A 57,671-nucleotide genomic window follows, 5' to 3' on the forward strand; every position below is an offset into this window, starting at 1 on the left:
CATACCATCACGTAAAGTCATATCATTAATAATAATCTTAGACATTTTGGTATTCCTTAAGCTTCAGCAGTGTTTAATACGCGTTCTGCAAACATTTCTGCAGTACGTGCAGCTGCCGCAGTCATAATGTCGAGGTTACCTGCATATTTAGGAAGATAATCACCTAAACCTTCAACTTCTAAGAAGATTGAAACACGGTTACCGTCAAATACAGGACCATTTACAAGTTTGTAACCTGGTACATATTTTTGAACTTCAAGAATCATCGCATGTACAGATTCAGTGATTGCTGCTTGATCTGGTTCACCTTCAACAAGACAGTGAACAGTATCACGCATCATCAGTGGTGGCTCAGCAGGGTTAATGATGATGATCGCTTTACCTTGTTTCGCACCGCCCACTTTTTCAATAGCGCCAGCAGTCGTACGAGTAAATTCATCAATGTTTTTACGTGTACCTGGACCCACAGATTTTGTTGAAACTGTTGCAATGATTTCGCCGTATTCAACAGGCTGAACTCGTGAAATCGCAGCAACCATAGGAATCGTTGCCTGACCACCACATGTCACCATGTTGACGTTCGGAACTTCACCTGCGTCCAATAACGCTTCTAAGTTTACTGGTGGTACGCAGAATGGACCGATTGCAGCAGGTGTTAAGTCAATCATTAACACGCCAAGTTCATTTAATTTTCGGCTGTTTTCAGCATGAACATAGGCAGAAGTTGCATCAAATGCGATTTTAATGTCGTCTTCAATTACGTGTGGAAGTAAACCATCTACGCCTTCAGCAGTGGTTTTTAAACCCATTTTAGCAGCGCGAGCCAAACCTTCAGACGTCGGGTCAATACCAACCATCCATACTGGTTCTAAAAATTCGCTGCGTTGAAGTTTGTAAAGCAAGTCAGTACCAATGTTCCCTGGACCGATCAATGCACATTTAATCTTTTTCATGAATGTGTACTCTTAAAAATTCCGTAAAACCCAAGCTTATTTCGCTGCAAATGCTGCAGTCACAGAACCAAATCCTTCAATTTCAACTTTGAATTCATCACCAGGATTTGCCACAACCATTGGGCCTAAGGCACCGGTCAATACGATGTCACCTGCAAGCAATGGACGACCACGACGAACCATTTCGTCAGCCAACCATACAGCTGCATTTAATGGGTTAGAAAGACACGCTTTACCCACACCTTGTGAAACCACTTCTTCACCACGAGTCATGACCATTTTGCAATTTACAAGGTCAAGATCTGCAAGTTTTACAGGCTTAGAACCCAGCACAAAACCTGCTGAAGATGCGTTATCTGCCACAGTATCAATCAACGAGATTTTCCAGTTTTCAATACGGCTATCGACCACTTCAATTGCAGGCAGTGCATATTCTGTTGCACTCATAATGTCTGCATAGGTGTGTTTTTCTTTGGTCAAGTCTTGGTTAATCACCAAAGCAATTTCTGCTTCAACTTTTGGCTGAATCAATAAACCAGCAGGGATTTCTTCACCATCGCCATACGCCATGTCAGCAAACAACATACCGAAGTCAGGTTGATCAACGCCTAACTGCGCTTGTACAACTTTTGAAGTTAAGCCAATTTTACGACCTACAAGGCGACGACCTTCTGCCACCGCACGTTTGGTATTCACTTCTTGAACGGCATAAGCAATATCTACATCAGCACTTTCACCACCAAGTTGTGGACGGATCGGTGCAATCGCAGCCTGATTTACTTCCGCATCGCGTAATGCTTGCGCAACTGATTCAACAACAGCAGAATTCGACATCAATGTTTCCTTAAACTGCAAAAATTGGATGCACAACGTGTTTCATCCCGATCACCATCAAAATCAAAGTGATGAAAGTCATGTCAGGATTCGCCTAAAGCATTTCACTTGACATACTACACGTTATGTTTAGATGCATTTAGCATCGAGATTTTAGAAAGTGAATACCAATACTTATTTTATTTATGACTATAGCTATTAGCTATAAATTAATCATTATTTATTATTAATATTCAAAAACTTAAGTCAAAATAATTAAATAAAATTCACTATTTTTTTCGCCCTTAAATCTGAATCTCTACTAAAAAACTTGGCTTATACGACTAAAAGATAAGATTAAAAGATTATTTTAGCGTCAGGCCAACTTTTACGCATAGGTGTTCAATTTCATCTGATTTAGTTTAATAAATTGAAAATTTAAAAATAAATCAATAAATAACAATAAGATAAAACCAAAAATTCCAACAAAAAATCTATTCCAGCTTGTGGTAAAAGGCCAAATAGTTGCGCTCAACTTTTTAAGGTAAATTTGCTAGAAGACTGCTTGTTATTGTAGAAAAATCTAGTGTTATTACTTTTTTAAATAATTGAATTTACTCATTTCATCAAGTAGAGCTTGCGTTACTATTCATTTGGTAACAAAAAAGGTGAAAACAAATTTCACCCTTTTTACTCGTTTGTATCTAAAACTATACAGCTAGACGTAATTTCACGTGTTCTAGTAGAAATTCAGTCAAATCACCTACGCTATGTGCAATATGTAAGGGTTGAAAACACTGGAGTGTTTCTACAGTATGCACTCCATAGCTCACGCCTACACGTGGCATCTGAATATTGAGGGCCATTTCTAAATCATACGACGTATCACCAACCATAATGGCTTGATCGGCACGTAGTCCTGTTTCCGCCAAAATTTCTGCCAACATCAACGGATCTGGCTTAGATTTGGTTTCACTGGCTGCTCGGGTCGCACAAAATAGCTCATGACTTTGCGTTTGAGCCAAAACACGGTCTAGACCTTTACGACTTTTTCCTGTTGCAACAGCCAATTGTAGACCGACATCGCGTAATTCCTGCAACATATCTGCGACACCATCAAACCACATATCCCCTTTGGAATGGGCCACATAGTGATCGGCATAACTTTGCAAAATGTCGCTGTGCAATTCAGGAACCGTCGGAAATAACCGCTGTGCGACTTCCGGCAGACCTAAACCAATAATACTTTTCGCATCAGCATCGGTCAGCGGCTGTGAATATTGATCTGCTGCAAATTTTAAACTCGCTACAATTTGACCCACAGAATCAAATAAAGTGCCATCCCAATCGAAAATGACTAGTTTTACAGCTGAGTTCATACGTTTTCCTAGATTTGATTCAGTGTTTGGTAATTCAGATTCTGGAGTGCATCAATTTATTTACCTCACCCCGACCCTCTCCTTAAAGGAGAGGGCGAAAGAAAACTTACGAAGCAGTCCTGCTCAGGGGGAGAAGTCTAATATTTAAAACTTACTCGTCATCTTCCGAAGACTTCACCACTTTGTCAGCTTTTTGCGCGCGTAGCTGCGCCACAAGGCTTTGCATATCTTCTGGCAATGGCGCTTCAATGGTTTGGTAACCCGGAATTTCTAAACGCATAGCATGCAGACATAAACGACGTGGCTTTGGACCACGGTATTCAGTTTCATGACCATATTTTTCATCGCCCACCAATGGATGACCAATACTTAAACCATGTACACGGATCTGATGGGTACGGCCCGAAAGTGGAGACGCATACACCAATGTGGCATGCATAAAACGTTCTTTCACGTTCCACAGCGTCTTCGACTCTTTACCTTCTTTAGGCGACACACGTACACGACGCTCGCCATTCGCCAGTTCGTAACGATGCAAAGGCTGATCAATCAGCTGCTTATCCAAACTCACCACGCCTTTCACCACAGCAGCATAAGTTTTTTGGATTTTGTGCTCACGTAACATGTCTTGCAGGCTTTTTAACACACTACGTTTTTTCGAAATCATCACCAAACCAGAAGTGTCGCGGTCAATTCGGTGAATCAGCTCTAGGTATTTCTTCCCTGTTGCGGCACGTAAGCCTTCGATCAAGCCATACGCCACACCACTACCGCCGTGAACAGCAATACCAGAAGGTTTGTTTACCACCATTAAGCCTTCATCTTCGTACACCACACGGCTCAGTAAACTTTGTGCCACTTTGTCCGATACGGGAACCGCAGACTCATCTTTTTGCTCATAACGAATTGGAGCAACTCGAACTTGGTCACCAATATTGAGTTTGGTTTCCGCTTTGACGCGTTTTTTATTGACGCGGACTTGGCTTTCACGAATCAGACGATAAATGCGACTTTTAGGCACACCTTTCAGACGACTAAACAGGAAATTATCAATACGTTGACCCGCCTGATGCTCGTCCACTTCAAACCAGGTGACGCTTTGCCATTCTTGCGTAGAATTCATACAGTTACTGTGACCTAAAAAAATACTAAAATTGATTAAAAAATGATCATTTAAGCTATACTTTTCGCAAGAAACATAAGCTTAGCCCATAGGCAGATGATGCAAGGTTTGATATAGTCAGCGCACGGAAACCACCGTAACTGAGTAAAAGTTGATTCATTTCAGTATTTACTGTCATTGAACTTTCAAGCAATTACTCATTTAGCTCGGAAAGGTCCCAAAAGAATTATGCCGACGCCGAAGGCTTATTATATCGGCAAAACTGCAAACTGTTGCGTTTAATTGTGCCGTAGGTACATAAAACAGTTTGCCCCAAAAAAATATGTGCCAACTAAGGTTGGTTTTTAAACGTAAACTGATACACATCAGACCAGTCGCTCCCTGGAAATCGTGTTCAGGCCACAACGTTTGATGTATTGGATCTGCACAGTTTGTAAAGGTACGATGATAATTCCGTATCAAGACGCTCTATCAGATATGAATGGATGCTCTTCGAGCAATGTGACAGTGAAAGTTACTCACATCCAATGCACCGTTTGTCCGCCAGTGAAACGCGTTCAGGTGACTTTAATCGTTTAAAAGATTGAAGCCGTATTGCCATCATCAATACGTGAATCAAAAACCGTTGCCCACCCAAAGAAGGTCGGTACACATGCACAGATGATGTTTTTCGATCTGTGCAACTTGATCCATGCTATCTGATGCTCGCTACGAGTCAGGCGATGTTCTTCTGTGTATCACTATTAGGTGTTACACCCATGAAACGTATGTTGATTAATGCAACACATGCCGAAGAAATTCGCGTTGCACTTGTCACTGGTCAGCGTCTTTACGATTTTGACTTAGAGAATCGTACCCGTGAACAAAAAAAATCGAATATCTATAAAGGTCATGTGACTCGCGTAGAGCCGTCTTTAGAAGCTGTATTTGTTGAATACGGTGCAGGTCGTCAAGGCTTCTTGTCGATGCGCGAAATTGCTAACTCTTATTACAAAGCAGATCCTCGCCAAACTTCAAACATCCGCGAATTGATCACTGAAGGCACTGAGCTTTTAGTTCAAGTGGAAAAAGAAGAACGTGGTAATAAAGGTGCTGCCCTTTCTACATTTATCTCACTTGCTGGCCGTTATTTGGTCTTAATGCCAAACAACCCGAAAGGTGGCGGTATTAGCCGTCAAATTTCAGGTTCAGTTCGTGAAGAATTGAAAGAAATGTTGGCGTCTTTAAATGTCCCTCGTGGCATGAGCGTGATTGTACGTACTGCAGGGATCGGCCGCTCTCAAGAAGAACTCCAACTTGACCTGCAACACTTGCTTGACCTTTGGGCACAAATCCAAAGCACATCAAGTTCAGGTCCATCACCAATGTTGGTTCACCAAGAAGCCGGTGTGGTTACACGTGCAATTCGTGACTATTTACGTGATGATGTTGCTGAAATTCTGATTGACTCTGAGCAAGCGTATAATGAAGCGTATAACTTTGTTAAAGCGGTGATGCCACGTCAAATCGACAAATTAAAAACCTATACTTTAAATGAACCGTTATTCGCTCATTTTGGTATTGAAAGTCAAATCCAAACTGCCTATGAACGTGAAGTAAAACTTCCTTCTGGTGGTTCAATTGTGATTGACCAAACTGAAGCATTGGTTTCAATTGATATTAACTCTGCAAAATCAACACGTGGTAGCGATGTAGAAGATACGGCGCTCAATACCAACCTTGAAGCTGCTGAAGAAATCGCTCGCCAATTACGTTTACGTGATATCGGTGGTTTGGTTGTGATCGACTTCATCGACATGACCAAAGACCGTAACCAACGTATGGTTGAAGCTAAACTTCGTGAAGCAACACAAAGTGACCGTGCACGTATCCAATTCGGTCAACTGTCACGCTTTGGTTTGATGGAAATGAGCCGTCAACGCTTACGTCCATCGCTTGAAGAAGCCACTGGTTATGTGTGCCCACGCTGTCATGGCACAGGTATGGTACGTGACCTACGTTCTTTATCACTTTCAATTATGCGTAAAGTGGAAGAAATTGCGCTACGCGAACGTCATGGTGAAGTTCAAGTTGAAGTGCCTGTTGAAATTGCTGCATTCTTATTGAATGAAAAGCGTCACAGCCTTGTATATCTTGAACAAACTTCAAATGTTCGTGTGACTGTACTTCCACACCCTCACCTAGAAACACCACATTACGAAATTTCGTATAACCCTGAAGGTTTTGCACCTACAAGCTATGAACGCACTGAAGCGACACGTTCTAGCGAAAAAGAATTAGGTTACGAAGCATCTGAGTGGCATTTAGGTGAAGAACAGGCCGCTGCTGCTCAGCAACAAGCACCTGTACAACAACAAGAAAAAGGCCACAAAAAGAATAAGCAACAACCCGTTGCTGCTCAACAAGCACCTGCACAAGTTGCCGCTCCTGCAGCATCATCTAGTCCATGTGCATGGTTAGAAAACTTATTTGTTCAAAAACAAGCTGCAACCGTTGACCAGTCGCGTACTGCAAACAATGCCGCTGCTGCAATTGAACAAATGGTAAATAGCGGTGCTGCAAGCCGTGGCCAGTTTGGTCAAATTACCCCTGCATCGGCAGCGCCTGTTGTTGTCGTAGACAATAATGCTTACCTTGCGCCTTCTTCTGTTGTGCACAAACAAGAACGTGACAGCCATTCAGAAAAAGCTGACCGTGAAGAAAAACGTCACAACAAAAAGCGTACTAAGCATAAAGAACCACGTGAACAAGAAGCTCAATCGCATCAAGTTCATGAAGAAGTGTTACAACCTTCACGTCAAGACCGTCAAGAACAGCGTAATAACGAAGCACGTCAAAACGAACGCCAAGAGCAACGTTCTGAACGTCAAGAACCGCGCCAAGACAACCGTCAAGACCAACGTGAAAACCGCCGTAACTCACGCCGTCAACACAACAACGAACAAGTACAGCAAGATGTTCAAAATAATGAGCAACCGCAGTCTGTTCCACGTCGTGACCGCAACAACCAACAACGTCCAAATCGCCCAAATCGCCACCGCGATCAAAGCGTATTGAACGAGCAAGCGATTGCTCAGGAAGTTGCAACTGAGCAACAACCTGAAAACCGCAATCAACGACAACCTAAAGTTGAAGTTGTTAATGCACCACGTCAAGACGTGATGCCAACAGCACTTGTAGTAAATGTTGATCAAGCTCAAAGCGAAATCGTAGCGCTAAATACTGCCCCAGCAGTTGAAAAACCTGTAGAAACCCCAGTAGTCCAAAAAGCCGCTGTCGTTGAAGCAGAAAAAGTGGAAAAACCTGCGACTGAAACAAAAGAAGTAGGATATAAACCACAGCATGCGCAGCAAAAACCGTCTCGTGCAAGCAATGACCCACGTCAACGCCGCCGCGAACAACGTGCAGCTCGCGCTCAACAAGCACAGGCTCCGAAAATTTCGCCATCTCAAGTGCCGACACTAGGTCAATACACTGTAAGCAGCTTGATTAAGCATGTATACGGTGAAGACTGCTCAGTACTGATTGAGCAATTTGGCTTAATTCCAACATTCAACCGTGCATTGCAAAAATTCACGGAAGAATATGCCGCGACTTTGACTGCACCTGCAGCTGAAGCAGCTGTAGAGAAAAAGCCTGTCACTCGTGATGTTCAAGTTACAAAAGCTGCACCTGAAGCTGAACCAGCGCCAATGTTGGATTTGACACCACCAAAGCCTGTGTCAGATAAACGTGTTGCTAATGACCCACGTGAGCGTCGTCGCCTTGCTAAACTTGCCGCTGAACAAGCGAAACAAGACCAAGCAAAAGCACATGCTGAGGTGGAAGCTACGCCTGTCGCAGACACTGCTATTGAGGCGCCTGTAGTTGCAGAAGCTAAAGCTGCTACAGTTGAAGCCAATGTATCCGACGTTGCAGGTCAAACTGAAACACCTGAACCCGTTCAAGCTGAAGTACTGACACCCGTTCAAGCTGAACTGGATGTGAGTGCGCAACCTGAAAAGACGGAAGAAGTGTCTGAAGCTCCTACTAAACCAGTAGAAGAAAAAGCTCAAGCCGTTGAAGCGGAAAAGAAAGTTGAGGTTCCTGTAGACGAAAACTCGGCCGCTGAAGGTGAAAAACCTGCACGCCCTCGTCGTCCTCGCGGTCGTCCACCGAAAAAAGCAAACACCGCAACTGAGCAGTAATTTGCTATTTTGCAGGTGAATAAAAAAATCCAGTCATTTCGGTGACTGGTTTTTTTTTGATACTTTTGTCAAATTAGGTTGATTGCACTAGATCGAAACGATTAAAAGACAATTGTAGAATTTGCTGCAAATTTCATTGCAAAGAAATAGACCGTATCGGATTACGAAAAATAAATAGGATTCACATGAGCCAAACTACACAACACGACCTTATTGGGATTGCTGATGTTGCAGCAAAAATTCCCGCGTTCATTAGCAAAGTACCCAACCTGTTGAGTGGTCTAAAGCAAGCCTATTTACGTACCCCAAATACTTCCGCAGGCTTGGGAATTGCATTTGAAAAAGCCGTAAAGCGTAATCCTAAAGGTTATGCGCTTTATTTTGAAGAGCAAAAATATACCTATAACGAACTCAATGAATGGGCCAATCAAATTGGTCACTATTACCTTGCACTGGGCGCAAAAAAAGGTGATGTGATTGCGGTGATGATCGAAAACCGATCTGAACTCGTGGCAACCATCGTTGCTTTAGCCAAAATTGGCGTCACCAGTGCTTTGGTCAACACATCACAAGTCGGCAAAGTCCTGACACACAGCATCAACTTAGTGAACCCAATTGCGGTAATTGTGGGCGAAGAATGCCGTCAAGCTGTAGAAGAAATTCGTGGTGATCTCAGTGTAGCTGCAGATCGTTTACATTGGTTCGCAGATCAAGCCACTCGTGTAGATGCTGGTCAAGCACCTAAAGGCTTCTTAAATCTTGCAGAAGCGATTGATGAATTTCCAAAGTTCAACACGCCCACCACTGCAAGTGTAAAAGGCAAAGACGGCCTATTTTATATCTACACCTCTGGGACAACAGGCTTACCTAAAGCGGTGATTTTCACCAACAGCCGTTGGACTTTGGCTTATGGAACTTATGGGCACGTTCTCAATCTGAATAAAGATGATGTGATGTATGTGACCTTGCCGCTCTATCACGCTACAGGCACTGTAGTTTGTTGGTGTGGGGTGATTGCTGGTAGCGCCACCCTTGCCCTGCGTCGCAAGTTTTCAACTTCATCGTTTTGGAAAGATGTACAAAAATTTGATGCATCAGCCATTGGCTATGTGGGCGAGCTTTGCCGTTATTTGATGGATGCTCCACATTCAGACCTTGAAAAAGGCCATCGTGTGAAAAAAATGATTGGTAACGGCATGCGACCAAACATTTGGGATAAGTTTAAAGAACGCTTTGGGGTCGAAGAAGTCCTTGAACTCTATGCTTCAAGTGAAGGCAACGTCGGCTTTAGTAATGTATTTAACTTTGACAACACTGTTGGTTTTTCACCAACGCCTTATGCGATTATTCAGTTTGATAAAGAAAAAAATGAAGCTGTACATGATGCTAAAGGTCGCTGCATTAAAGTTAAAAAAGGCGAAGTTGGCTTACTCATCGGTAAAATTACCCGTCGCTCACCTTTTGATGGCTATACCGACACGGAAAAAAACAAATCCGTCATTATGAAAGATGTATTCAAGCATGGTGATTCATACTTCAACACTGGTGACTTGGTTCGTGACATTGGCTTCCGTCATGCACAATTTGTCGACCGTCTAGGCGATACTTTCCGCTGGAAAGGTGAAAACGTTTCAACCACTGAAGTTGAAAACATGGTGAGTGAGTACGATAAAATTGCTGAAGCTGTGGTTTATGGCGTAGAAATTCCAGATACCAATGGCCGTGCAGGTATGGCTGCCATCACGCTCACCGATGGTGCCGAACTCAACGAACAAGATTGTAGTGAAATGGTTCTACAATTTAAAAAATGCTTACCAGCGTATGCTGTACCGGTATTTTTACGTGTACAGAAAAAAGTCGAAACCACAGGCACATTTAAATACCAAAAAAACAAGCTGAAAGAACAAGCTTTTGATCCTAAGCAAACTGATGAACGTTTATTGGTATTGCTGCCAAATGCAACTGCTTACTGTGATTTAACTCCTGAAATTTATGCCAATATTCAGGCATATAAATACCGTTTTTAAGCAAATAGCGCTCATTTTAGCGACAGATATCCGCTAAAATGAGCTACTTTGTTGTATTTATAATCAAACACAAGCAAGTTTATGATTTTTTACTTGCGCTTGAAGCAGATCTTGCTACAATACGCACCATCAAGCGAAATGGGTCGTTAGCTCAGTTGGTAGAGCAGTAGACTTTTAATCTATTGGTCCCGCGTTCGAGTCGCGGACGACCCACCATTTCCTTCGATACCACAAGATGGGTCGTTAGCTCAGTTGGTAGAGCAGTAGACTTTTAATCTATTGGTCCCGCGTTCGAGTCGCGGACGACCCACCATCTTTCTAAAATGCCAGTTTTAGATTACAATCTTGTGCATACCCCCTAAGGGTCGTTAGCTCAGTTGGTAGAGCAGTAGACTTTTAATCTATTGGTCCCGCGTTCGAGTCGCGGACGACCCACCATTCTTTCTTAGGGCTTCTTTCTTCCGGCAGTTGAAGAAAAAGAAACCTGCAGGTTCCGACCAAGACAAACCATCACCATTACTGGTTTTGATTCGCCATTCTCGAAATTTTGCTATAGCGATGTTGCGAAGTATCATTCTTGTCTTGCTAGATGAAGTATTTGACCTGAAAAATTTTAGATAACAAATATTCCCTAGTATTCAAAACTACGTGCTTCGTTTATCTTGCTAAAATTTTAAAATGCTCTTTTAAAATTTTCTCAGGGTTGTTAGCTCAGTTGGTAGAGCAGTAGACTCTTAATCTATTGGTCGTGGGTTCGAACCCCACACAACCCACCAATTCTATGTCGTATTAATAATTCAATTTTTTATAAGCTAGTTGCATTCGATTAGCCAAGATTTGCGAATTTCACGCCGACGCTCAAACGCAATTTATAATTTTATTTACTTCATTCGCAGTATTTAATTTGGGTCTTTCACCAAGGTATAGGCATGTTGCGGCTGAGGATAACCCTTGGAAAATAATTCCTGATTTCGATCAACTTCACCTTGACGTATTTTGTCTAAATCCATGGTGATTTTATTTTCATTAATCACGTGATAATAAAAATTCACGCCTTCTTTTCGATGAACCACCAGCTCGGTATGTGCTTCATTGACACTCCACGTATCCTTACGATATTTCACATTAATGCCTGACGTATTGGTTTTTTCAGCAAACACTTTTCCAATTTGAATAATACTGCGGTGTACCGTGCCATCTGGCAATAAGTTAAGAATGAACTCTGCATCGCCTTCTGGGCATGGAATAAAACTGTCATCGCATTTTACTTTGGCATGAAAACGTCCAATAAAAATTTTGGCATGCTCAGGAACAGGAGCTGACTTTATGTCCTCGTCATTCGGCAATGTCGCCTGCCCTGCCACTTGGGTTAATTTTTTTCCATGATCTTGCTTCGCTTGAACTTCCGATGCGACAGTTGATGCTGAACTTTCACCCTTTTCCGCTGCGGGTTGATGCGTTGGACTACAACCAATAAAAGAGAGGCTGAACACTCCTGCAAACACTGAAAGATATGCAAATTTCATCAAAAAAGGTGAAGCCGATGTTTTCATATAATGTGCCAAGACCAATCATTCATTGGTTTTTTCAGTTCTTGCTGACTTAATATTGTAATCAAATAATCAACGCTGTATACATATATTTGCGATATATGTTAATCATATCTCATTGTTATCGTTGATATTTAATTAACACTCAAGCTATTTTAAAGGCAAACTAATCAAACCAATTCTTCAAATTACATAACTTTACTTAATTTTTTTTCTGCACCCTTTAAATCGCAAAGCTTGTCACCATTTCTATAATATGAATTTGGAAATATTCAAATTTATTCTTTTTTGAAGGAGACCTGAATGGCCAATGTTGGTTTATATCGCTCAAACCGCTCTAACATGATTGCTGGTGTGATGGGGGGTATTGCTGAACGTTTTGGTTGGAACGCAAATTTACTGCGTATTATTTTTATCTTTGTATCATGCTTAAGCGCAGCCTTTCCCGGTATTTTGGTGTACTTGGTTTTATGGTTAGTCATGCCTAAAGCACAAGATAACTTTTTCCGTACCAATGGCTATTCAGACCCGATTCGTACTGTGAATGATGACAGACGTTAAAATCCTTTGACCCAGTTTGGTCGCTACGGTTTCTCCCCCAAGATTCCGTAGCTTTTTTTTTGCCTATATATTGGCAAAGCCATATTTAAGTCTGATGAATTTAAATCAAAGTTTAAGGCTTAAGATTTTGTTTGCTGATTTAGCTGTTGATATAAGGCGGCAATCATATCGGCACGGCTAATCATTCCCACCAACCGTTTTTGCTCAACGACTGGAATATAATTAAAAGATCTTTCCACAAAATAAGGCACTAAATCTTGAATGGGTTGATCCGGCTGCACGGTCACCACTTTGGGATTCATAATTTGATAAACGTGATTTTCCCAACTGGCTTTGGGGTCTGCGGCACGTTTAAACCATTCCACCACATCATATAAAGCCAAATTTCCCACCAAGCGATCCAAATCACTCACCACAGGCAAACTCATCAAATTGACTTGTTTAAACTTTTCCAATGCTGACTGAATATCATCTTCTGCACGCAGGGTAATCACTTGCTGACTCATGATGTCACGACAATGAAACTGGCTTAGGCCACGACGACTGGCTAATTGCTGTGCTTCTAAAATAATTTTTTGTAAGTCATATTCACTAATATCAAGCAACTGACTTTGCTGTTCTAAGACTTGCTGAATATCCGCTGGCTGAATCGACACTTTTTGTGTCGGTGTTGGATCTGTCGTCCGAGTATTGACTTGTGCTTTTTGTGGATACTGCTTGCCTAGTAATCGGTTATAAATGATAGCAACCACCATCAAGAGGACCGAATTTAAAAGGACTGGATAAAAAAGAAAGGCATAGCCTAAATCATGGACTGCCTCTCCGCCCAATACCGCTGTAATCGCCACGGCTCCACTTGGTGGATGCAATGAGTCTGTGGTCATCATTAAGATAATCGCTAATGCAACCGCGATACTAAATGCTTCGGTTAAATTAGGAATAAACATCGCACACGTCACGCCAATCAAGGCCGCAAGACTATTACCGACTACCATATTCCACGGCTGTGCCAATGGGCTGGCAGGTACAGCAAAGAGCAGTACGGACGATGCGCCCATCGGGGCGATATACCACGCATTTAAGTCATCTAGCGCCAGCCAACTGATCAGCGAAGAAATACTCAGGCCCAGCAAAGCACCTACCCCACACAGGATGCGGTCTTTTAAAGGCAGAACTTTAAAGTTGGGTTTAAGCGTATTGAGCCAAGCTGATTTTGCGTGAAACACGAGATACCTTGTTTGTTGTTTTGCGAGATGTGGCAATTATAAAGCCATGCAAGCAATAAGATGTATTCAACTTACATCTTTATCTTATAAATTTTACTTTTGATTCTTTTGAATGATGTATACGCCGCTTACTTGCGTAGTTTTATCCCAAGAAATGAGCCTAAAATTCTCATTATATGTTACTGATAATTAAAATAAAAAATCTATCAGCGCTCACATCTGCACTCACTAAAACAAAGGAACATTTAGGCGGTCAGCTTATTCATCTTGATCAATTAAATCTTCACTGCCATAAATAATTTTCTGAGCTGTTTCATCATACACAATAGGAAACCATTCATAATAAGCCGAAGGGATTCGTTCAACTCGAATACGTCCAATCACATAATTATGCCCACCCAATAAATCAACAGTGAATCGAGCTGGACGAGCGATAACTAGCTGTGAATTATGATCAATGACGAGCTCAGTTTTTCCCTGTTCTACAGCGGTGGTAAACCGTCCGTGAATAGGTGAGTCAAAAGCCATTCCTCGTGTGACTTTTCGCGTCCCCTGCTGACCATTGACCTCAAGCAAAAGACCTTCGCTCATTTGATACTTTGAGCTGACCACTAACTGCTGTTTAATCAAATTCTTACATTCCGCGTTGCAAGAATTTGTAATAGTCGCAATTTTTGAAGCGTGAAGTGATGAATCTGAATACAAAGCTACAGGCGTCGTACTACAGGCAGATAGCACCATACTTATCACAATAAAAGACTTCTTAAACATTGTTATCGCTCATCATTCAATTTATTCATCCACTTTATGCCACAAGTAACTTCGTTTTTATTCTGTACAATAGGAAAATATAAAATTCTGCGCATCATTAAAACATCAAAGCTTGATTCAAGAATGATTAACCCTTTGCCACACACCCCCAAAATCCTTATAATTGAGCACAATTTTTATCTAATTTTAAGTGGATGACCATGAGTCGCGCCATATCGCATATTGATACCTTCCAAGGCTTAATTCTTGCCTTACAAAACTACTGGGCTGAACAAGGTTGTGTAGTGTTACAACCTTACGATATGGAAATGGGTGCAGGTACTTTCCACACTGCAACTTTCCTACGTGCTTTAGGCCCTGAAACTTGGAACGCTGCTTATGTTCAGCCTTCTCGTCGTCCTAAAGATGGCCGTTATGGCGAAAACCCAAACCGTCTACAACACTACTACCAGTTCCAAGTCGTGTTGAAGCCAAACCCAGACAACATCCAACAGTTGTACTTAGATTCATTAAAAGCCATTGGTATTGATACCCTTGTTCACGACATTCGTTTCGTGGAAGACAACTGGGAATCTCCAACACTGGGTGCTTGGGGCTTAGGTTGGGAAGTTTGGTTAAATGGTATGGAAGTGACTCAGTTCACTTACTTCCAACAAGTCGGTGGTGTTGAATGCTACCCTGTAACTGGCGAAATCACTTACGGTCTAGAACGTCTAGCGATGTACCTCCAAGGTGTAGACTCAGTTTACGATTTAGTTTGGACCAAAGGTCAATTCGGTACAGTGACCTATGGCGATGTGTTCCACCAAAACGAAGTTGAACAATCCACTTACAACTTTGAATATGCCAATGTTGAAAAAATGTTTGACCTATTTGACTTCTATGAAGCTGAAGCAACTCGCTTGATGGAAGCTGAACTTCCACTTCCTGCATACGAACAAGTGATTAAAGCATCGCATAGCTTTAACTTGCTTGATGCACGTGGCGCAATTTCAGTAACTGAACGTCAACGTTATATTTTACGTGTACGTACATTGGCTCGTGCGATTGCGCAAAGTTATGTTGCTGCGCGTGCGAAGCTGGGCTTCCCAATGGCAGAACCTGCTTTACGTGATGAAGTATTAGCTCAGTTAAAAGCACAAGTTGAAGCTGAAGCAAAAGTAGAATCTAAGGAGAGCAAATAATGTCTAAACATACAGTATTGTTCGAATTAGGCTGCGAAGAACTTCCACCAAAAAGCTTAAAAAAATTACGTGATGCGCTTCATACAGAAACGGTAAAAGGCTTAAAAGACGCAGGTCTAGCATTCGATTCAATCGAAGCATATGCAGCACCACGCCGCCTTGCACTTAAAATTGTGAATGTCGATGCTGCGCAAGCCGACACTCAAAAACGTTTCGACGGCCCTGCGAAGCAAGCAGCGTTTGATGCCGAAGGCAAACCGACTAAAGCACTTGAAGGCTTTATGCGCGGTCAAGGCATTACGGTTGATCAAGTTTCAACTTTCCAAGCAGGTAAAGTTGAAAAAGTGTGCTACTTAAAAGATGTAAAAGGTCAAAGCCTTGATGTTTTACTTCCTCAAATTTTACAACACGCTTTAGATAACCTACCTATCGCAAAACGCATGCGTTCTGCGGCAAGCCGTACTGAGTTTGTACGTCCTGTAAAATGGGTTGTGTTGTTGAAAGACAGTGATGTAATTGAAGCAACCATTCAGGATCACCAAGCAGGTAACGTGACTTATGGTCACCGTTTCCATGCTCCTGAAGCAATTACACTTGTAAATGCCGATGCTTATCTTGATGCCCTGCGTACTGCAAAAGTGATTGCAAACTTTGAAGAGCGCCAAGCCATCATCGACCAACAAGTCAAAACTTTGGCTGATGAAGTAAATGCCATTGCGATTGTCCCTGCGGACTTACGTGACGAAGTAACAGCATTGGTTGAATGGCCAGTTGCGCTTCGTGCAAGCTTTGAAGAACGTTTCCTTGCTGTGCCGCAAGAAGCACTCATCACGACGATGCAGGACAACCAAAAATATTTCTGCTTAGTGAATAGCGACAATAAACTTCAACCTTACTTCATTACAGTGTCAAACATTGAGTCTAAAGACCCGACTCAAATTATTGAAGGTAACGAGAAAGTTGTACGTCCTCGTTTGTCAGATGCTGAATTCTTCTTCTTACAAGATCAAAAGCAACCGCTTGCATCTCGTAAAGAGAAACTTGCAAACATGGTCTTCCAAGCAGAACTTGGCACACTATGGAACAAGTCTGAACGTATCGCGACTTTGGCTGTTGCACTTTCTGCAATCACTGGTGCAAACCCAGCAGATGCTGAAAAAGCTGCACTCCTTGCAAAATGCGACTTAACCTCTGAGTTGGTGGGTGAATTCCCTGAGCTTCAAGGTATTGCCGGTACTTACTACGCACGTATTGAAGGCGAAAATGATGAAGTCGCTGAATCTTTAGGTGAACAATACTTACCTAAATTTGCAGGTGACCTTTTACCTAAAACCAAAACAGGTACTACGCTTGCGCTTGCTGACCGTTTAGATACATTGACAGGTATTTTTGGTATTGGTCAGGCGCCGACAGGTTCTAAAGACCCGTTTGCACTACGCCGTTCAGCCATTGGTATCTTGCGTCTTGTGACTGAAAATGATTTAGATGTTTCGATTGAAGATCTAATCAAACTTGCACTTGCTGCTTATGGCGATGTATTAAAAGATCACGATAAGACTTTGGCGGATGCTGTTGCATTCCTTGAAGGTCGTTACCGTGCGAAATACGAAGACCAAGGCGTGGCTGTAGATGTGATTCAAGCTGTTCAAGCACTTTCTCCAAAATCACCACTCGATTTTGACAAACGTGTAAATGCGGTAAATCATTTCCGTGACCTCCCTGAAGCTGCTGCACTTGCTGCTGCAAACAAACGTGTTGCCAATATTCTTGCGAAAGAAGCTGCGCCTGAAGGTGCTGTGGTTGAAGCAAACTTGGTTGAAGATGCTGAAAAAGCATTGTTCGCTGAACTTGCAAAAATCACACCTGTAGTTGAGCCGTTATTTGCTGCGAAGGACTACACTGCTGCCCTTTCTGCACTTGCTGCACTTCGTGCGCCAGTCGATGCATTCTTTGACGGTGTAATGGTGATGGCAGATGATGCTGACCTAAAAGCGAACCGTTTACGTATGCTTGCACAGCTTCGTGACTTGTTCACGAAAGTGGCTGATATTTCGGTACTTCAACACTAAGTTTAAGTATTCATTAAAAACCCGCTTTAAAGCGGGTTTTTTTATGCCGTTTGAAATCTAGGTAAAATCCTGTTAGAAATAGCGGGATTTTTTGATAAGAACAATATATGAAAAATATTACAGCTAATCATCCTTACCGCCCAGATCTCTATCTTTTTATCTTACATGCAGTACTGATGGCATGCAGCTTTTACCTTTGGAAGGTTTATCCATACATTCCAAACAAGCCAGATATGGGTGCTTTATTCTTTTTGATTATTTCTGTTTTGGGTGGATTTATTGGAATCATCATCGTTGCGGTGACTTTGCCCAGATTAGACCGCACTGTGCGTTACTTAACGCTTTCAAAATTTGTTTTAAGTTTGGTGTATTGGTTGTCGAGCACAACCATTTTCGTTTTATTTGGCAGTACTAAATTTATATTCAATAACCCCCTTGTGTTATTTGTCTTTGTTTTTCTATTTTTTAGCAGTCTGTATTTTTCAATAATTCGTGTTGCTGATATGCGTAAGAAAGATTGGCTCATTATCGGTGGAGTATTGGGTGGCCTTGTGTTGTTGTTCTTTTTGCCAAAACTTTAATCGCTAAATAAACCAGCTAAGGCTTCATGGGTTATTTAGGATAACGTCCTAATAATTCAATGAGACGGTTTGAAACATTAGATAAATCACCAAGCGAAATCACTTCTTAATACATCAATGTGAAAAAGATCTGGCATTGCACTCAATATCTCGTTTTAAATAAAGATGAATAAAACTTGAGCAAATAAATCTCGGCATGCTAAAAATAACTCAACCTGAATAAAATGAAATACCGATGATGAATAAAAAATTACTTAGCTTTGGACTATTGATTCTATCTTTTTCTTCTGCAAATGCTGGAACGGAAATGACTCATTCCCAAATCAGCATTTCTTCACCCGATACCGTTGCAAGTTATGATTGCGCAGGACGCTCAGTGAATATTCCTGCTCCAGATAGCCGTATTACTCTAAAAGGCAGTTGCCCGATGATTACGGTTGCAGGTCCAAATACGACGGTCTATGTAGAATCAGTCAATAAAATCAATATTTATGGACCAAATTCGAAAGTCTATTATCAAAAAAGCACCCATCCATCACGCCAAGTCAGCATCAATGCCGTTGGTCCAGGAAGTGCGGCCTATAAACGTTAAATATTAAGTAAATGAAGTTGAATTGAGGCTTAAGACTTAAATCTATAGCCAATAATTCACCAATTCCCTATACTCAATCCAACAACACTCAACAAGAATGAAACTTATGAAATTGAAAGCATTCCTTTTGACTGGTCTTGCGGGTCTAACACTTTCTGCATGTACATCTGCACCAACGATTCCACAACTTGAAACAGGTGTATTACAAGAAGTTCAAAACATTGATGTCTACCCAGATACCACAGATAACAAAGCAAAACTGACTAAATTTGTAGATAAATGCGTGATTGAATTTACAGGCAATTTAGAAGAAGCAAAATCGGTTGAACAATGGTCATTTAAAGGCTTAACCCTAATTTCAGGTGGTACAGCAACCTTTGCTAAAGATGGTACAAGTTCAGCGCACAATTTTGATTTAAATGCAGCGGATGTACAGAAAAACTTCCTTGCATTACGCGGTCATTTTGCAAAAGATGCGCTTACACAATGTGAATAAATAATAAAAACCATATCTCCAAAATGGAGGTATGGTTTCATTTTTCCTTGAATCTTGCACAATAATTCGTTCAAACCCATAATTTTTAATCATGAAAATCGTAACTGGCACCACACCACAGCAACGCGCAAAACACATATAAGCCACTGTATTTTCATAAAATTACAATAATGCATTAACTTAACCAAGTTTCCACACTTCAAACTTCCGCGTATCTGAGCTGTTATTGCATTGTGTGACTTATCGCACAAAACCACTTTTTGCTTTTTTTTACTCTTAAGATGTCCTCTGCTCCAAAAGCGCAAATGCTGAGTGCAACAGCAGCGTTCAATAAAAGAGGACAAATGCAAAGATGAAACCTTTATTTAAAACAACACTGATCACCGCAGCATTATTCGCAACCACCCCACTATTTGCGAACACCGCAGTAGAAGCCAATGCGAAAGTTGAAACACAGCAACCGTCTGTACTGCAAAATCTAAAACAAGACATTAATCAGTCTGCGCATACAGCCGGTGACAAAATTGAAAAAGGCGTCGATAAGACCAAAACATTCACCCAAGAAAAATGGCAAGACACCAAAGAATTCAGTGCTGACAAAAAGCAAGATGCTAAAAATAAATGGGCTGACCTAAAACAGTCTAAAGATGAAAAGTCAGACGCAGCGAAAGCCAAGATCGATGCCAAGGCTGAGCAAAATAAAGCTAAGCTTGATGAGCGCAAAGCACAGCTCGACGAAAAAGCTGCAAAAGACAAAGCAAAACTCGATGAACGTAAAAGCAATGTCGACAACAAAGTTGATCAAACCAAGAGCTATTTAGGTGAAAGAGCTCAGGAAGGTCGCCAATTTGCCAGTGAAAAATGGCAACAAACCAAAGCGAATTTCCAAAAAGGTCAAGAAGCCAATGTGAGTGGCAGTAGCAATGTACAGTTGCAAACGCCTGTCGCACAAGCTGAAGTCCATAGCTCACATGAAGCCAGCTTAGGTGCTCACAAATAAATAAACTGGCTTTCATACCCTCTCCTCCAGAGAGTAGGCTCACCCTTCGGTGGGCCTTTTTTTACCTTATGCAAAATACAAACGCGTACAAAGCTGTCATTTGCTGTATTGATTTTGCTACGGCAAGTTTTTTTCGCTGCAATTTTTCCTATAATGCGTTAAAACCATTCATCAGATAGAAAATCTATAAAATTCAGAGGTGAAGCTGTGAAGATTTCATTAAAAGCAACGCTATGCATAAGCTTAATATTCACGACACCCATGCTTTGGGCACAAGAAAACGCAGCAGCGCAAAGTACTGAGCAACAAACGAAAAAACCTGTGAGCCCTTATGGCGATAATCCAAATTTATTGCATGTGTGGGCCTATAAAGCCCAAGAAGGCGTGGTCGGTGCTGCTAAAAATATTGGTGAAATGACTGAACGTGGAATTTCTAAAATTAAACCTTCGGTTGACCAAGCTTGGGACAATACGAAAACTGCTACTCAAAATACAGTGCAACAGGTTGATCAGGGCGCACAGCAAGCCACTCAAAACGTCAATGAAAAATTGAAGCAAACCCGTGAAAATATCACAGGCAAAACCAGCCAACCTGCGCCCATTAGCCAACAGTCGTTGAGTGAACCGTCTTCAGGAAATACGATCAATACGGCTCCGAGCAACAATGCGGGGCAAAATAACAATCAATATCCTCAAAGTAGCTATCCTTCGAGTTCGACGTCTACAACCTATCCTGTGACTGATTTATAATTTAACACTACATTTAAAAGCTCAACTTTGGTTGGGCTTTTTTAAAACCAAAATTGAATGCTTTTGGTCTTTGGCCTATGCCTATAAAAACAATGAATTAATGAGAAAAAATGCGAATTTTATTTGGTATCTTGCTTGGCATTCTGCTCTGTGTTGGCTCTGTGATTGGCTTACAACGTTTTCCACAATTGTTGAAAAGTTATCCACAGTTGCAAACTATTTTTCCCCAATTGTACGATTCATACCAATATAACCATGATGCCGAAGGTAAATTATTACAAACCTTAGAGATGCTAGATGACGAAGAATACAAATCGACTGAAGGCAATGAAGCGACACTGTATCAACTCGATGGTCAATGCAAAATTAATCTTTATCTTTTTGGTGAATCCAATCAATCCCTAACAAGTTTCTATTTTCACAATGATCAGATTTTACGTGCCTATGAGACAAATTTGATCTACCCAAATGGTGGCTTTAATCCTGTACCCAATACCAAAGAGCCTTTTAAACTCGAAAAAAGTTATTTACGAATCATGATGCCAAACAGTATCAAGACTGAACTTGAATTTGAGCGGATCAAAAATCATTTCAATGCTAAATTTTTGAAAAATTGCTAGAAGCTTCCTTTACATATTCTCTAAGATCTACCTAGCGAATAGGTGAATTTCATCAACTCAAATTTAGCTATTAAATTAAGCATTAAGGAGCAGGTTTGAGATATCGCCTACGTACAAACGATGCTGTACAGATTTGAATAAGCATCAACAGGCAAAATGGATAGTCAACCCAGACTGATAAACGATCAATATGCGCAACCTCTCCAAAGACGGAAAAATAGACCTGTCCCACAATAATAGGCACTACAACAAGCCATAGCCCCCAGTACCAATAGCGATTTAAAAAATCAATAAGCGCCAAGACGAAATGCGCAATAAAAAATACCGAAACCAGCACAACTTGTAAGGTCGGCATGAATTTATGAACTTCAAAATCAGGATTCTGGAATAAATAATTTTCACTGATATTTAGTACATAACTGTACCATGCCCAAGTAATGCATGCGGTAAAGAGAATCAGCATGCAAAATATTCTTAAACTTTTTTTATTGGCAAGATCGACCTGCATAGACATCCCTATTTATATGGAGCATTGTTCAAAAATAATGTTCCTTAAACTCGATTTTAATTGACCTGCCGAATGACCATTCCCGCTTTAAAGGCTTCTACATTTTCCACCAATTGCTGCACAATGCGTTGTCGCGCATCGACGCTTCCCCATGCACTATGTGGAGTAATAATTAAATTTGGAATACTTGGGTCGAGCAGCACATTACCCTGCTTGGGTGGCTCAACCGTCAAGACATCGGTTGCTGCGCCTGCGATCGTCCCTAATTTTAATGCCTCGGCTAATGCCGATTCATTAACCACACCACCTCGTGCACAATTGATCACAAAGGCCAATGCTTTCATTTGAGCCAAGCTTTCATGATTGAGTAAATCACGGGTTTCCTCTGTTAAAGGACAATGCAAACTGAGAAAATCGACCTGCGCTAACATCTCAGAAAATGCCACACGCTCAGCTGCCATAGGTCGATTCGGTAGCGCGCCAATCATAATTTTCATGCCAAACGCTTTAGCCAAATGGGCCACGGCTTGCCCCAATTCGCCATAGCCGACAATCCCCAAAGTCTTACCAGCCAACTCAATAATTGGAAAATCTAGTAAGCAGAACTGATCTGCTTTTTGCCAATCTCCCTGTTGGACCGCCCGATCATACTGTCGAAATGATGTCGCCAAGTTCAACATTAACATCAAGGTATGCTGTGCGACCGCAGCGGTGCCATAAGCTTGGCAATTACACACCACGATGCCTTGTTGTTGTGCTTGTACAAGGTCAACATTATTGGTGCCAGTAGCAGAAATCAAGATCAGTTTTAATTGCGGATTGAGCTGCATATGCTCAGCATTGATGTGTACTTTATTGCTGATAATCACATCAGCCCCTTGTATGCGCTGAGCAACCTCTGCAGCCGTTGTTGCTGGATAGAGTGTCAATTCATCAAACTGTGCTTCTAGTCCGCTAAAATCTAAGTCCTGTTTATCTAGAGACTGATAATCTAGAAATACCGCTTTCATGGCTGCTTCCCTTCTGGCCGATTATAAAAATTCGATTGTGGATGATTAAAACCTGTGATGCACCAAAGTGCAATCGAACAGCATATAAAAAAACCCGCTATTTCGCGGGTTTATCGAGATGATGTTGCAATGAATTTCGAATTTTGAGTATGACATAAATGGTCAGTATCGTAAGTAACAACATACTGCTGCTAAAAATCAGTATGCTTGAACTAACCCCCTGTGCATAGGCTGAACCCATGGTCAGCACTAAGATGAATAATACAGCAAGCATCTGTGTTGAATGCATACTGATACCCCTCATATTCCTTATGATGATTTAGGTGGTATGATTGTTTTTTATACTACCTTTCTTTCATCATAATCCCTTCCTACAAATTAGCAAGCTTTGGATTTTCAAACAAATGCCGAGCTTAAATCTGTTCGGGCTGCACCACGAACTGGCAAGATTCATCGGCGTTTTCGACAAAGAAGACTTGACCAAATTCATCACTACTCAAACGCAGTTCTTTATAGTTCAGCGTGTAATAGCCCACATATTTCTGCATTAAAATCGGATGCATACCTGTCGCCAATTCATCTTGAGCTAAGACCAGTTTCATTACCTGACGGTCATTCATCACCACCATGTAACGCTCATCTTGGACTTGTACGTATACCAGGCCTGTGCCCTTCGGCTGCAAAGGAATCAAAAACTTATGGTTCAGCGCAATCACACCGGCTGCATAGCTTTCAATTTTTTGGCTAATCACATTAAACACTAAACCATGTTCAAACTGGTCGAGTAGTAGGCTACGATTTTCCTGTGGTAAAAAGGTCGTGATTCCTAACTTTTGTAGATCTTGCTCACTGACTTGTTTGTTATTAAACAATACCCGTAATAAGGTTTGTTTTTGTTTGGCATCAAAAAATTGTGGATCAAGCTGAAACGAATTGCTTTTTAAAATTTCACCCAAGGCATCTCGATGACGTGTCAGTAAATTTTCGATGACTTTTCGATAGTAGAATTTACTGTTTTTCTTAACCCGACGCATTTTTTGATAAAAATACGGCGCATCAAAAGGATGTCTTAAGAAATCATTTAACAGTTCTGAACTCGCCAACACTGCAATTGCATCATGCCCTGTGAACGGTAGATGCAACACATGCACATGCGGAATTAAAGCCTGTAATTTTTCAAAATGCGCGCGATCTTCTGGACAATAAGGATCATACACCACGATATATTCGCGTGTAGTCGATACATCTTCAGCAAGTACTCGCATATTGGCATGCAGATTAGGTTGAAAGAACATGCCATAGCGTGTATCGACAATGTCTTCAGGGTCTATGGAGAACTGTGGCACCATACTCACCACGCGCTGGAATCCAAATAAATTGGCATACTTAATGGCTGCATAGCCACCCATGGAACCACCATAAGCAATTCGCATCTCAAATTGTTCGAGGATCGGCTTGATGGCTTGATACATCGGTTGCATTGACGATGCTGGAAACCACGATTTTTGTTTCGGCATCACACCGATCACATTAAAATCATATTTTTGCAAAGACTTCTCTGCATTGATGCTCAAGCCCTTGGCGCGGGTAATCAAATCACCGAAGGAGAAAATAAGCTCACTAGAACTGCCAGGCTGAAAAATGACACGAATTTGATCATCTTCAAAAATGATGTGCTTTTCCATTGTGCTTTGCTTCAGTCCTTGTTGCGTCACGCTTTTCCTTCCTTGTTGCATTCAAAGTTTATCTTGTTCCGAATATGCTATTTTATAGAGGCCATACAGATTAAAAAGTGCAGAATATGACACATTCAATACATCCTGCCGCACAACAAGGCTTTAGCTCTGCAGCTGAACTCTATCAACAAGCCCGTCCTGACTACCCGATTGAAATCAGTGCGTGGCTACAACAACATTTAGCTTTAGCCCCTCAAGCCCATCTGGTGGACTTAGGCTCAGGTACAGGCAAATTTCTCGAGTATATTCGCCCACTCAGTGAAAATATCACCGCGATCGAACCTGTGCATGAAATGCTGCAACAATTGCAGAAAAAACATCCGCATATTGCAACTTTAGCCGCCCAAAGTGATCAGATTCCACTGCATGATCATTCTGTAGCCGCGGTATTTTGTGCCCAATCATTTCATTGGTTTGCCACCCCTGAAACCCTCAATGAAATCAGTCGTATCTTAGTTCCCAATGGTGATCTTGTTTTGATTTGGAACCAGCGTGATATCCAAGTCAATTGGGTCAAACAACTCGCTGATGTCTTGAGTGAACTCGAAGGTGACACACCACGTTATCATAGTGGGCAATGGCAAAAAGTGTTTGAACAGCAGCAAACATTTAAATTAATTGCCGAAACCACCTTTCAACAATTGCATCATGGTACAGTGGAACACGTGGTTTCCAAACGATTATTGTCCACCAGTTTTATTGCAGCGTTAAGCACGGATGAACAACAAAAACTGAAACAACAATTTGAAAATATCGTGGCTGAATCAACCCAAAAGACTGCACAGGATTTCATTGATTTTCCGTATATCACGCATGTCTATATCTTTAGAAAAACACATTAGGACACGATTATGCTCATGCCAATCTCTTTTAAAAAATTCAGTGTCGTCTTCTTCATGGGTACGGTGCTAGGACTCACTGCATGTGAAAAATCATCTAAAACGGTGGAACAAAATAGTGAAATCAGTTCCGACGATCAAATCATGAAAGAGCTAAATAGTGATCCTATTAAAAACTTTGCCAAGACCCCAGATGATCTACACGACTTAACGCTACTGACGCAATATGACGAGAGCTTTAGTCAAATTAGCGATGAGATGGAAGATGAGCTGATGAAACTGCGTGAGGAAGGCAAACTCACTGATGAATTTGCTACACAGCGTAAGCGTGACAACATCCAGTCAGCACTGAATATGCTCAAAGAACTCGAAATGAAAACTGAACAAGGCCGTTACATTCAAGGCTTGATGTACCAGTACTGGGACAATCAATCACAAATTTATCGTGAGAAAAATCAAACAGCCGATGGTGAGTTGAAAAATCCTGGTGATAGTGTCAAAGGTCTCGGTCAGTTTATTCATGCTCAAGAACAATTGGGACATTGGCAAGAACAATATCCCGAGCTTAAACATCCTGCTCAAGCTCAATAAATTAAAAGTCGAAAAATGACTTAAACAAAAAGGGTTCCACGTGAACCCTTTTATATTTAGAAATACAACGCAAAAAAATTAAGGATGCTCTGCATATTGCGGTAAATCATCATGAATGCTTTCCCATTCTGCTTTCGAGCTGACAAATATATGGCAGACTGGTACTTGCTGTATGGGTGTATCCAGTGTTCCTATACGTAAGCGATAGTAATCCGGGGTATCGGTTTTAATACTCATAATTGGTGAACCACATTCCCCACAAAAACAACGCTGTGTGGTTGGTGAAGATTTAAACTTTTTCAATACCTGTTCACCCGACACAATTTTGAAATCTGCTTTGGCTATTGGAGCATTGGTCGCAAATGCTGTACCATTGGCTTTTCTACACCGAGAACAATGACATTGCACGATTTCACCAATCGGACCATTGATCTCATAACAAACCGCTCCACACAAGCAGCTTCCGGTATATTGTTCTTGTACGCGCATAGTGGTCTTTCTTAGAAGAATTTCATCTCAAAATATCACAACTCCTCAGCAAGATTGTGACAATTTGAAGCGCTTAGTTCTGCAAAGAAACCAGATAGTTTTGAACCCCTTCACCCGCTGCTCGACCGGTTGCAAGGCATGCCGTCAGCAAATAACCTCCAGTAGGCGCATCCCAATCCAACATTTCTCCACAGACAAATACTGCAGGATTGCTCTTCAATTGTAAGCCATCATTTAGGACTGAACGCTTCACACCACCTGCGCAACTAATCGCCTCATCTATCGGGCGAAATCCATCAAGTTGAATATTTAAGTGTTTAATTTTCGCAGCAAGTAAGGCAGGTTCATGCCACAAAGATTTATCCACCAGTTCACGGACCAGTGCAGCTTTCGCCACATCTAAACCGGCTTTACGCCAAACATTGGTTAAAGATTGCTTTTTCGAAGGCTGTAATTTCTTAGCCAATTGTTCAACACTTTGATCTGGCAATAAGTCCAAAGTCAGCTGCATTGGCTGAGCAGATTTCACTTGTTGACGCAAAGCACGACCTTGTTTGTAGATCAATCCACTTTCCAGTCCATAGTGTGAAATGATGATATCACCTTGGGTCGGTTCGGCTTGCTCGACCCATGCATTGACCCGCTTTAAAGGCTGTCCAAACACGGGCTGCATAAACTTCGACCAAACGCGTTCCACACCGGCATTACTGGCCTGAAAAGCTTCAATACACTCAGGCTGCAGCCATTTTTGCCATGCGCCATCACTGCCTAAACGTGACCAAGACACTGCGCCACATGCCATAATAATTGCATCAAAACCAAGTACTTGACTTGATTCATCAACAAGGTTTTGAATCGTTAGCTGATTGGACTGCAAGTCCAAAACTTGATGTCGATAATGAAACTGTACCCCGTCTAGACTAAGACGTTTTAACCATGAACGCAGTAAAGGCGCAGCTTTCATCTCAATCGGAAAGACCCGACCCGATGAACCAATATAGGTTTCAATGCCCAACCCCTTCATCCATTGTTGAATCCATGCTGCATCCCACTGCTTAACCCATGGGCTCAGCCATTCCACTTGATCATAGCGCTGCACAAATTGTTCAACGGGTTCTGCATGCGAAATATTCAGCCCCGTCTTGCCCGCCATTAAAAATTTACGGGCTGCCGATGGTTTTTGCTCATAAACATGAATGTCATAGTCAAATTGGCTAAGCACTTCCGCCGCCATCAATCCCGCAGGACCTGCCCCAATGATTGCAATACGCTGAGTCATGCCCAATTATTCCGCAGATGCTTCGGTGGGTTGCTTACCTTGTAGCGGCTGAAAATCATCAAAACGTGTGGTGTAATCTACAGGCTTGGTAATGATTAGCTGCTGACAGAGTTCACCGCGTTCTAGATATTTAATTTCAAAATGCGTGCGTGCTGAAGTCTCTGCAATGCGTTCTTTGACAAAAGGTAGCTTCCAAACATCGATTAACTGCTGCTGCGCTTCCTCAATATATTCAGGAATATTACTGGCCAAGGTAATCTGACCACCCGGCTGCAAACGCGACAATAGAAATTCAAAAAATGGCATATTTAACCAGCGCTGTGCAGGATTATGCGGTTCAGGGTTTGGATACAAAATAAAGAATTGCTGTACTTGCGCAGGATGTAAGGCATGTACTACCCAAGGCAATGCATCAGCGTGAATTGGAGTTAAATTGCTTTGCCCTTCAAGTTGATGCTGCTTTTGCATTGCCACAAATTTTTCACGTGTCCGCTCAACAGCAATCAATTGAAATTCAGGGTGATTGGCTGAAAACAATAATGCATGTTTACCTTTACCAGCCCCAATTTCCACACAAATCGGCGTGGAATCAATCGGCTGAAAATCACGGGGAGCTCGCATACGCTGCGCTTGAAATTGACGAATAGGCATAAACAGATCAAACTAAACAGAACCGCATAAGTCTAACAACTGCGACTGTTTTTGCCTAATTGAATCATCCGTTTTTGCTGGAGTTAAGCATGCCCACCACCATGAATTGTCCACGCTGCGGCGCATTGACGACTTGGGAAAATAATGAATATCGCCCGTTTTGCTCAGATCGCTGCAAATTGATTGATCTTGGTGCTTGGGCCAATGACGAATATCGCCTGCCAACCCAAGATGCACCTCAAGCTGATGGTGGCCGTGAAGAAGATCAATTCTAAGGACTCAAGTTCATAAACCTGTTATTTAGGTAAATAAAAAAGGAATCCGTGTGGATTCCTTTTTTTTATTGGCTTTCTCAATCTTGTTGCTTAACCCGCTTTACCCGCAACAAAAGGATTGTGCTGCTTTTCATAACCAATGGTACTCATTGGCCCATGCCCAGAAATAAACTGAGTATCGTCAGGTAAACTAAAGCATTCGCGTTGAATCGAGTCTAATAGCTGCTGATGATTGCCACGCGGAAAATCTGTCCGGCCGATAGAACCTTTAAATAAAACATCACCCGTCCATAACACCCCATATTTAGCGTTATAGAACATGACGTGGCCTGGGGTATGCCCTGGTGCAAAACGTACTTCAAACTCTTCTTCACCCAGTTTCAGTGTTTCGCCGCCTTCTAACCATTGGGTCACATGGACATTTTCAGGAATCGGAAAGCCATATTTGGCTGATACGTCTTGAATCATGTCGAGCCAAAATGCATCTTCTTTATGCGGGCCAATCACTGGAACATTCCATGCTTGGGTTAATGCGCCAACCGCACCTGCATGGTCTAAATGGCCATGTGTCAACCACAAGGCTTTGACCGTTAAACCGAGCGCTTCAACTTCAGCTTTTAATTTTTCCGGCTCTCCCCCTGCATCAATCAAGACCGCTTCTTTCGACTCAGAGTCCCAAACAATGGAACAGTTTTGTTGAAATGCCGTGACGGGAACGATTTTAACTTGCAACATAGGGCGAAAACCTCAAGGCGATGAATGGGCTAATGTTTGCTTTAAGGCATCAAGATTAGCTTGAAGTAATAAATTGAGCAATGCGACATGATCATCCCGCGCGTTTAATGCGGGAATATAGCCATATTCACCACCGCCTGCAGCTTGGAAAGTTTCAGCATTTTGCAGCGCCAACTCTTCTAGCGTTTCCAAACAATCCGCTGAAAATGCAGGGCTCATAACCTGTACCGATTTCACGCCTTGTTTGCCCCACGCTTCCAAAGTGGCATCGGTATAAGGTTTCACCCATTCTTGCTTACCAAAGCGCGATTGGAAACTAATCTCATACTGTTCAGCAGTTAAACCCAAGGCTTTTGCAACCAAATGCCCAGTCACACGGCAACGATCTGCATAGGGATCACCTTTATCGGCATAAGGCTGTGGAATGCCATGAAAAGACATCAGCAACTTATCCGCGACCCCATGCTCCGCTTGATAATCACGCACACTTTGCGCTAATGCTTGAATAAATAGCGGGTGCTGATAGTAGTCACGAATAATGCTCAAACCCGGCAAATTGCGTTGCTGCGGAATCCATTGTGCGATCGCATCATATAGCGGTGCAGTCGATGTTGCTGAATATTGTGGGAATAGTGGAAACAGGACGATGTGGTCTTGTGGCTGCTCAGCCAATTGCGCTAAAGCGGTAGAAATCCCTGGATTACCATAAGTCATGGCCGGAATCACATTCAGTTCAAATTCTGGATATTTTGCTGTGAGATGCTGTTTTACTGCGGCAACTTGCTCAAATAAAATTTCACGCATGGGCGAATCATTACCCCAAACCATGTCATAAGCATGTGCAACACGTTTAGGGCGAAATGGCAAAATAAACAAACGTAGAATGATTTGCCAAATCGGTTTCGGGATTTCAATCACCCGCTGATCTGACAAAAACTGTTGCAGAAAACGACGCACTGCGGGCACAGTTGGCGCATCAGGCGTACCTAGATTCGCCAGAATAATGGTGACTTTAGCTTTCTCGACAGGCAACATTACGCTTTTTCCATCAATTTGAATGACGCTAATGTAGCAGCTTTTAATCCATTTAATAAAATAGATTAATATGCAGATTTAAATTGAAAAACTCGATCATTATCAAGCAAATTACTTTCTAGTAATTTTTGACCTTTACTGGTCACTTGCCACAACATCCGCTGACGATCATCTCGGCCATTGGGCACAATCCAGTCATTCTGCCGCATCTGGCTTTTAATGCTGTGTAAAGCACGAATATTCACTTGTGCCCGCGCAACCGCATGAGCACGTGGCATCTCAATACGTGCATCATCCAAACCTGTTTCATTCAAAAACTCATTCATTCGTTTAGAGAAGAATTCTTCAGGGGTTGGATTAACAAAGGTTGCGCCTAAAATCGACAAGAGCTGCGCCCACGTCATTTTCTTCTGTACTTTTAATTCTTTGAAATTACCATCTTGATAAGCGTGCATGCGGTATTCAAATGAAAATAGTTCATGCATCGACACTTTTGGTAAAGATAAGAACGGATCAACTTCGCGTTTTCCCGACTCTGTTTCGAGTTGAACTAACTGGGCTTTTAAACGATCAATTTCATCATGTAAAGCTTGAGTATTCTGTGGTCGCACCCAACCTGTAACAGGATAGCGTTCTAGCATTTGTGGCATGTTCAATCGAACTGCCATTTCTAAATCACGCAAACTACGATAGGTAAAAACTTGATCAACTTCATTTTGTAATAGTTTTCTAAATTCTTTAAATTTTTCACGAAGTTCAGGTTTAGCATCATGTAACGCATCATCACGTGAATCTGGATCATCATGCATAAACACAATGACAGGTTTTTGCTTGGTCACCGCATAGATGTATTCAAGGTGCATATAGCCCACACCAGACACAGACTGCTCACCGTATTGACTACCCAATAAAATCATCACATAGTCACAATCGTCAATTTGACGACGTGCAAAAGCAGTGCTCAATGGTGTGCGTTGTTCTAGCCCCCATGAGAAAAACCCCATTCCCACAAGCGTCTGAGCCAAAATAATCCGTTCTGGCTGCATTTCGCTACCAGATGTGGAAATGAATACTTGATAACGCTTATCGAGCATTAGTGATCCTCTCCCGCTGCATAACGCACTCAGCATCGAATTGATCTTAGCTGGAAAATGCGACATGACTACCCCAATAAAAAACTAATTTTTTCATTTAACGTTGTCCAAAATGACTGATTTAGTCTTCTGAACTTATAAGTCCGATGTTGGCAATGTTCCAAGAAATATCATCTTGAATCAGGCGCGCCACAACCGGTTTTAAATTTTCCGCATTATTGCCACTGACATAGCACTCTATACGCAAACAATTTTCTCTTTTCTGATCAAATAATAACTCATTTTTAATCAGAATTCGGGCTGTTTGTCGTGCAACTGCAAAACCTGAGTCAATTAATGTCAGCTTCTGACCAAAAATATACTGAATTGCCGATTTTAGGAAGGGGTAATGTGTACATCCAAGCACTAAAAAATCTGCACCTTGATTTACAACTGGCTGTAAAACATCAGTTAATGTGTTAAGACAAGCCTCACTCATCTGCGCACCTGCTTCTACAAAGGGTACTAATTCCAAACTGGTAACAGTCAGAACATTGACCCCTGCCGGCTCAGCAAAACGATGCATCACATCTTTAATCAACTTTCCACGAAATGTCGCAGGTGTTGCAAGAACAGCCACTGTTTTACTTTTTGTTTGCAGAACGGCAGGCTTTAACGCAGGAACTAAACCAATAATGGGGAAGTTCTCCCCATAATGTTCACGCAAATAATCCAAACTAAAAGCAGATGCCGTGTTACATGCCACGACAGCGACTTTACAGCCTTGGCGGTATAACCACTCTATGGCATGTGCAGTCAATTCACGTATATTTTGATCATCACGTGGCCCATAGGGTACATGTGCAGTATCGGCATAATACACAATGCGTTCATTCGGCAAGTAACGCGCAATTTCTAAAGCCACAGATAAGCCACCAATCCCCGAATCAAATAAACCGATCGGTGCATCTGCGCCAGCTTTCGGCATGGGTACATCCAGTGGGTAAATGGGGTGAATGGCGGTCATAGGGTCACTTATATATTGTTCAGAATGACAAGGTGGAAAGCTTAAACCTCAGGTGCCTAATTGCAAGCGCAAATCACCACTTTGTAACACTAAAATGGATTCACCTTTTTCATTTTCAAGCAGTTCACCCATCTCAACCAAATGAAAGAATGCGGCACGCTGGATCAGTGCATTAATTCCAAAACGTACATGTACATAAGGGCGCAATTCACCTTGATATTCACGCATAAAAATAGGATGTTCATCATCCACAACAATCACGTCTTGTGTTGTGGTCGTAAACTGGATATAGCGCTTGTTTTCTAGCTCAAGCATATCGACTTGATTAACAAATAAAGGCTCATCTTCTACCTGTATTTCAATTTGTTCCACAGGGGTTTTTAAATAGAATTTCCCATCTTCTTTCCAAAGCACGGTTGAGAACAGATCAATGAGTGCTTGCCGCTTGATCAATTGACCATCGTGCCACCATTCTCCATTGGCTAAAACCTTCAAATCCATTGCACCACAATGCTTTGGATGCCATTGATCTAATGGAGGGATTGACCTTTTGTGACCGGACTGTCCATCTTTTAAGTATTGTGCAATGTTCATTAAATTTCTATCATCCCTATTAATGAATTTTTTCGTCGGGTTTTCGTTCAATTGCTGCTTCATCCGCCTAATAAATACCTTAGTGACGGAAAAATAATATGATTCAGCCAATTGGCTAGAACTCGGTTTAAAACTATACTAGCCCACAATATCAAAGACACGATAGAAAAATTGTGTCTGGGCATTAAGAACACTCATGGCAGCACCATTTAAATGAATTGAATGGATGCCACCTTCCGAAATATGAGGAGTCCTACATGGAACACATCGAACGTGAATCGATGGAGTTTGACGTAGTTATCGTCGGTGCAGGTCCTGCCGGCCTATCTGCTGCGATTAAAATTCGTCAACTTGCAATTGAAAATAACCTAAACGATCTGTCCGTTTGTGTCGTGGAAAAGGGCTCCGAAGTAGGTGCGCATATTCTATCGGGTGCTGTGCTTGAACCCCGCGCGATGAATGAATTGTTCCCAGATTGGAAAGAACAAGGCGCACCGTTAAATGTGCCTGTGACTGAAGATAAAACCTTCTTCTTATTGTCTGATGAAAAATCACAAGAAGCACCGCATTGGATGGTGCCAAAAACCATGCATAACGATGGCAACTATGTTATTTCGTTAGGTAACGTGGTTCGCTGGTTAGGTGCTAAAGCTGAAGAATTAGAAGTGTCTATTTTCCCAGGCTTTGCAGCATCTGAAATTCTTTACCATGAAGACGGGACTGTGAAAGGTATTCAGACTGGCGACATGGGTATTGGTAAAGATGGCGAACCAACGCACAACTTTACCCCTGGCTATGAACTTCATGCGAAATACACATTATTTGCTGAAGGCTGTCGTGGTCATTTAGGTAAACGTTTAATCCAAAAATTCAACTTGGATAAAGATGCCGATCCACAACATTACGGTATTGGTATTAAAGAATTATGGGAAATAGATCCTGCTAAACATAAACCAGGTTTGGTGATGCACGGTGCAGGTTGGCCTTTAAGTGAAACAGGTTCTTCAGGCGGTTGGTGGTTATACCACGCTGAGAACAACCAAGTGACTTTGGGCATGATCGTTGACTTATCATATACCAATCCACACATGTATCCATTTATGGAAATGCAGCGTTGGAAAACACATCCACTGATCAAGCAATATCTTGAGGGTGGTAAGCGTATTTCTTATGGCGCACGTGCGGTTGTAAAAGGTGGCTTCAACTCTTTACCTAAATTCACTTTCCCAGGTGGTAGCTTAATTGGTGATGATGCAGGCTTCCTAAACTTTGCGAAAATCAAAGGCTCTCATACAGCAATGAAATCAGGCATGCTGTGTGGTGAAGCAGTGTTTGAAGCGATTGCTGCCGGTGTAGAAAAAGGCGGTGACCTTGCCATTGCACGTGTGACTGAAGGTGAAGACTTCTTCGCTAAAGAGTTAACTGCGTACACAGACAAATTCAACAACAGCTGGTTGAAAGAAGAGTTATATAACTCTCGTAACTTCGGCCCTGCTATGCATAAGTTTGGTCAATGGATGGGTGGTGCGTTCAACTTTGTTGATCAAAACATCTTTAAAGTGCCATTTACACTACATGACTTACAGCCAGACTTCAGCGCTTTAAAAACTGTCGATGCTGCGAACTTCAAACCGAATTATCCAAAACCAGATGGTAAAATTACATTTGACCGTTTGTCTTCAGTATTCGTATCGAATACCGTTCATGAAGAAAACCAGCCTGCTCACTTGAAACTGACAGATGCTTCTATACCTGTAAATGTGAACTTACCAAAATGGGATGAGCCTGCTCAGCGCTATTGCCCTGCTGGTGTTTATGAAATTATGGAAGAGAATGACGGTTCTAAACGTTTCCAAATTAACGCAGCAAACTGCGTACACTGTAAGACGTGTGATATTAAAGATCCATCACAAAACATTACTTGGGTAACACCTGAAGGTGGTGGTGGTCCTAATTACCCTAACATGTAATTAGTACCCGAACATGTAATCTCTTGTGAGATAAAAATAAACCCGCTTAGAGCGGGTTTATTTATGTAGTATGAAATCTATTTATCATTAATCACTAAATCATACTTTTTATTAAATTTTACAGAAGACCCACCAACACCACCTCTATAATACCCTCTCAATTCAACATGATATTTACCTGCATTTTTTGGTATCCCATAAATTTTTATTGTATTCTCATAAAAATATTCATCTTCACCAATCTTTGCAACCTTAATTCCAGAGTCATCTTTTAAATCAGTAACAACCACCACCTCACCAACCAAATTTATTTTTTCAATTTCAATAACCTGTTCATAGTATTTATTTAAAAAAGCCGGTTTTAAATAATCAGGACTTATATCAATCTTTGAAACACATCCAACAATATTTAAGAACCCTAAAAATAAAAAAAAGATTGAATAAAGCTTCACTATAAATCCCCTCTATAAATATAAACAGCCCATAAAAACGTTAGATCTCTTTCATAAATCAAAAAAATATCCTACAACTCTTCAGAACCTATATAATTATCTAATAACACACGCTTAATATAGTCCATATTATCAACATCTTTAGCTTTTGAAAAAATTAATAAAAAAAACAACAAAATAAATATTTTAAAAAAATTCGTTAAACACTTATATCTGTATTCATAATACCAACCACCCAAAAACATAAACAAAACTGATTATATTTTTGTATAAAAATTAGTTATCAACCCAGATTCTTCATTAGGTAAAGTAAAATCACAATCATTTTATAAATATTAAATTTACCCAATATTTAGTATAATAAAAAACCAATATTTCAAAAATATGCGATTAAATTTTAAACCCCATCTATATAGTAATATACTTTTTTAGACCCTTCTATTTTATAATAATTAATTTTAATTTCTCTAAAACTTTCCATATTACAAAGCTTACTTACAACTTCATCTCCTCCACCGTACATTGTAATTTCCTTATTTTCGATCAGAAAATTAAACGATGTAGGCTCTTCATAATTTCGATGAATTTTTTCCAACTTATATTTTAAGGTTAGATCTTTTATGTTAGAAAAATCAGTACTATTAAATGGAAAAACTCCCCTATTACACCCCCTAAAAAAAGCGCTTGTTTATTTTTCTCGTATAAATATGCTATTTTTTCTTCTTCAGCATATACAGGCGAGCTAATAAGCATCATAAAAACCAGTATATTCTTTTTCATCTTAAAAGCCTGCTTTCTCTAATTTTAGTAACTCCATATTGATCATACTGAAACATTGAAAATATGCATTATCAGGATCAATGGAGATTATGAGACCATCAAGTTTTAGCAATCACTGTATAATTTATACTGACCTAAAATATTGCAGTTCAATCAAATATTACCCCTATATTTAAGTATTATTTTTTTAAAACAAGTAATTTAATTTCACCAAAAATTTAAAATTATAGCTTTAAACCCCAATATCTTTATTTAATAAACTTATAAGTCTATAAAATATTGAGTTTACTTGAGACAACAAACCCGCTTAGGCGGGTTAATTTTAAATTATTATAAAAAAATCAACTACCTTCGTATTTCAAACGCTTGAAAGTTATTAGGATGCTTCTGTTTTCTATATTGTTCAGATTTTACAATAAATATAACATCAAACAATCCATCATAAGAATATATATACCTATAATTACTTAATCTTGAGTCAAAATCAATTTTCTTAAACTTTAAAGAACTATTATTTTCAAAAAAAGTGTCATTAAAATTTGGGATAAATTTAGTATAGAATACATTTTTACTATGTAATTTAACAACACTCCATTCAGAATCACCAACACTTTTAATTAAATTAACTTGCAAGTCTGGAAAGTTCGGGATATTAAAATATACTCCTTGCTCCTTCTTAAAGTTATTATTTTTGTGGGCTAAAATTTCTAACTTACCAAGCATTAAATCTGATTTATTAAAATCTCCATTTTTTACACAAAAAATAATTCTTTCAATTAATAATTGGTAATTAATATTATTTTTTGAAATAAATTCATTATTCATATTCAATCCATTTATCGACTTATCATTAACACTATTATTTGCATAACAGCCGAAAAAACTAGTACTTACCCATACGATTACTAGTAAAAAAATACGCATTCCATATCCCTTACAAGTATGATTTGAAATTAATTTTCGTAATAGCCATTCTCAAACAAAGGATCAAGTTGACCATTTTCCAACTTCCACGATGATACACTGAAATCATGCTCACCATCAGCATCAAATAAATCGACACCTTTACCATCCTCGGGATATTCAGGATAAATGTAAGCATTATCTCCATATTTTTTATAAAATTGACTACACCACATATATGGATTTACCACCCTAAAAGGGGGAATTTTTCCATCAATTTCAATGTATCCTTTTCCATTTGGCAAGTCATCAATGACATCATCTAAAATATCTTCTGCTTCTTCAGCACAGGTATCATTCAAAATTACATTATAAGGTTTTCCTTTAAGCACTGCCGCTTCAACTTTTGCTACTTTTTGTTTAATTTTATGAAATTTTTTTTCCGTGATATTTATTTTAAATATTTGAACAACTTCATAAATTAAATAAGAAGTTGTACTTGGCCTTTTATTTACGTATCCATTTGCATAAATTTTTTCATTTCCGTCTATCTCTTCTTCACCTTTTTTATATTCTATATCTCCCAACTCTTCTGTTGGGCCAAAACTAAAAAAGGCCTCCACAACATTATTTTTGGTTATGTAAAAGAAAGCATGGCCATAATCACTACCCTCCCCTTGCAAAATTTGAACTTTTTCAACTTTATTTTTTAAAATACCTACTTTGCGTTCAACAAAAGCTGTTTCTGCTAAATTTGCTTCAAATCCAACCAACAAAGAATAATTATCAATTTTAATTTCAGTTTCAGGCTTTCCTTCTTGTGTATCAACCATTTGACTCATTTAATTATTATCCTTTAAAAAATCTTCAGCATCTTGACCAACCAAAATTCTTAATTTTTCCTTCTGCTGAGTAAAAATACGTTTAGTCATTGCGTTAATGTCACTTATTCCAGCCAAGTATTCTCCATTTGGTTTTACAATCACATATTTTTCATTTGGCATTATTTTTTGAGTATGATCTATGACCTTAATTTGTTGACTGAAGCTTTTCAGTTCATTTGGCAAGGTTGTGATTGGAACATTTACTTGTTGAGGCCCCACAAACTTATGCTGCCCTGCCTTCACTTCAAACTTACCGCTAGTTGTCGGTAATACACCCGCACTACTAATTTCAATCTGGCTACCACCAGCAGTTAGCACGATTTTTTTGCTCGCTTTGATTTCAACTTTTTCTTCCGTGGAAATAATTTGAATACCTTTTCGGGCAATCAGATCTGCCCCATCACCTTGCGCTTGGATTTCAACTTTGCCTTTGCCTGCATACGCGCGTAAACCTTCTTGTGCTGCAAATAGACTGATCTTGCTTTGTGCATGGGCAATTAAAGATTTTTGACTGCTGATATTGATGCTATCGCCCGCACTTTGGCTGATCTGTCTATCTGCTGAAAGATGAATATCTTCCTGACTACTCACAGCAATGGAGTTTGGTGCAGATAAAATCATTAAGGCTTGTTTAAAGGCATCAGCTTTTTCTTTACTGCCTTTTTCGATTTGGCCAAGGAAGTTTTTCAGATTATCTAAGACTTCAAGCGGGTCAGTTTGCTGGTTTTTCGCCACTTCACTTAAGGCTTTACTGCTGTTTAAGTTGGCTTCGATTTGTTCTTTCGCCGCTTGTGCGTCGAGGTGCATTGCTGCTGCTTGTTGTTGTGGGTGTGTACTAACAAGTAGCCCCTGTCCTGCACGCACTGCACCCCATTGGTCGGTTCTCAGTTCAAAGCCTTCGCCTCTTCCCTCACTTTCTGCGGTTTCTTTGGGATGACTGAGGTTCCCTAGGTTGAGCTGAGTGGCGCCATGGGTACTTTGTAATTGTGTTGAGATTTGTCCAGTCGTGTCATCAAAGCGAAGTTGTCCAAAGCCTTCACCTTGGACTTCCTTACTTTTTATTCCAGCCAGTTTTTTGGTGTCTGGCAGTTTACCTTTACTATCAAATTGGGTCGGACTGCGCTGTGCTTCATGTATGCGCCCCACCACAAATGGTCGGTCGATATTGCCGTCAAAGAAATCGATGACCACGATTTCATTAATACGTGGTAAGAAACGTGCACCATAGCCTTCACCGGCCCATGGGGTAAGCACATCTACCCATGCAGAATCCGTATCATTGTCATTACTGCCTGCACCGCCATCATGGCTGTGGTCATCTCCACGGGTAAATAAAAAGCGGACTTTGATACGCCCCCATTCATCGACATGTATTTCTTCACCACTTGGCCCGACAACTTTAGCCCGTTGCGGATGGGTGCTTGGACGGTGTTCGAGTGGGTTATATTCAGGAACCGTCGCAATATTGCGGCGTTGTAATGTGAGCTGATTGGCCTGACGCTCGGCCTGTTCATGGATCGGTTTAATGTTCCACTGACTTTGTTCAATCAGTTGATTGACTTGTTCAGAGAGGTCTTTAGGTAAGTTATTTTGGTTATAGAATTTTTTTTCTGTGATTAAAAATTGTTTGTCTGCACCACTGTGTTGATCGATTTCTGGGTGTTCATTCAATTCAAACCAATAACCCACTTGGGTATCACGCACAGTCGATTGTGCACTGAATTTTTTCGATTGTAGCTCGTGGTAGCGTGTTAGGTTTTGATTCAGTTTTTCAATTTGGCTGTTGGATGAAGCCGTAGCTTGATCTTCACCTTTTAAATCTTGCATCCATGCAGGGCTGATATGCCATGCTTGTTCCAAACTTAAACTGGCATTGTCTTGGCTTTGGCTATGCTGATGTTTGCTTTGAACTGAACCTGCGCCTTCTTCTTGGCTGAGTCCATCGGCTTGCCAGCGCTGTACGTGTACCGCAGTCGGCTGAATGCTACGTTCACCAATCAAGCTGGTGATGCTGTCTTGTTTTTCAGTGGCGCTAGAACGATGAAAGCGGATACTACGACGGCTGAGTGCTTGATATTGGCTATTGTCATCAATCAGGCGGAGTTTTTGTTTTTCAATTTGGGCTGAGGAATGCGGCACTTTCAACTGTGCTTCATCGATGAGCCAGTTAATGCCTTCACTGCGCCAAAGTCGCGTTAAAAAGTCATAATCGCTTTCATTCGACTGCATGATGAAAGGTCGTACATCATAGTTTTGGCTTAAACCGCTTAGATCTAGCGTTAGACTGGCAGCAAAGAGCGGACTTTTGCTTTGCCATTCTTTAAAAAGAGTCTCACTGACATCACGCACCGATTTGTTCATAAACACACGGCTGTTGCGGCGCTTATGCCACAGCGATGTTGCATCTTCTAAAGTGAGTTTATACAGCGTGAGTGAACCGTCACTCTGCCCTTGGGTGGCTTCGGTAATAATACCCGTGGTACGGAAGAGTTCGCCCTGATCGGTCACTTGATCAACGGCGACTTGTGCGCCAATAAATTGTTTTAATGGAATAAGGGCATTAGTAGATAGGCAAATCAAAGTCGCTTGCACGCCTTGGTTTAAGACATGCTCCCCATCAATACGTTGAATAAAAAGCTCGTCATTCAACGCAGGGTTGGAAAATTGCACATGAATGGCACGTTTTTGGGCGGATAAGCCTAATTTTTCAAGTATAAGAGCAATCGAATTTAACATTTTAAAAGTCTGTTTTTTAAACTTTGTATAATTATGCTGCGAATGATATAGGCTAGCCATCAGACTTGACCAGCCTATTTTATTAATAAAAATGTAACATCTTAATAATTATTATTTTTTTACAATCTCTTAAATTAACCTTTCTGAACCAAATAATGGAATTCTTTATTTCCATTTTCATCAAGACGTTCTTCTTGAAGCAAAAGCTCATGCCCTAAATGCATACAAAATTTCGGAATATCCCAAGATGTCGAATTATCTGTTGCAAAAACCTCAACAATATCGCCCGATTTTGATTTACGAATGGCTTGATGCAACATCATCACAGGCTCAGGGCAACGTAAGCCACGGGTGTTTAATTGAATTGATGGGGGCACAGAAGGCTCAGACATAAGAAAACTCAGCATTAAAATCTAACGCTATTTTAGCATAATCCTGACGACCGAATGTTAGCTTGAAAAATGCAAACGATAGCGTCTTAAAATGACTTGATCGCTCATCATCTAGATCAACATTAACAATAGACAACTGTATTTTCTACGGTATGATAAAATCATCATTTATTAGATATTAAGAGTCTTTAGGAAAGATCATGCAAGAGGAATCCGGCCCGTCGTGGGGCATGCGCGGCTTACGTAAATGGCTGGGCACTGCACCAGAAACCCGTGACGAACTGTTGAAGTTAGTACAAGATTCACGTCGCTTCTTAGAACCCGATACAGTTGCCATGCTCGAAGGGGTACTCGACTTACCTGCAACTAAAATCCGCGAGGTCATGACCCCCCGTACTGCAATGATCAGCTTGCAAGAAGATGATGAGCTATTAGATATTTTGCATGTACTTGTTGAATCTGCACACTCACGTTTCCCTGTCTTTTCCTCAGACCAGCCTGACAATGTTGTCGGTATTTTGTTGGCCAAAGATTTGTTGCCATTTTTGACAGAACCGACCACCAAAGTCGATATTCGTGCATTAATGCGTCAACCCCTATTTGTACCCGAGAGCGCGCGTTCTGACCAAGTTTTACGGATGTTGAAAAATACCCAAACCCATATCGCTGTAGTGATTGATGAATATGGCACAACTTCAGGTTTAGTCACTTTAGAAGATATTCTTGAAGAAATTGTGGGTGAAATTGAAGATGAACATGACAAAGTCGATGAAGAAGCTCAATTTATCATTCCAGATGAAGACCCACTAAGTGCAAATACATGGTTGGTTCAAGCACTTACACCAATTGAACACTTTAACAATCTTTTAGATGCTGATTTTTCAGATGATGAAGTAGAAACTGTGGGCGGCTTACTGCTACAAGAAATGGGCTTGGTCAGTGATTTACAAGGTCAAGTGATTGAACTTGAAAACTGGGAATTTACCATTTTGGAGGCAGATGCACGTACTATTCATCTGATCCGAGCTGTCCGTAAATGAGAACCTACTTTGATAAGCTGCTAAACCATTCACAACAAAAAAAACAGCTACCTTTCATCTATCCTTTGCTGATTGCATTATTTTCAGGTGCCATCTTCAGCTTGTCGCTGGCACCTTATCATTATTGGTGGTTGGCAATTTTATCTCCAGCCCTGTTGTATGCCTGCCTAAGTCAACGTGCACCTAAACAATCGTTTTTCATTGGTCTAGCTTATGGCTTTGGCTTATGGTTTGTCGGGGCTTTTTGGCTATATACCTCGATCCATGTCTATGGTGATACCAATTCAGCACTCAGTGTTTTGATGATTGCCATTATGGCGATTGTGATGGGACTGTTTACCGCAGTTCAGAGTTGGCTCTACCGCCGCTTCTTTCCAGAAACACCACTGACCTTTGCGCCACTATGGGTATTTTTCGAGTGGAGTAAAACTTGGGTCTTTACCGGTTTTCCATGGCTGTTTGCAGGTTATGCCTTTACTGAACGATTCCTCGATGGCTATGCGCCACTATTCGGGATCTTTGGGGTATCTTTTGCGGTCATTGTATTGGCCTGTGCATTGGTTGAAATCCTGCGTAAACGCATCTTCTGGATTGTTCCCTCTGCCCTTGTTTTGCTCGGTGCATGGGGTGCAGGGCAAGTGCAATTTGTTCAGCCTAAAAATGAAAAACCGCTGAGTGTTTCCTTAATTCAAGGCAATATTCCACAAGATTTAAAATGGTTAACAGAATACCAAGCTCAAACCTTAATGAAATATGCGTCATTAAGTCGGACCGAATGGGGGCGTGATGTCATTGTTTGGCCAGAATCCTCTATTCCAATGTTCCAAACCGATATTGAGCCGTTTTTGGATGCGATGAAAGTCCAAGCCAATAAAACAGGTACGGCTTGGGTGACAGGTATTCCCTATTGGGACTTGGCAGAATCACAGCAAAACCAACACCCTATGTATTACAACACCATCATGGCAACTGGTGATGAATCTTCTGGTCTATACAAGAAGCAACGTCTAGTCCCCTTTGGTGAATACATTCCGCTTTCAGGGATGTTAAGTTGGGTACTGCCTGCCCTACAAAATGACCCGTCGATGAGTGGCTTTTCACGTGGTGCAAACAACCAAAAGCCTTTGAATGTTAAGGGTCATGATTTAGGTGCGGCGATTTGCTATGAAGTGGCTTATCCCAACTTAACCCGTCGTAATGCCAGTCAAAGTGATTATCTAGTGACCATTTCCAATGACGCATGGTTTACTGGAACAGCGAGCCCACATCAGCACCTACAAATGGTTCAAATGCGTGCCAAAGAAAATGGCCGTTGGTTTATCCGTGCAACCAATACCGGCATTACCGCCTTTATTGATCATAATGGTCACATTGTGAAACAAGCACCGATGGATAAAGATGCGGTACTTCGTGGTGATTTACCTGCCATGCAAGGCGAGACACTTTACACACGCTTAAGTGATTGGCCTGTGTTGATTTTCTCATTCTTGTTATTGGTTCTCGGTTGGATTTATCGCCCGCGTAAAGTTGATATTTCTTTTAAATCACGCCGTTAATTCCGCTACAAAAGATCAAAAAAACCGAGCTTTGGCTCGGTTTTTTTATTGATAAACTTTCAGGGTGCCAGTTCACCCTACTTTTTCAAAGTAACTTGGTGCCGAGGGGAATCTCTGCATCAGGCACACAAAGAGCAACATGCCCCTCTGCATTATGAAAGCCTGTGACCAAACACTCTGACTGGATCGGACCAATTTGTTTTTTTGGAAAATTCATGACGGCAACGACCAATTTTCCCAATAGATTTTCCGGCTGATACAGCTGTGTAATTTGTGCACTGGACTTTTTAATGCCCAGTTTCTCTCCAAAATCCACATGGAGAATGTACGCGGGTTTACGTGCTTGCTCAAAGACTTCTGCCTGCACAATTTTCCCCACACGTAATTCAACTTTCACAAAATCTTGCCAATCGATCTGTTGCATTTTTCCCTCTTTCTTTTCTTTGTTGTACTTCATCTAACTATCTAAGATCTGATATCTAAAGATTATAAAAATTTCATTCAGGCTGACCATATGTGAAACAGACATTCGATGCGTCAAAATGGACAAAGCAAAGTAATCTTAGAATGCGCATCATATTGATGTACGCTTTGATGTAAGCTAACTGTTCATTTGCACGGGACATAAAAAAACTGGAGCAAGCTCCAGTTTTGAAGGTTTAATTTTGGGGTTATAACTGAGTAACTAAATAGGAAAGCATGGCAGCTAAAGACACCATTGGAATATATCGATAAAGACGAACAACCATTTGTTCAATGGCAGATGCATGTTCTTGTTTTAAATTTGCCACAGTCGCTTTTAATGCAGACCAAAAACTTAAAGCTAGTAATGAACTCATTAAGCTCATGGCAAAGAAGCCCACCATAATTTGGCTACTGCCCTCAGTGCTTTGCCATAAATACACAATGCCTTGACTGATCGGCAGAATACTTAAAATCAAAAGAACAGATTTCAGCATAGACCAATGAAATTGGTTAATTTCATCCGTTAATAATAATGCTTTCATACTATCCTCCATGGCTAAAAAAGTACCATAAAAGATATTATGCTCGGTTTTATTTAAATGAAAAGCCTATATTTATTCATATTTTACGATTATTGTAATCAATAAAATTGGGAATAATTCTTATTATAAATATCACATATTTTATATTATATAATTTAAAGTAAATTCAACAACTTAATATTAATTTTATAATTAAGATTTATTATCACTTCACTCAATATTGAAACATCCTATTAAGTGAAGTGATTAATTCCATTAAAACTGAATTTATAATTATTCTCAGTTAGTGTTTATAGTAAATATCGGCATCATTGTCTTCACCGCCAGACTGACCATCTGCACCAAATGAATAAAGATCATAAGGACGGCCTTCAGAACCTGGAATCACATATTGAATGTCATTATCCCAACTGTCTTTTGGATATTGCCCATTTAAGTATCCATCTGGTAACCAATTTTTTGCAGATTCTGGCTTAGTGATTAAGGCATTTAAACCACCATCTTGCATCGATGGATATTTACCATTATCAATTTTGTATTGCTTTAGTGCACCTGCCACAGTTTTTAAGGTAATCGCCGTAGTATCGACTTTGGCTTTTTCACCACGGCCCATCACGTTCGGTACAATCAGCGCAGCCAAAACACCTAAAATGACAATGACCACCATCACTTCAATTAAAGTAAAACCTTGTTGCTTCATATTTTTTGTCTTCACTTGCATGTTACAAATCTCTGTTCACATCATTGTTCGAATGTCTTAAATCATATTATTCATATTCACGATTGGCAGCATCACAGCAATCACGATCACCAGTACAATGCTCGCCATAAATACCAACATCAGCGGTTCAAGCAACGCCAATAAAGTTGAAATTAAGGTCGTCACTTCACGGTCTTGCATCGTCGACGCACGTTCTAGCATCCGATCCAATTCGCCTGAACTTTCACCACTTTTGATCATTTGTACCATCATCGGTGGGAAATAACCACTTCGCTCAAGCTGTGTTGCTAAATTACCACCTTCTGTTACTTTCTCTGCCGCAAGGTTGACCGAATCTCGAATCACCCAATTATTACTGACCGCTGCGCCAATTTTTAAAGCATCGACCAAAGGCACGCCAGACTTGGTTAAAATCGACAAGGTACTGGCAAAACGAGCGGCATTAATACCTTTAGACAGTTTGGAAAATAACGGTAATTTCAAGGTCAATCGGTCAAAGGCATAATGTCCCGCCGCTGTTCTGAGGAATCGAACCAAGAGAAAAATCGAGACTACGCTACCGACCAATAAAAATGGCCAGGCCATTCGAATAAAATCACTGGCTTTCATTAAAGCGATCGTTATCCACGGCAAGGCATCTTTGCTTTGGTCAAAGGTTTTGACAATATCTGGGACCACATAGGTCATGAGTCCCATCACAATACCGAAAGACATTAACATCAGGATGATGGGATAAATCATCGCACCCTGCACTTTTTTTTGCATGGCGAAGCGGTTTTCGGTGTAATCAGCAAGTTGGTCGAGAATGAGATCGAGATGACCTGAACGCTCACCTGCTGCAATCGTGGCAATATACAGTTCAGGAAAGCGTCCCGCTTGTTGTAGTGCGTTGGCTAAAGAATGTCCTTCCAAAACTTTAGAACGCACCGACATCAACAGGTTTTGCACATGGGCTTTTTCGTTTTGTTTTCCCACAGCACGAATCGCTTCTTCTAATGGTATTGCAGCGGCAACCAAAACTGAAAGTTGGCGAGTCAATAAAGCCAAGTCATAGGCATTCAGCCCTTTTTGAAACCAGCGCTGCTGCGCGTGTTTGTCTTTTTGCTCTATCGGATCGACAGCAACTGGAATGAGTGACTGATCTCTGAGCTGTTGACGAATTTGACGCGCAGAATCACCCTCAAGTACACCCTTCTGCTGCTTCCCTGAAGCGTCTATGGCAGTAAACTGATATGCAGGCATTGTAATGCTCTAATTTTCCAAAATTTCTATCAGCGCAGTTGCGTCTGACCATCAAAATCATTCATATTCTTAGATATAAAATATGAGCTCACTCTAACACAACTCCTTTACGATCACGACGAAAATTAATCAGGAACTTATCCACGTTTTATGGCAAATTCAGCGAGCATTGCAACACCTATTTACCGCGTTCGAGTCGCCGTTCCGGTATATTTATACGACTGCTTCGATTACAGCTTAAACCAAGAGCAATACCAACAAGCTGAAGTAGGTGCACGCGTTGCTGTATCTTTTGGTCGGCAAAATTTGACCGGTATCATCGTGGAAAAAATTGCTCCCGATGCACCACTCGATTCAAGCTTTAAACTCAAGGCCATTACCGAACTTCTTGATGATCGTGCCATTTTAGATGAGAAAGTTTTAAATTTATTGACATGGTCTGCACAGTATTACCAATTTCCGATTGGTGAAGTGATGCAAAGTGCCCTTCCGACCCTGTTACGCCAAGGAAAACCGTATAATTTATTGGCACGTACATGGAATCTCCTCGACCTCCATGCCGATGATAAAATTAAGCGCTCGGAACGACAGCAAGAAGCCTATAAAATTTTAAAATTACATCCAACTGGAACTGGGGAAAATTTACTCAATTTAGCAGGTGTGGAAACCGCGACACTCAAAGCATTAGAGAAAAAAGGTATCTGCCAATGTGTCTTGGCCGAACAGGACTTTAGCCCGATGCCTATGAGCATGGCGCAAATGCCACTCACTGCAAATCTGGAGCAAAAGAAAGCCATTGATCGGGTGTTAAAAGCGCGGAATCAATATCAGGCATTTTTACTTGATGGTCTCACCGGCAGTGGTAAAACCGAAGTCTATTTACAAATCATGCAAGAGGTTCTAAAGCAAGGCAAACAGGTCTTGGTTTTAGTGCCTGAAATTGGACTTACCCCACAGACCATCAGCCGTTTCCAATCACGTTTTCATTGCAATATTGCTCTACTACATTCGGGTTTAAACGATTCAAAACGTATGCAAGCTTGGCAAGCGGCGCAAACAGGTAAGGCATCTATTATCTTAGGCACGCGTTCTGCGATTTATACGCCACTGCCTAATCTAGGTTTAATTGTGATTGATGAAGAGCATGATCTGTCCTTTAAACAACAAGAAGGCTTTCGCTATCACGCTCGGGATGTCGCACTTTACCGTGGGCATCTGGAACAATGCCCTGTCATTTTAGGTTCTGCCACGCCTAGTATCGAGTGCTATGCACTGGCGAAACAAGGCAAAATGACCGTACTGGAATTGAACCAACGTGCGGGCACTGCGGTCATGCCGAAAATGCACATCCTTGATCTGAAAGTGGCACAGAAACAGCATGGAATCAGCCAATTATTAATTGGTGAAATCCGTAAGCGCCTTGAAAAAAAAGAACAAGTGTTAGTGTTCTTAAACCGTCGTGGATATGCCCCGGTTTTAATTTGTGAAAGCTGTGCATGGCAGGCCAAATGTCCGCACTGTGATGCCAATTTCACGGTTCATCGCACACCTTATCAACATTTACATTGTCATCACTGCGGCACCATTCACCGTATGCCAGATCACTGTCCACAGTGTAATCATCAGGAGCTCAAATCTATTGGGATGGGCACAGCCAAAGTTGAAGAAAGTTTAAATGAGTTGTTTCCTGAACATGACATCATTCGAGTGGATCGTGACTCAACCAGCCGCGTTGGTAGTTGGCAAAAGATTTATGACAAGATTCAAAAAAGTGAGCCTGCTATTTTACTTGGTACACAAATGCTAGCCAAAGGTCATCATTTCCCTTACGTCACCTTGGTGGCGATTTTAGATATCGATTCAGGTCTGCTGAGTGTGGACTTCCGTGCCATCGAACGTACCGCTCAACTCATTGTGCAAGTCACAGGGCGTGCCGGCCGTGGCGAACGTAAAGGCGATGTATTCCTACAAACATTAAGACCCGACCATCCGCTTTTGAATATTTTGGTCAATGAGAACTATCGAAAATTTGCCAAAGAAACCATGAAAGAACGGGAAATGGCACAAATGCCACCGTTTCGCTATGCAGCATTGGTACGCTGTGAGTCCAAAAACCAAGAACTCAATACTGAATTTTTACAGCAACATGCCCAATTGCTGCGTCAGGACTCTGCTGGAATTATTGATATTTGGGGGCCGATTCCTGCCCCGATGGAGCGCAAAGCAGGGCGTTACCAATCCCACATGGTTTTACTGTCTACAGATCGTGCGCGCTTACATTATTATCTGCGTTATTGGTGGCAAAACATCTTGCATAACAAGCCATCAAATATGAAATTGAGCCTCGATATAGACCCACAGGAACTCAGTTAAACGCGTACAATTCAGTCTGAAAATATCAGTCATACTGAATTGCAACTTTCGACCAAAAACACAACTCTAGGACGAGTAAATGTCACTACTGTTACAGATCACAATTTTCCTTGGCGCATCCTTATTGCTTGTCCCTTTGCTCAAGCGCTTTGGTATTGCAACGGTATTGGGATATCTGTTCACTGGTATTTTGCTCGGCCCCGATGTCTTTAACATTGCCAGTGATCCCCAAGCGATCCAAGATCTCGCTGAGTTTGGCGTGATCTTACTGATGTTCCTGATCGGCCTCGAACTCCGTCCACAGCGTCTATGGAGTATGCGTAGTTCTATTTTCGGCATGGGGAGTTTACAAGTCGGTCTGACCGGTCTTGTTTTAGCGCTAGGCAGTTTTTTTGCCTTACAACAAGGCATTGCAGCCAGTATCGTTATCGGTTTCGCTCTCGCTCTTTCTTCTACTGCCTTTGTCTTGCAGATGCTGAGTGAGAAGCAGCAATTAAACACCACCTATGGGCAACAATCCTTTTCGATTTTGCTGTTTCAAGATATGGCCGCGATTCCCCTGATTGCAGTCATCCCCCTGCTCGCAGGGACAGAATCATCACATCACGGAATCGCCTATTTCGCTGCCATCATTGCGACTTTTTCAGGCTTATTTTTATTTAGTCGATACTTAATGCGGCCTTTTTTCCGCTTCGTCGCGAAAAGTGGTGCGCATGAACTGATCACCGCTGTCGGTTTATTTATAGTGCTGGGTGTCGTGGTGTTGATGGATGTACTTGACATCAGTACCACACTCGGAGCATTTTTGACTGGCGTACTATTGGCAGACTCTGAATTCCGCCATGAACTCGAAGCCAGTATTGCTCCATTTAAGGGGCTTTTACTTGGTCTTTTCTTTATGACCGTGGGCATGACCACGGAACTGTCGTTGTTTGTTGAAATGCCATGGTTCATTATCGGTGGTGCATTGGCACTGATGCTCATCAAAATGGCGTCACTTACGGCGATTGCGCGTTATCTTAAAAATTCATGGCGCAACAGTATTTTACTGGCGACCTGTTTGGCTCAAGGCGGTGAATTTGCCTTTGTGGTCTTTAGTGTGGCGAAAAGTGAAAATGTCGTACAGCAAGCCATTTTGGAGCCATTAACCCTCATCGTCACCTTGTCGATGGTGTTGACCCCTATGTTGTACTGGTTAATACAATCACAAATTTTGCCGCGTTTTAATCCAAAAACCATTCCCGAATATGACGACATTCCGGATGAACATAATCCTGTGATTATTGCGGGCTTTGGGCGTTTCGGACAAATCATTGCTCGTGTGGCGCATTTACAGCATTTGTCTTTTACCGCCATTGATAGCAACTTAGACAAAGTCGATTTCGTACGTAATTATGGTGGTCATCTGTATTATGGCGATGCCACACAACCAGATATTTTACGCGCTGCGGGCATTGAACATGCCAAAGTGTTTGTCCTTGCCATAGATGATATTGAAGACTCAATGAACGTGGCGCGTCATATTCGTCTGAATTACCCTCAGTTAAAATTATTGGTCCGCGCACGTGACCGTCATCAGGTGCATTTGCTGCGTGATTTGGGGATTGAGCATATTTGGCGTGAAACCTATTTATCCTCTTTAGGAATGGCCTATCACATGCTGTGCGACTTAGGCATCAGCGATGAAGATGCCTATAAAAGTATCGAATTGTTCCGTGATTATGATGAGAAACTGCTGACTCAACAGCAGCAAATCTATACCGATGAACAAAAGATTTATGAAACGCATCGTAACGCTTTAGCTGAACTGGAACATTTGTTTGAAAGCGATGCGCAAGCCCGTGAAAAACCTACAGGTGTTGATTTACAACGCAGCTTACAACGTCATCGTATTGATGTCACAAGAGATGATAATGAATGACTTGTGTTTTACAATATCGTCACCATTAAAGCAGGGTTATGGAGAATTTTATGTCAGATTTACGCCAACGCTTTTTTATTGAAGATAGCCCTGTTCGTGGAGAAGTGGTTCATCTTGAAGAAGCCCTACAAACGATTCTTGCACAGCGTGACTATGCACCTGCTGTACAAATTCTCTTGGGTGAAATGCTCAGCGCGACTGCCTTGTTGGCCAGCACCTTAAAAATTAAAGGTCGTATTAGCTTACAAATTCAGGCTGCAGGCACTTTTAAATGGGCAATGGCGGAATGTAATCATCTCGGTGAAGTTCGCGCACTTGCCGATTATGAAGAAGACCCGCACTTTCAAGCCGCTGAAGACAGCAGCACGGTACTGAAAGCCTTGGTAAACCCAGTGCTTTTCATTAATATCGAGCCTGAATTTGGTGAGCGTTATCAAGGGATTGTACCTTTAGACAAACCGACATTAGCGGGTTGCTTGATGCAATATTATGATCTATCTGCACAGATCCCAACACGTATCGTCTTAGCAAGCAGCAACAGCCGTTCAGGTGGTTTACTGATTCAATTATTACCACGTAACAACGAAGAAGAACAACGCCGTGTCGATGAAGATCTATGGCCACGTTTAACCATGCTCACTGAGACATTAAAAGCAGAAGAGTTAACGTCTTTATCCGCAAATGAAATCTTATATCGTTTATACAACGAAGAAGAAGTTCGTCTTCCTGAAACTGAGGCCTTAAAATTTGGCTGTACATGTTCAAAAGAACGCTGTGCGACAGCACTTGAACAAATCGGTGTTGCTGCAGTTCGTGAAACCCTAGAGTTTCAAAACCCAATTGAAATGGATTGCCAATTCTGTAATACAAAATATACCTTTACTGCAGAAGAAGCTTTATCCCTTTTTGGTCAACACCTCAGCTAAATCATCGTGATGATTGAAAGCCTAAATCTAAGCATTCTTCGGGGTGCTTTTTTATTATTCCGATTAAATTTAGAACAGTTACTTTCTTGCGCTTAGTCGAATGGTTGCGAACTTTATAACCTCAACATGATCAGCTGTATTTGCGATCAATTTTTTTTCGAGTAGAATCGCGCCAGAAATAAAGTCAAAAAAATCAACAGAGCTTTATTTTTAATAGAAAAATAATGTAAAAAAACTGGATAAAATATGAAACTCAAAATACTCGCTATTGCTTTAGCCATGTTCTGCTTTGGCCCAATAACAGCACATGCAGCAGACCTCGTCGGGACATGGAAAACCATAGATGACAAAACAGGCTATGCCCGTGCAGAAGTCCAAATCACCAAATTAAAAGACGGTAGCTATAGCGGTAAAATCACCAAAGTACATGCCATCCCCAACCGCCCTGTCACCACCATTTGTGAAAAATGCGAAGGTAAACTCAAAAATGCACCTTTAATTGGTTTACCGATCTTTTCTGGCTTTAAACATAATGCAAAAGAGAATGCCTATACCGATGGCAAGGTGATCGACCCACTTTCAGGCAATACCTATCAAGGTAAAGGGCAATTGAATGCGCGCGGCAATGTGCTGACACTTCGAGGTTATGTTGGAACCACGCTCCTTGGTCGGACGGTATCTTGGATCCGCGTCAACTAAAGCGGCCTTTTGGCTTTCATTGGCATGATGAACTCAACTCCAGACGAGTTCATCATGCCAATAACAATCGACTTTTAAGATGAATTCCGACTATTTTACTAGTGCGTAGACGTTCAGCATAAACCTCATTTAGCGCCAACACGTTCATGTTTTGGCTCAAAATATAAATACCAATCCTTAAAAAATCACTAGAATATTCATATTATTTCAGGCTACATTAAACCCATAATATTTTTATGCCTTTAAGTTTTAGGCATCCGCTTTTTGTGTAATGTGGGTAATTATATGGCTGTTAAACTCCTCCCTTCTATCCTGTTCGGCATGTTCTCCATCTGCAGTTTATCCTCTGCTTTTGCAGCGATTGACCCCTTAGTGGGGACATGGAAAACCATTGATGATAGAACAGGTTATTCACTTGCCGATGTGGTGATTCGCAAAGATAAGCATGACCTGTATTCAGCCACCATTATCCAAAGCCGAAGCGTACCGGGAACGGCAAATGTTTCGACATGCACGCAATGCACCGGTGCTCAGAAAAATAAACCCATGGTCGGTTTAACCACTTTAAGCGGCCTAAGCGCTGATCCAGAAAAGCCCAATGAATTTGTGGGTGGAGTGATGCTCGATCCCAAATCAGGCAAGCACTACAATGCACGCGCTCGTTTGATGAATAATGGTAAGCATTTGATCATCAATAATCGTACTGAAGGCTCTGCAATTGGACGCAATGTCACTTGGGTCAAAAACTAAGCACGAGGCCTTTAAATCATTAGAGGCCTTTTTTAACTTAAAAATTAGAGTAAAAACTCCATATTAAAGCAGCGTTTTAAAAAAATATGCCAAATACATCACAAACTATCGCATTGATTTTGTAGGACTTTATATATAAATTAGGCAACTTACTCTAAAAACACAATTCTGAATTTTCAGGGGATGAAATGAAAAAAATATATCAACAATTATTTGCCGGAATACTACTTAGCACTTTGTCAGGATTGTCAATCGCTGCGGAAACCGATCTGCTAGTGGGGAAGTGGAAAACCGTCGATGACCGTACAGGATATTCGCGTGCAGACGTTGAAATTCGCAAAAAAGCCGATGGAAGCTATGAAGGCATCATTGTCACCACACGCAATGTCCCTGGCACTGAAAAAATGGGCGTCTGCTCGAACTGCCCAGGTGAATTGAAAAATAAACCTTTTATCGGCTTGCCATTTATTTGGGACTTTAAACAAGATCCAAAAAATCCACGTGAATTCCAAAACGGTAAAGTTCTGGACCCGATTGGTGGAAAAATCTATAAAGGCAAAGCAAGACTTAGTGCTTCAGGAAAACATTTAACTATACGTGGGTATGTTGGTGTATCTGTGATTGGTCGTAGTGTCACTTGGATAAAATATTAATTTTAAATGTGTTTTTAAAAGCCTCCTCGTGAGGCTTTTTTATTGTCATGTTTTGAAACAATAAGCTGCAGTTTGCCCCTATGACAGTTTGATGAACCCTTCTATATTGATTAAAACATGATCAATATCTATACAGAGAGTATGCTAGACAATCACTATCAAACTTTAGGGATCGCCCGAGATGCTTCGGCAGATCAAATTAAAAAAGCCTATCGAAAATTGGCGCGTAAATATCACCCTGACGTCAGCAAAGAAGCTGATGCTGAAGCGCGCATGCAAGCGATTAATGTTGCATACGACACCTTGAGTGATGCCGAAAAGAAAAAACAATACGATTTTGAACTCGATCATCCACAAGGATTTGCTGGGTTTAATGCTGGCAACCAGGGTGGTTTTGACCAATCTCAGTTTTATCGCCAATCGACGAGTGATGGTCAGCATGCGGACTTTAGTGGATTTGAAGACTTGTTTGGTCGTTTTGGGCAAGGCTTTGGTGGCGGTGACTATCAGTATCAACGTGCAAACCGCCAAACCAAGAGCTTCCGTGGTGAAGACCAACACGCCAGTTTAGAAGTGGATTTAGAAATCGCATTTCATGGTGCAACGCAGAATATCACCTTACAGATTCCAAGCCTCAACGCCCATGGTGAGCCTGAAGTCCAACGTAAAACCCTGCAAGTCAAAATTCCTGCAGGTATGAAATCAGGTCAACAAATTCGACTCTCCGGCCAAGGGCAAGCTGGCTATAACGGTGGAGCCGCCGGCGATTTATACATTGAAATTTTGTATAAACAAACTGAGCAAATCCGTGTAGAAGGCGTTGATATTTTCCAACAACTGAATATCAGTCCATGGGAAGCCGCATTGGGTCAAAAAATTGCATTTACCAGTCCTGATGGCAAAACATTAGAACTACAAATTCCTAAAAATGCACGTACTGGTCAGCAGCTACGATTAAAGGACAAAGGGATACCAAATAAAACACCCGGACACCTTTACCTGATTTTAAATATACAGATACCAGCTGCACAAACCGAACAAGAGCAACAAGCATATGCGGCTTTTGCTCAAGCTTTTCCGTCATTTAATCCACGACAGTCTTAAGGAGAGCACCATGACAACAATTCATTATCGTGAAATTGTCTGTGACGGATGTAAACAGACTGAAATCGTAGACGAAAAAAGTAGTTTTGATCTACAACACTTTGCCTCTGCCTGTGGGCAAAGTCCAGAATGGGTTCTGCAACTACTCGAATACGATATTCTGCCTAGCCGTTCAGAAGACAGGATTCATCAATTTTTTGGCGATGATATATCTCGCGCACGGCGTGCGTATCGGCTTCAACGAGATTTCGATGCCAGTTTTACTGCGGTCGCTATGATGCTTGATTTAATTGACGAAGTTCAACAACTACGTCGCCAAGTCAAACACCAACAGTTTCATTCACATTAAATGTAATCATGAACGCTCTGCCTCGCAGGGCGTTTTTCTTTTCTTGTAGAGTTTGTCTTGTAGAGGAAGTGATCGACAACCATGAAAACACGAGATTGCAATAAAAAAGTCAAAAACATGTTTCCTGAGTACCGTGATTTGGTCTCTCAGTTACGTGATGAAAATCCATATTTTGCACGGATCTTTGAAGAACATGATGAGTTAGATCGTGAAATTATTCAATTGGAATTAAATCCTGTCAATCATCATAACACGGATATTGAGACCATTAAGCGTAAGAAATTAAAGCTAAAAGATGAAATTTATCGCTTGCTGAAAAGTAACGAAAATGATGATATCTCTTGAGATATCGATTCATGTATAGGGGATTTTTCATGATGTATGTCGTTCGCAGTACAACCCACGAGGCTACGCAATTGAATTACTAAGACCATAAGGATCGGTCAAATCGCGTTGTACTGCAGATTTTTAAAAAACAATAAAATCATGACAAAGGATTCATCATGCAAATACATCATGTGCTATTTGGAGCATTACTCAGTTTCAGCAGTCTGTTGCATGCCAATGATATGACCGGTGTTTGGAAAACAATTGATGACCAAACAGGATATTCACGCGGCGATGTCACCGTCGTTAAAAATGCCGACGGGACGTATAGTGGAACACTCACTGCAATATGCCCATTGCCGTACAAACCCTTGGTTGAAGTATGCTTAAAATGTAATGGCAAACTCAAAAATGGGTTTTGATAGGTTCCGAAATTATCAAAGAATTTAAACCAGACCCACAACATCCAAATCAATATAGCAATGGAACCGTGCTGGATCCCCTCTCGGGCAATGTCTATAAAGGCAAAGGCAAGCTGAGTGCAAATGGCAAACGTTTAACCATGCGCGGCTATATTGGCGTGTCTGCACTCGGACGTAGTACCACATGGATTCGTAATGATTAACAACTAAACCCATCCTTCTGAGAAGCTGATGCGAATTATTTGAGTTTCGTCAGCTTCTCAATTTCTTTCATGGTTTTAACCGTACCTTTGACTGTGCCCTTCACCGTCTGTTTGATTGGTTCATAATCCATAAACCAAAACAGATTCATATGTTGATCGCCGTGCTGCTGTGCCAACATATCAATCACGCTTTTTTCACCGCGCCCGACCAAATGCCGTCGATAAAAATAATACAGTAGTAAAATCGTGGTCATCAGCATGATGCCGAGCATGATCCAAAAACCGGTTGGCGATTTGAGTCCCGGAATAAACTCAAAGTTCATACCGTATATACCGGTTAATAAGGTTAATGGTGCGAAAATTGCCGTAATAATCGCCAGAATCCGCATATTTTCATTGGTTTGGTTAGCAACGGCTGAAAAATGCAGATCAATGGCGGCCTGCACGGCACTGCGTAATCGTGCGGTATGTTTTTGAATGCGTTCGATATGACTGCTTAAATCATCTACGCGAACCAGCATGATATCCTGCTTTTCA

56 protein-coding genes, 4 tRNA genes and 1 pseudogene (2 of these 61 cut by a window edge) are annotated in these 57,671 nt (G+C 41.2%); 31 read left to right on the forward strand and 30 right to left on the reverse strand.

What is annotated here, in order from left to right:
* From dmpG to FTU75_RS10400, 5 genes are all read right to left on the reverse strand, one after another.
* Positions 1 to 45, reverse strand: the 5' end (the start) of a protein-coding gene (gene dmpG, locus FTU75_RS10380) for a 4-hydroxy-2-oxovalerate aldolase (RefSeq protein WP_111884105.1). 975 nt of this gene lie to the left of the window's left edge; 45 of the gene's 1,020 nt are visible here — the first part of the coding sequence; the start codon lies at positions 43 to 45; its stop codon lies beyond the left edge, outside the window.
* Positions 46 to 56: 11 nt separating this feature from the next.
* Positions 57 to 953, reverse strand: a complete 897-nt coding sequence (locus tag FTU75_RS10385; protein WP_180024489.1) for an acetaldehyde dehydrogenase (acetylating) — start codon at positions 951 to 953, stop codon at positions 57 to 59.
* 36 nt (positions 954 to 989) lie between these two features.
* Positions 990 to 1,787, reverse strand: coding sequence for a 2-keto-4-pentenoate hydratase (gene mhpD / locus FTU75_RS10390; protein ID WP_180059401.1), 798 nt, complete (start codon positions 1,785 to 1,787; stop codon positions 990 to 992).
* A gap of 689 nt (positions 1,788 to 2,476) precedes the next feature.
* Positions 2,477 to 3,145, reverse strand: a complete 669-nt coding sequence (locus FTU75_RS10395; RefSeq protein WP_180115910.1) for an HAD-IA family hydrolase — start codon at positions 3,143 to 3,145, stop codon at positions 2,477 to 2,479.
* A gap of 151 nt (positions 3,146 to 3,296) precedes the next feature.
* A complete protein-coding gene (locus tag FTU75_RS10400; RefSeq protein ID WP_078189751.1) occupies positions 3,297 to 4,268 on the reverse strand; it encodes an RluA family pseudouridine synthase in 972 nt (323 codons plus the stop codon).
* A gap of 758 nt (positions 4,269 to 5,026) precedes the next feature.
* On the opposite strand from FTU75_RS10400, the gene FTU75_RS10405 reads away from it, so the two are divergent.
* From FTU75_RS10405 to FTU75_RS10430, 6 genes are all read left to right on the forward strand, one after another.
* Positions 5,027 to 8,455, forward strand: coding sequence for an Rne/Rng family ribonuclease (locus FTU75_RS10405; RefSeq protein ID WP_180115911.1), 3,429 nt, complete (start codon positions 5,027 to 5,029; stop codon positions 8,453 to 8,455).
* 185 nt (positions 8,456 to 8,640) lie between these two features.
* Positions 8,641 to 10,482, forward strand: coding sequence for a long-chain-acyl-CoA synthetase (locus FTU75_RS10410; protein WP_078192782.1), 1,842 nt, complete (start codon positions 8,641 to 8,643; stop codon positions 10,480 to 10,482).
* A gap of 140 nt (positions 10,483 to 10,622) precedes the next feature.
* Positions 10,623 to 10,698, forward strand: a tRNA-Lys gene (locus FTU75_RS10415).
* A gap of 21 nt (positions 10,699 to 10,719) precedes the next feature.
* Positions 10,720 to 10,795 (forward strand) — tRNA-Lys (locus FTU75_RS10420).
* Between the two features lie 49 nt (positions 10,796 to 10,844).
* A tRNA-Lys gene (locus tag FTU75_RS10425) sits at positions 10,845 to 10,920 on the forward strand.
* 262 nt (positions 10,921 to 11,182) lie between these two features.
* A tRNA-Lys gene (locus tag FTU75_RS10430) sits at positions 11,183 to 11,258 on the forward strand.
* Between the two features lie 123 nt (positions 11,259 to 11,381).
* Here FTU75_RS10430 and FTU75_RS10435 read toward each other — a convergent pair.
* On the reverse strand, positions 11,382 to 12,035 hold the full coding sequence (locus FTU75_RS10435) for a hypothetical protein (protein ID WP_180115912.1): 654 nt from the start codon (positions 12,033 to 12,035) through the stop codon (positions 11,382 to 11,384).
* Positions 12,036 to 12,335: 300 nt separating this feature from the next.
* On the opposite strand from FTU75_RS10435, the gene FTU75_RS10440 reads away from it, so the two are divergent.
* The gene (locus tag FTU75_RS10440) at positions 12,336 to 12,593 is read left to right on the forward strand and encodes a PspC domain-containing protein (RefSeq protein WP_078189754.1); all 258 of its coding nucleotides are present in this window, start codon (positions 12,336 to 12,338) and stop codon (positions 12,591 to 12,593) included.
* A gap of 119 nt (positions 12,594 to 12,712) precedes the next feature.
* Here FTU75_RS10440 and FTU75_RS10445 read toward each other — a convergent pair whose 3' ends face one another.
* Entirely contained in the window at positions 12,713 to 13,819 is a 1,107-nt protein-coding gene (locus tag FTU75_RS10445; protein WP_180034978.1) for an HPP family protein, read from the reverse strand.
* Positions 13,820 to 14,077: 258 nt separating this feature from the next.
* Positions 14,078 to 14,590, reverse strand: coding sequence for a hypothetical protein (locus FTU75_RS10450; RefSeq protein WP_078192784.1), 513 nt, complete (start codon positions 14,588 to 14,590; stop codon positions 14,078 to 14,080).
* A gap of 200 nt (positions 14,591 to 14,790) precedes the next feature.
* On the opposite strand from FTU75_RS10450, the gene glyQ reads away from it, so the two are divergent.
* The 8 genes from glyQ to FTU75_RS10490 all read left to right on the forward strand — a co-directional run bounded on the left by glyQ (position 14,791) and on the right by FTU75_RS10490 (position 21,882).
* Positions 14,791 to 15,774: a glycine--tRNA ligase subunit alpha gene (gene glyQ, locus FTU75_RS10455; protein ID WP_180105942.1), complete on the forward strand. Its 984-nt coding sequence runs from the start codon at positions 14,791 to 14,793 to the stop codon at positions 15,772 to 15,774.
* Positions 15,774 to 17,843, forward strand: coding sequence for a glycine--tRNA ligase subunit beta (gene glyS, locus FTU75_RS10460; RefSeq protein ID WP_180115913.1), 2,070 nt, complete (start codon positions 15,774 to 15,776; stop codon positions 17,841 to 17,843). The genes glyQ and glyS overlap by 1 nt, the downstream gene beginning before the upstream one ends.
* Before the next feature lie 107 nt (positions 17,844 to 17,950).
* The gene (locus FTU75_RS10465) at positions 17,951 to 18,424 is read left to right on the forward strand and encodes a hypothetical protein (protein WP_180115914.1); all 474 of its coding nucleotides are present in this window, start codon (positions 17,951 to 17,953) and stop codon (positions 18,422 to 18,424) included.
* A 235-nt stretch (positions 18,425 to 18,659) separates the two neighbouring features.
* The gene (locus FTU75_RS10470) at positions 18,660 to 19,016 is read left to right on the forward strand and encodes a DUF3060 domain-containing protein (RefSeq protein WP_180115915.1); all 357 of its coding nucleotides are present in this window, start codon (positions 18,660 to 18,662) and stop codon (positions 19,014 to 19,016) included.
* Between the two features lie 106 nt (positions 19,017 to 19,122).
* Positions 19,123 to 19,512, forward strand: coding sequence for a hypothetical protein (locus FTU75_RS10475; protein ID WP_078189759.1), 390 nt, complete (start codon positions 19,123 to 19,125; stop codon positions 19,510 to 19,512).
* Positions 19,513 to 19,864: 352 nt separating this feature from the next.
* Positions 19,865 to 20,512 (forward strand): hypothetical protein, encoded by a 648-nt coding sequence (locus tag FTU75_RS10480; RefSeq protein ID WP_180115916.1) that lies wholly within the window; start codon positions 19,865 to 19,867, stop codon positions 20,510 to 20,512.
* A 207-nt stretch (positions 20,513 to 20,719) separates the two neighbouring features.
* Positions 20,720 to 21,262 (forward strand): hypothetical protein, encoded by a 543-nt coding sequence (locus FTU75_RS10485; RefSeq protein ID WP_373685860.1) that lies wholly within the window; start codon positions 20,720 to 20,722, stop codon positions 21,260 to 21,262.
* 110 nt (positions 21,263 to 21,372) lie between these two features.
* Positions 21,373 to 21,882 (forward strand): hypothetical protein, encoded by a 510-nt coding sequence (locus FTU75_RS10490; protein WP_180093233.1) that lies wholly within the window; start codon positions 21,373 to 21,375, stop codon positions 21,880 to 21,882.
* Positions 21,883 to 21,964: 82 nt separating this feature from the next.
* Here FTU75_RS10490 and FTU75_RS10495 read toward each other — a convergent pair whose 3' ends face one another.
* The 4 genes from FTU75_RS10495 to FTU75_RS10510 all read right to left on the reverse strand — a co-directional run bounded on the left by FTU75_RS10495 (position 21,965) and on the right by FTU75_RS10510 (position 25,085).
* A complete protein-coding gene (locus tag FTU75_RS10495) occupies positions 21,965 to 22,345 on the reverse strand; it encodes a hypothetical protein (RefSeq protein ID WP_180115917.1) in 381 nt (126 codons plus the stop codon).
* Between the two features lie 101 nt (positions 22,346 to 22,446).
* Positions 22,447 to 23,400, reverse strand: a complete 954-nt coding sequence (locus FTU75_RS10500) for a 2-hydroxyacid dehydrogenase (protein WP_180115918.1) — start codon at positions 23,398 to 23,400, stop codon at positions 22,447 to 22,449.
* Positions 23,401 to 23,497: 97 nt separating this feature from the next.
* Complete coding sequence (locus FTU75_RS10505; protein ID WP_078189765.1) at positions 23,498 to 23,689, reverse strand: hypothetical protein; 192 nt, start codon at positions 23,687 to 23,689, stop codon at positions 23,498 to 23,500.
* A gap of 124 nt (positions 23,690 to 23,813) precedes the next feature.
* A complete protein-coding gene (locus tag FTU75_RS10510) occupies positions 23,814 to 25,085 on the reverse strand; it encodes an alpha/beta fold hydrolase (RefSeq protein ID WP_180115954.1) in 1,272 nt (423 codons plus the stop codon).
* Positions 25,086 to 25,201: 116 nt separating this feature from the next.
* Here FTU75_RS10510 and FTU75_RS10515 point away from each other — a divergent pair, with 116 nt between their 5' ends.
* A complete protein-coding gene (locus FTU75_RS10515; protein ID WP_180105938.1) occupies positions 25,202 to 25,978 on the forward strand; it encodes a class I SAM-dependent methyltransferase in 777 nt (258 codons plus the stop codon).
* A 15-nt stretch (positions 25,979 to 25,993) separates the two neighbouring features.
* Positions 25,994 to 26,566, forward strand: a complete 573-nt coding sequence (locus FTU75_RS10520; RefSeq protein WP_373685863.1) for a hypothetical protein — start codon at positions 25,994 to 25,996, stop codon at positions 26,564 to 26,566.
* 78 nt (positions 26,567 to 26,644) lie between these two features.
* On the opposite strand, the gene FTU75_RS10525 is transcribed toward FTU75_RS10520, so the two are convergent.
* The 3 genes from FTU75_RS10525 to FTU75_RS10535 form a co-directional block, all read right to left on the reverse strand.
* Entirely contained in the window at positions 26,645 to 27,055 is a 411-nt protein-coding gene (locus tag FTU75_RS10525) for a GFA family protein (protein WP_180084744.1), read from the reverse strand.
* A gap of 73 nt (positions 27,056 to 27,128) precedes the next feature.
* Positions 27,129 to 28,334: a TIGR03862 family flavoprotein gene (locus FTU75_RS10530; RefSeq protein ID WP_180115919.1), complete on the reverse strand. Its 1,206-nt coding sequence runs from the start codon at positions 28,332 to 28,334 to the stop codon at positions 27,129 to 27,131.
* Between the two features lie 6 nt (positions 28,335 to 28,340).
* Complete coding sequence (locus FTU75_RS10535) at positions 28,341 to 28,991, reverse strand: SAM-dependent methyltransferase (protein ID WP_180026647.1); 651 nt, start codon at positions 28,989 to 28,991, stop codon at positions 28,341 to 28,343.
* An 83-nt stretch (positions 28,992 to 29,074) separates the two neighbouring features.
* Between FTU75_RS10535 and FTU75_RS10540 the strand changes: the two genes are divergently transcribed.
* A complete protein-coding gene (locus FTU75_RS10540) occupies positions 29,075 to 29,260 on the forward strand; it encodes a DNA gyrase inhibitor YacG (RefSeq protein ID WP_078189771.1) in 186 nt (61 codons plus the stop codon).
* 90 nt (positions 29,261 to 29,350) lie between these two features.
* On the opposite strand, the gene FTU75_RS10545 is transcribed toward FTU75_RS10540, so the two are convergent.
* The 5 genes from FTU75_RS10545 to FTU75_RS10565 form a co-directional block, all read right to left on the reverse strand.
* Complete coding sequence (locus FTU75_RS10545) at positions 29,351 to 29,995, reverse strand: MBL fold metallo-hydrolase (protein ID WP_180078086.1); 645 nt, start codon at positions 29,993 to 29,995, stop codon at positions 29,351 to 29,353.
* A gap of 12 nt (positions 29,996 to 30,007) precedes the next feature.
* Positions 30,008 to 31,030, reverse strand: a complete 1,023-nt coding sequence (hemH, locus tag FTU75_RS10550; RefSeq protein ID WP_180115920.1) for a ferrochelatase — start codon at positions 31,028 to 31,030, stop codon at positions 30,008 to 30,010.
* A 65-nt stretch (positions 31,031 to 31,095) separates the two neighbouring features.
* Positions 31,096 to 32,124: a DUF4062 domain-containing protein gene (locus FTU75_RS10555; RefSeq protein WP_067764038.1), complete on the reverse strand. Its 1,029-nt coding sequence runs from the start codon at positions 32,122 to 32,124 to the stop codon at positions 31,096 to 31,098.
* A 121-nt stretch (positions 32,125 to 32,245) separates the two neighbouring features.
* Positions 32,246 to 33,130 carry a glutamate racemase gene (gene murI / locus FTU75_RS10560; protein WP_180024507.1) on the reverse strand — a complete coding sequence of 295 codons (885 nt, stop codon included), beginning with the start codon at positions 33,128 to 33,130 and terminating at the stop codon, positions 32,246 to 32,248.
* 48 nt (positions 33,131 to 33,178) lie between these two features.
* Entirely contained in the window at positions 33,179 to 33,787 is a 609-nt protein-coding gene (locus tag FTU75_RS10565; protein ID WP_180115921.1) for a DUF1285 domain-containing protein, read from the reverse strand.
* 194 nt (positions 33,788 to 33,981) lie between these two features.
* Here FTU75_RS10565 and FTU75_RS10570 point away from each other — a divergent pair, with 194 nt between their 5' ends.
* On the forward strand, positions 33,982 to 35,694 hold the full coding sequence (locus FTU75_RS10570; RefSeq protein WP_078192805.1) for an electron transfer flavoprotein-ubiquinone oxidoreductase: 1,713 nt from the start codon (positions 33,982 to 33,984) through the stop codon (positions 35,692 to 35,694).
* A gap of 77 nt (positions 35,695 to 35,771) precedes the next feature.
* Here FTU75_RS10570 and FTU75_RS18460 read toward each other — a convergent pair whose 3' ends face one another.
* The 5 genes from FTU75_RS18460 to tusA form a co-directional block, all read right to left on the reverse strand.
* Positions 35,772 to 36,146, reverse strand: a complete 375-nt coding sequence (locus FTU75_RS18460; RefSeq protein ID WP_257223763.1) for a hypothetical protein — start codon at positions 36,144 to 36,146, stop codon at positions 35,772 to 35,774.
* A gap of 1,125 nt (positions 36,147 to 37,271) precedes the next feature.
* Complete coding sequence (locus tag FTU75_RS10580) at positions 37,272 to 37,751, reverse strand: hypothetical protein (RefSeq protein WP_180034993.1); 480 nt, start codon at positions 37,749 to 37,751, stop codon at positions 37,272 to 37,274.
* A gap of 128 nt (positions 37,752 to 37,879) precedes the next feature.
* The gene (locus FTU75_RS10585; RefSeq protein ID WP_067764051.1) at positions 37,880 to 38,671 is read right to left on the reverse strand and encodes a hypothetical protein; all 792 of its coding nucleotides are present in this window, start codon (positions 38,669 to 38,671) and stop codon (positions 37,880 to 37,882) included.
* A complete protein-coding gene (locus FTU75_RS10590; RefSeq protein WP_180115922.1) occupies positions 38,672 to 41,449 on the reverse strand; it encodes a type VI secretion system Vgr family protein in 2,778 nt (925 codons plus the stop codon).
* Between the two features lie 134 nt (positions 41,450 to 41,583).
* Positions 41,584 to 41,841 carry a sulfurtransferase TusA gene (gene tusA / locus FTU75_RS10595; RefSeq protein ID WP_078189780.1) on the reverse strand — a complete coding sequence of 86 codons (258 nt, stop codon included), beginning with the start codon at positions 41,839 to 41,841 and terminating at the stop codon, positions 41,584 to 41,586.
* Between the two features lie 200 nt (positions 41,842 to 42,041).
* Between tusA and FTU75_RS10600 the strand changes: the two genes are divergently transcribed.
* The gene (locus FTU75_RS10600; RefSeq protein WP_078189781.1) at positions 42,042 to 42,881 is read left to right on the forward strand and encodes an HlyC/CorC family transporter; all 840 of its coding nucleotides are present in this window, start codon (positions 42,042 to 42,044) and stop codon (positions 42,879 to 42,881) included.
* Positions 42,878 to 44,437, forward strand: coding sequence for an apolipoprotein N-acyltransferase (lnt, locus tag FTU75_RS10605; protein ID WP_180078073.1), 1,560 nt, complete (start codon positions 42,878 to 42,880; stop codon positions 44,435 to 44,437). Before FTU75_RS10600 ends, lnt begins: the two co-directional genes overlap by 4 nt.
* Positions 44,438 to 44,522: 85 nt before the next feature.
* Here lnt and FTU75_RS10610 read toward each other — a convergent pair whose 3' ends face one another.
* The 4 genes from FTU75_RS10610 to gspF all read right to left on the reverse strand — a co-directional run bounded on the left by FTU75_RS10610 (position 44,523) and on the right by gspF (position 47,407).
* Positions 44,523 to 44,861 carry a tRNA-binding protein gene (locus FTU75_RS10610; protein ID WP_180115923.1) on the reverse strand — a complete coding sequence of 113 codons (339 nt, stop codon included), beginning with the start codon at positions 44,859 to 44,861 and terminating at the stop codon, positions 44,523 to 44,525.
* 247 nt (positions 44,862 to 45,108) lie between these two features.
* Positions 45,109 to 45,444, reverse strand: coding sequence for a hypothetical protein (locus tag FTU75_RS10615; protein ID WP_078189783.1), 336 nt, complete (start codon positions 45,442 to 45,444; stop codon positions 45,109 to 45,111).
* A gap of 283 nt (positions 45,445 to 45,727) precedes the next feature.
* Positions 45,728 to 46,144 carry a type II secretion system major pseudopilin GspG gene (gene gspG, locus FTU75_RS10620; protein ID WP_373685861.1) on the reverse strand — a complete coding sequence of 139 codons (417 nt, stop codon included), beginning with the start codon at positions 46,142 to 46,144 and terminating at the stop codon, positions 45,728 to 45,730.
* 57 nt (positions 46,145 to 46,201) lie between these two features.
* Entirely contained in the window at positions 46,202 to 47,407 is a 1,206-nt protein-coding gene (gene gspF / locus FTU75_RS10625; protein ID WP_180089615.1) for a type II secretion system inner membrane protein GspF, read from the reverse strand.
* A gap of 150 nt (positions 47,408 to 47,557) precedes the next feature.
* On the opposite strand from gspF, the gene FTU75_RS10630 reads away from it, so the two are divergent.
* The 10 genes and pseudogenes from FTU75_RS10630 to FTU75_RS18680 all read left to right on the forward strand — a co-directional run bounded on the left by FTU75_RS10630 (position 47,558) and on the right by FTU75_RS18680 (position 57,134).
* On the forward strand, positions 47,558 to 49,780 hold the full coding sequence (locus FTU75_RS10630; protein ID WP_180115925.1) for a primosomal protein N': 2,223 nt from the start codon (positions 47,558 to 47,560) through the stop codon (positions 49,778 to 49,780).
* Between the two features lie 79 nt (positions 49,781 to 49,859).
* On the forward strand, positions 49,860 to 51,701 hold the full coding sequence (locus FTU75_RS10635) for a monovalent cation:proton antiporter-2 (CPA2) family protein (RefSeq protein WP_180115926.1): 1,842 nt from the start codon (positions 49,860 to 49,862) through the stop codon (positions 51,699 to 51,701).
* A 50-nt stretch (positions 51,702 to 51,751) separates the two neighbouring features.
* Entirely contained in the window at positions 51,752 to 52,627 is an 876-nt protein-coding gene (gene hslO / locus FTU75_RS10640; protein WP_111885623.1) for an Hsp33 family molecular chaperone HslO, read from the forward strand.
* A 246-nt stretch (positions 52,628 to 52,873) separates the two neighbouring features.
* Positions 52,874 to 53,326, forward strand: coding sequence for a DUF2147 domain-containing protein (locus FTU75_RS10645; RefSeq protein WP_257223764.1), 453 nt, complete (start codon positions 52,874 to 52,876; stop codon positions 53,324 to 53,326).
* 285 nt (positions 53,327 to 53,611) lie between these two features.
* On the forward strand, positions 53,612 to 54,076 hold the full coding sequence (locus FTU75_RS10650; protein ID WP_180115927.1) for a DUF2147 domain-containing protein: 465 nt from the start codon (positions 53,612 to 53,614) through the stop codon (positions 54,074 to 54,076).
* Between the two features lie 188 nt (positions 54,077 to 54,264).
* Complete coding sequence (locus tag FTU75_RS10655; RefSeq protein WP_180115928.1) at positions 54,265 to 54,729, forward strand: DUF2147 domain-containing protein; 465 nt, start codon at positions 54,265 to 54,267, stop codon at positions 54,727 to 54,729.
* A 141-nt stretch (positions 54,730 to 54,870) separates the two neighbouring features.
* The gene (locus FTU75_RS10660; RefSeq protein ID WP_180115958.1) at positions 54,871 to 55,833 is read left to right on the forward strand and encodes a DnaJ C-terminal domain-containing protein; all 963 of its coding nucleotides are present in this window, start codon (positions 54,871 to 54,873) and stop codon (positions 55,831 to 55,833) included.
* 10 nt (positions 55,834 to 55,843) lie between these two features.
* The gene (locus FTU75_RS10665; RefSeq protein WP_111885626.1) at positions 55,844 to 56,182 is read left to right on the forward strand and encodes a chaperone modulator CbpM; all 339 of its coding nucleotides are present in this window, start codon (positions 55,844 to 55,846) and stop codon (positions 56,180 to 56,182) included.
* An 81-nt stretch (positions 56,183 to 56,263) separates the two neighbouring features.
* Positions 56,264 to 56,527 (forward strand): YdcH family protein, encoded by a 264-nt coding sequence (locus FTU75_RS10670; protein ID WP_078192816.1) that lies wholly within the window; start codon positions 56,264 to 56,266, stop codon positions 56,525 to 56,527.
* Between the two features lie 158 nt (positions 56,528 to 56,685).
* Positions 56,686 to 57,134, forward strand: a pseudogene (locus tag FTU75_RS18680) (DUF2147 domain-containing protein).
* A 35-nt stretch (positions 57,135 to 57,169) separates the two neighbouring features.
* On the opposite strand, the gene FTU75_RS10680 reads toward FTU75_RS18680, so the two are convergent.
* Positions 57,170 to 57,671, reverse strand: partial view of a magnesium transporter CorA family protein gene (locus FTU75_RS10680; protein ID WP_180115929.1) — the 3' portion only. The gene runs 767 nt beyond the window's last position; only the last 502 of its 1,269 coding nucleotides appear in the window; its start codon lies off the right edge, out of view; it ends in the stop codon at positions 57,170 to 57,172.

The sequence above is a fragment of the Acinetobacter sp. YH12140 genome, from assembly GCF_013418475.1.
GTDB classification, from domain to species: Bacteria; Pseudomonadota; Gammaproteobacteria; order Pseudomonadales; family Moraxellaceae; genus Acinetobacter; species Acinetobacter amyesii.

Bases quoted from the DNA above. Each gene is read 5' to 3' on its own strand.
- murI (WP_180024507.1), bottom strand. From the start codon at position 33,130: ATGACCGCCATTCACCCCATTTACCCACTGGATGTACCCATGCCGAAA.
- FTU75_RS10665 (WP_111885626.1), top strand. From the start codon at position 55,844: ATGACAACAATTCATTATCGTGAAATTGTCTGTGACGGATGTAAACAG.
- FTU75_RS10615 (WP_078189783.1), bottom strand. From the start codon at position 45,444: ATGAAAGCATTATTATTAACGGATGAAATTAACCAATTTCATTGGTCT.
- lnt (WP_180078073.1), top strand. From the start codon at position 42,878: ATGAGAACCTACTTTGATAAGCTGCTAAACCATTCACAACAAAAAAAA.
- FTU75_RS10410 (WP_078192782.1), top strand. From the start codon at position 8,641: ATGAGCCAAACTACACAACACGACCTTATTGGGATTGCTGATGTTGCA.
- FTU75_RS10630 (WP_180115925.1), top strand. From the start codon at position 47,558: ATGGCAAATTCAGCGAGCATTGCAACACCTATTTACCGCGTTCGAGTC.
- FTU75_RS10405 (WP_180115911.1), top strand. From the start codon at position 5,027: ATGAAACGTATGTTGATTAATGCAACACATGCCGAAGAAATTCGCGTT.
- FTU75_RS10520 (WP_373685863.1), top strand. From the start codon at position 25,994: ATGCCAATCTCTTTTAAAAAATTCAGTGTCGTCTTCTTCATGGGTACG.
- gspF (WP_180089615.1), bottom strand. From the start codon at position 47,407: ATGCCTGCATATCAGTTTACTGCCATAGACGCTTCAGGGAAGCAGCAG.
- FTU75_RS10395 (WP_180115910.1), bottom strand. From the start codon at position 3,145: ATGAACTCAGCTGTAAAACTAGTCATTTTCGATTGGGATGGCACTTTA.
- FTU75_RS10500 (WP_180115918.1), bottom strand. From the start codon at position 23,400: ATGAAAGCGGTATTTCTAGATTATCAGTCTCTAGATAAACAGGACTTA.
- FTU75_RS10490 (WP_180093233.1), top strand. From the start codon at position 21,373: ATGCGAATTTTATTTGGTATCTTGCTTGGCATTCTGCTCTGTGTTGGC.
- FTU75_RS10495 (WP_180115917.1), bottom strand. From the start codon at position 22,345: ATGCTGATTCTCTTTACCGCATGCATTACTTGGGCATGGTACAGTTAT.
- FTU75_RS10635 (WP_180115926.1), top strand. From the start codon at position 49,860: ATGTCACTACTGTTACAGATCACAATTTTCCTTGGCGCATCCTTATTG.
- FTU75_RS10660 (WP_180115958.1), top strand. From the start codon at position 54,871: ATGCTAGACAATCACTATCAAACTTTAGGGATCGCCCGAGATGCTTCG.
- FTU75_RS10655 (WP_180115928.1), top strand. From the start codon at position 54,265: ATGAAAAAAATATATCAACAATTATTTGCCGGAATACTACTTAGCACT.
- FTU75_RS10565 (WP_180115921.1), bottom strand. From the start codon at position 33,787: ATGAAGCAGCAATTGAACGAAAACCCGACGAAAAAATTCATTAATAGG.
- mhpD (WP_180059401.1), bottom strand. From the start codon at position 1,787: ATGTCGAATTCTGCTGTTGTTGAATCAGTTGCGCAAGCATTACGCGAT.
- glyQ (WP_180105942.1), top strand. From the start codon at position 14,791: ATGAGTCGCGCCATATCGCATATTGATACCTTCCAAGGCTTAATTCTT.
- hslO (WP_111885623.1), top strand. From the start codon at position 51,752: ATGTCAGATTTACGCCAACGCTTTTTTATTGAAGATAGCCCTGTTCGT.
- FTU75_RS10670 (WP_078192816.1), top strand. From the start codon at position 56,264: ATGAAAACACGAGATTGCAATAAAAAAGTCAAAAACATGTTTCCTGAG.
- FTU75_RS10585 (WP_067764051.1), bottom strand. From the start codon at position 38,671: ATGAGTCAAATGGTTGATACACAAGAAGGAAAGCCTGAAACTGAAATT.
- FTU75_RS10400 (WP_078189751.1), bottom strand. From the start codon at position 4,268: ATGAATTCTACGCAAGAATGGCAAAGCGTCACCTGGTTTGAAGTGGAC.
- FTU75_RS10590 (WP_180115922.1), bottom strand. From the start codon at position 41,449: ATGTTAAATTCGATTGCTCTTATACTTGAAAAATTAGGCTTATCCGCC.
- FTU75_RS10530 (WP_180115919.1), bottom strand. From the start codon at position 28,334: ATGACTCAGCGTATTGCAATCATTGGGGCAGGTCCTGCGGGATTGATG.
- FTU75_RS10465 (WP_180115914.1), top strand. From the start codon at position 17,951: ATGAAAAATATTACAGCTAATCATCCTTACCGCCCAGATCTCTATCTT.
- FTU75_RS10645 (WP_257223764.1), top strand. From the start codon at position 52,874: ATGAAACTCAAAATACTCGCTATTGCTTTAGCCATGTTCTGCTTTGGC.
- gspG (WP_373685861.1), bottom strand. From the start codon at position 46,144: ATGAAGCAACAAGGTTTTACTTTAATTGAAGTGATGGTGGTCATTGTC.
- glyS (WP_180115913.1), top strand. From the start codon at position 15,774: ATGTCTAAACATACAGTATTGTTCGAATTAGGCTGCGAAGAACTTCCA.
- FTU75_RS10450 (WP_078192784.1), bottom strand. From the start codon at position 14,590: ATGTTTAAGAAGTCTTTTATTGTGATAAGTATGGTGCTATCTGCCTGT.
- FTU75_RS10555 (WP_067764038.1), bottom strand. From the start codon at position 32,124: ATGCTCGATAAGCGTTATCAAGTATTCATTTCCACATCTGGTAGCGAA.
- tusA (WP_078189780.1), bottom strand. From the start codon at position 41,841: ATGTCTGAGCCTTCTGTGCCCCCATCAATTCAATTAAACACCCGTGGC.
- FTU75_RS10510 (WP_180115954.1), bottom strand. From the start codon at position 25,085: ATGGAAAAGCACATCATTTTTGAAGATGATCAAATTCGTGTCATTTTT.
- FTU75_RS10470 (WP_180115915.1), top strand. From the start codon at position 18,660: ATGATGAATAAAAAATTACTTAGCTTTGGACTATTGATTCTATCTTTT.
- FTU75_RS10545 (WP_180078086.1), bottom strand. From the start codon at position 29,995: ATGTTGCAAGTTAAAATCGTTCCCGTCACGGCATTTCAACAAAACTGT.
- FTU75_RS10650 (WP_180115927.1), top strand. From the start codon at position 53,612: ATGGCTGTTAAACTCCTCCCTTCTATCCTGTTCGGCATGTTCTCCATC.
- FTU75_RS10540 (WP_078189771.1), top strand. From the start codon at position 29,075: ATGCCCACCACCATGAATTGTCCACGCTGCGGCGCATTGACGACTTGG.
- hemH (WP_180115920.1), bottom strand. From the start codon at position 31,030: ATGTTGCCTGTCGAGAAAGCTAAAGTCACCATTATTCTGGCGAATCTA.
- FTU75_RS10580 (WP_180034993.1), bottom strand. From the start codon at position 37,751: ATGAATAATGAATTTATTTCAAAAAATAATATTAATTACCAATTATTA.
- FTU75_RS10600 (WP_078189781.1), top strand. From the start codon at position 42,042: ATGCAAGAGGAATCCGGCCCGTCGTGGGGCATGCGCGGCTTACGTAAA.
- FTU75_RS10610 (WP_180115923.1), bottom strand. From the start codon at position 44,861: ATGCAACAGATCGATTGGCAAGATTTTGTGAAAGTTGAATTACGTGTG.
- FTU75_RS10385 (WP_180024489.1), bottom strand. From the start codon at position 953: ATGAAAAAGATTAAATGTGCATTGATCGGTCCAGGGAACATTGGTACT.
- FTU75_RS10505 (WP_078189765.1), bottom strand. From the start codon at position 23,689: ATGCATTCAACACAGATGCTTGCTGTATTATTCATCTTAGTGCTGACC.
- FTU75_RS10570 (WP_078192805.1), top strand. From the start codon at position 33,982: ATGGAACACATCGAACGTGAATCGATGGAGTTTGACGTAGTTATCGTC.
- FTU75_RS10525 (WP_180084744.1), bottom strand. From the start codon at position 27,055: ATGCGCGTACAAGAACAATATACCGGAAGCTGCTTGTGTGGAGCGGTT.
- FTU75_RS10440 (WP_078189754.1), top strand. From the start codon at position 12,336: ATGGCCAATGTTGGTTTATATCGCTCAAACCGCTCTAACATGATTGCT.
- FTU75_RS10475 (WP_078189759.1), top strand. From the start codon at position 19,123: ATGAAATTGAAAGCATTCCTTTTGACTGGTCTTGCGGGTCTAACACTT.
- FTU75_RS10435 (WP_180115912.1), bottom strand. From the start codon at position 12,035: ATGAAAACATCGGCTTCACCTTTTTTGATGAAATTTGCATATCTTTCA.
- FTU75_RS10480 (WP_180115916.1), top strand. From the start codon at position 19,865: ATGAAACCTTTATTTAAAACAACACTGATCACCGCAGCATTATTCGCA.
- FTU75_RS10515 (WP_180105938.1), top strand. From the start codon at position 25,202: ATGACACATTCAATACATCCTGCCGCACAACAAGGCTTTAGCTCTGCA.